This window comes from Pseudocolwellia sp. AS88 (genome assembly GCF_030551755.1).
In the GTDB taxonomy this organism is placed as follows: Bacteria; Pseudomonadota; Gammaproteobacteria; order Enterobacterales; family Alteromonadaceae; genus Pseudocolwellia.
Window position 1 is genome coordinate 1 of the sequence record NZ_JAUPEC010000002.1, and the last position, 57,671, is coordinate 57,671.

At 35.9% G+C, this 57,671-nt stretch carries 58 protein-coding genes; 36 read left to right on the plus strand and 22 right to left on the minus strand.

The genetic code is table 11. From position 1 onward, the window contains the following. Positions 1-387: 387 nt before the first annotated feature. Positions 388-561 carry a hypothetical protein gene (locus Q5N69_RS01540; protein WP_304366979.1) on the plus strand — a complete coding sequence of 58 codons (174 nt, stop codon included), beginning with the start codon at positions 388-390 and terminating at the stop codon, positions 559-561. Between the two features lie 51 nt (positions 562-612). On the opposite strand, the gene Q5N69_RS01545 is transcribed toward Q5N69_RS01540, so the two are convergent. Next, positions 613-837 carry a hypothetical protein gene (locus Q5N69_RS01545; RefSeq protein WP_304366981.1) on the minus strand — a complete coding sequence of 75 codons (225 nt, stop codon included), beginning with the start codon at positions 835-837 and terminating at the stop codon, positions 613-615. A gap of 291 nt (positions 838-1,128) precedes the next feature. Between Q5N69_RS01545 and Q5N69_RS01550 the strand changes: the two genes are divergently transcribed. From Q5N69_RS01550 to Q5N69_RS01575, 6 genes are all read left to right on the plus strand, one after another. Next, positions 1,129-1,995, plus strand: coding sequence for a virulence factor BrkB family protein (locus Q5N69_RS01550; RefSeq protein WP_304366983.1), 867 nt, complete (start codon positions 1,129-1,131; stop codon positions 1,993-1,995). Between the two features lie 12 nt (positions 1,996-2,007). Then, complete coding sequence (pip, locus tag Q5N69_RS01555) at positions 2,008-2,973, plus strand: prolyl aminopeptidase (RefSeq protein ID WP_304366984.1); 966 nt, start codon at positions 2,008-2,010, stop codon at positions 2,971-2,973. 9 nt (positions 2,974-2,982) lie between these two features. Continuing rightward, on the plus strand, positions 2,983-3,420 hold the full coding sequence (gene dtd, locus Q5N69_RS01560; RefSeq protein ID WP_304366986.1) for a D-aminoacyl-tRNA deacylase: 438 nt from the start codon (positions 2,983-2,985) through the stop codon (positions 3,418-3,420). Between the two features lie 84 nt (positions 3,421-3,504). Then, the gene (locus Q5N69_RS01565) at positions 3,505-4,341 is read left to right on the plus strand and encodes an SDR family oxidoreductase (protein ID WP_304366988.1); all 837 of its coding nucleotides are present in this window, start codon (positions 3,505-3,507) and stop codon (positions 4,339-4,341) included. Positions 4,342-4,844: 503 nt separating this feature from the next. Then, positions 4,845-5,831 (plus strand): SPFH domain-containing protein, encoded by a 987-nt coding sequence (locus Q5N69_RS01570; RefSeq protein ID WP_304366990.1) that lies wholly within the window; start codon positions 4,845-4,847, stop codon positions 5,829-5,831. A 21-nt stretch (positions 5,832-5,852) separates the two neighbouring features. Then, the gene (locus Q5N69_RS01575) at positions 5,853-6,320 is read left to right on the plus strand and encodes an NfeD family protein (RefSeq protein WP_304366992.1); all 468 of its coding nucleotides are present in this window, start codon (positions 5,853-5,855) and stop codon (positions 6,318-6,320) included. Between the two features lie 101 nt (positions 6,321-6,421). On the opposite strand, the gene hutH is transcribed toward Q5N69_RS01575, so the two are convergent. From hutH to hutC, 3 genes are read right to left on the minus strand one after another with little or no spacing between them, the layout of a single operon-like run. Beyond that, the gene (hutH, locus tag Q5N69_RS01580; RefSeq protein ID WP_304366994.1) at positions 6,422-7,966 is read right to left on the minus strand and encodes a histidine ammonia-lyase; all 1,545 of its coding nucleotides are present in this window, start codon (positions 7,964-7,966) and stop codon (positions 6,422-6,424) included. Positions 7,967-7,975: 9 nt separating this feature from the next. Next, on the minus strand, positions 7,976-9,694 hold the full coding sequence (gene hutU, locus Q5N69_RS01585) for a urocanate hydratase (protein ID WP_304366995.1): 1,719 nt from the start codon (positions 9,692-9,694) through the stop codon (positions 7,976-7,978). 35 nt (positions 9,695-9,729) lie between these two features. Next, positions 9,730-10,470, minus strand: a complete 741-nt coding sequence (gene hutC, locus Q5N69_RS01590; RefSeq protein ID WP_304366997.1) for a histidine utilization repressor — start codon at positions 10,468-10,470, stop codon at positions 9,730-9,732. A 151-nt stretch (positions 10,471-10,621) separates the two neighbouring features. On the opposite strand from hutC, the gene hutI reads away from it, so the two are divergent. Both hutI and Q5N69_RS01600 read left to right on the plus strand, forming a co-directional pair. After that, the gene (gene hutI / locus Q5N69_RS01595; RefSeq protein WP_304366999.1) at positions 10,622-11,890 is read left to right on the plus strand and encodes an imidazolonepropionase; all 1,269 of its coding nucleotides are present in this window, start codon (positions 10,622-10,624) and stop codon (positions 11,888-11,890) included. A gap of 54 nt (positions 11,891-11,944) precedes the next feature. Beyond that, on the plus strand, positions 11,945-14,074 hold the full coding sequence (locus Q5N69_RS01600; protein WP_304367001.1) for an EAL domain-containing protein: 2,130 nt from the start codon (positions 11,945-11,947) through the stop codon (positions 14,072-14,074). 60 nt (positions 14,075-14,134) lie between these two features. Here the strand turns inward: Q5N69_RS01600 and rraA are convergent, their stop codons facing one another. From rraA to priA, 6 genes are all read right to left on the minus strand, one after another. After that, on the minus strand, positions 14,135-14,626 hold the full coding sequence (gene rraA / locus Q5N69_RS01605; RefSeq protein ID WP_304367003.1) for a ribonuclease E activity regulator RraA: 492 nt from the start codon (positions 14,624-14,626) through the stop codon (positions 14,135-14,137). A 97-nt stretch (positions 14,627-14,723) separates the two neighbouring features. Then, positions 14,724-15,125 (minus strand): gamma-butyrobetaine hydroxylase-like domain-containing protein, encoded by a 402-nt coding sequence (locus Q5N69_RS01610; protein ID WP_304367005.1) that lies wholly within the window; start codon positions 15,123-15,125, stop codon positions 14,724-14,726. An 87-nt stretch (positions 15,126-15,212) separates the two neighbouring features. Then, positions 15,213-16,541 (minus strand): ATP-dependent protease ATPase subunit HslU, encoded by a 1,329-nt coding sequence (hslU, locus tag Q5N69_RS01615; protein WP_304367007.1) that lies wholly within the window; start codon positions 16,539-16,541, stop codon positions 15,213-15,215. A 22-nt stretch (positions 16,542-16,563) separates the two neighbouring features. Beyond that, positions 16,564-17,082 (minus strand): ATP-dependent protease subunit HslV, encoded by a 519-nt coding sequence (gene hslV / locus Q5N69_RS01620; protein WP_304367009.1) that lies wholly within the window; start codon positions 17,080-17,082, stop codon positions 16,564-16,566. A gap of 115 nt (positions 17,083-17,197) precedes the next feature. Then, positions 17,198-17,776, minus strand: coding sequence for an SPOR domain-containing protein (locus Q5N69_RS01625; RefSeq protein ID WP_304367011.1), 579 nt, complete (start codon positions 17,774-17,776; stop codon positions 17,198-17,200). Between the two features lie 127 nt (positions 17,777-17,903). Then, a complete protein-coding gene (gene priA / locus Q5N69_RS01630) occupies positions 17,904-20,120 on the minus strand; it encodes a primosomal protein N' (RefSeq protein WP_304367013.1) in 2,217 nt (738 codons plus the stop codon). A gap of 347 nt (positions 20,121-20,467) precedes the next feature. On the opposite strand from priA, the gene rpmE reads away from it, so the two are divergent. The 3 genes from rpmE to alr all read left to right on the plus strand — a co-directional run bounded on the left by rpmE (position 20,468) and on the right by alr (position 23,431). Next, entirely contained in the window at positions 20,468-20,680 is a 213-nt protein-coding gene (gene rpmE, locus Q5N69_RS01635) for a 50S ribosomal protein L31 (RefSeq protein ID WP_304367015.1), read from the plus strand. A 216-nt stretch (positions 20,681-20,896) separates the two neighbouring features. After that, a complete protein-coding gene (gene dnaB / locus Q5N69_RS01640; RefSeq protein WP_304367017.1) occupies positions 20,897-22,315 on the plus strand; it encodes a replicative DNA helicase in 1,419 nt (472 codons plus the stop codon). A gap of 30 nt (positions 22,316-22,345) precedes the next feature. Continuing rightward, the gene (gene alr, locus Q5N69_RS01645) at positions 22,346-23,431 is read left to right on the plus strand and encodes an alanine racemase (RefSeq protein ID WP_304367329.1); all 1,086 of its coding nucleotides are present in this window, start codon (positions 22,346-22,348) and stop codon (positions 23,429-23,431) included. Between the two features lie 244 nt (positions 23,432-23,675). Here the strand turns inward: alr and Q5N69_RS01650 are convergent, their stop codons facing one another. The 5 genes from Q5N69_RS01650 to zur all read right to left on the minus strand — a co-directional run bounded on the left by Q5N69_RS01650 (position 23,676) and on the right by zur (position 28,216). Beyond that, entirely contained in the window at positions 23,676-24,095 is a 420-nt protein-coding gene (locus tag Q5N69_RS01650; protein ID WP_304367019.1) for a secondary thiamine-phosphate synthase enzyme YjbQ, read from the minus strand. Between the two features lie 136 nt (positions 24,096-24,231). After that, positions 24,232-24,696 (minus strand): chemotaxis protein CheX, encoded by a 465-nt coding sequence (locus tag Q5N69_RS01655; protein ID WP_304367021.1) that lies wholly within the window; start codon positions 24,694-24,696, stop codon positions 24,232-24,234. 84 nt (positions 24,697-24,780) lie between these two features. Then, entirely contained in the window at positions 24,781-25,272 is a 492-nt protein-coding gene (locus Q5N69_RS01660) for a DUF6702 family protein (RefSeq protein ID WP_304367023.1), read from the minus strand. Continuing rightward, a complete protein-coding gene (locus Q5N69_RS01665; protein WP_304367025.1) occupies positions 25,272-27,635 on the minus strand; it encodes a M1 family metallopeptidase in 2,364 nt (787 codons plus the stop codon). Before Q5N69_RS01665 ends, Q5N69_RS01660 begins: the two co-directional genes overlap by 1 nt. A 146-nt stretch (positions 27,636-27,781) precedes the next feature. After that, positions 27,782-28,216 (minus strand): zinc uptake transcriptional repressor Zur, encoded by a 435-nt coding sequence (zur, locus tag Q5N69_RS01670; protein WP_304367330.1) that lies wholly within the window; start codon positions 28,214-28,216, stop codon positions 27,782-27,784. A gap of 499 nt (positions 28,217-28,715) precedes the next feature. Here zur and Q5N69_RS01675 point away from each other — a divergent pair, with 499 nt between their 5' ends. After that, a complete protein-coding gene (locus Q5N69_RS01675) occupies positions 28,716-29,423 on the plus strand; it encodes a PEP-CTERM sorting domain-containing protein (RefSeq protein WP_304367027.1) in 708 nt (235 codons plus the stop codon). Positions 29,424-29,601: 178 nt separating this feature from the next. On the opposite strand, the gene Q5N69_RS01680 is transcribed toward Q5N69_RS01675, so the two are convergent. Further along, on the minus strand, positions 29,602-30,471 hold the full coding sequence (locus Q5N69_RS01680; RefSeq protein ID WP_304367029.1) for a LysR family transcriptional regulator: 870 nt from the start codon (positions 30,469-30,471) through the stop codon (positions 29,602-29,604). Between the two features lie 229 nt (positions 30,472-30,700). Between Q5N69_RS01680 and Q5N69_RS01685 the strand changes: the two genes are divergently transcribed. The 3 genes from Q5N69_RS01685 to Q5N69_RS01695 all read left to right on the plus strand — a co-directional run bounded on the left by Q5N69_RS01685 (position 30,701) and on the right by Q5N69_RS01695 (position 33,483). Then, positions 30,701-31,120: a rhodanese-like domain-containing protein gene (locus Q5N69_RS01685; RefSeq protein WP_304367031.1), complete on the plus strand. Its 420-nt coding sequence runs from the start codon at positions 30,701-30,703 to the stop codon at positions 31,118-31,120. Positions 31,121-31,126: 6 nt separating this feature from the next. Continuing rightward, a complete protein-coding gene (locus Q5N69_RS01690) occupies positions 31,127-31,585 on the plus strand; it encodes a GNAT family N-acetyltransferase (protein ID WP_304367033.1) in 459 nt (152 codons plus the stop codon). A 431-nt stretch (positions 31,586-32,016) separates the two neighbouring features. Further along, positions 32,017-33,483, plus strand: coding sequence for a methyl-accepting chemotaxis protein (locus tag Q5N69_RS01695; protein ID WP_304367036.1), 1,467 nt, complete (start codon positions 32,017-32,019; stop codon positions 33,481-33,483). A gap of 110 nt (positions 33,484-33,593) precedes the next feature. Here the strand turns inward: Q5N69_RS01695 and Q5N69_RS01700 are convergent, their stop codons facing one another. After that, positions 33,594-34,358, minus strand: a complete 765-nt coding sequence (locus Q5N69_RS01700) for a DUF1223 domain-containing protein (RefSeq protein WP_304367038.1) — start codon at positions 34,356-34,358, stop codon at positions 33,594-33,596. Positions 34,359-35,010: 652 nt separating this feature from the next. On the opposite strand from Q5N69_RS01700, the gene Q5N69_RS01705 reads away from it, so the two are divergent. Both Q5N69_RS01705 and Q5N69_RS01710 read left to right on the plus strand, forming a co-directional pair. Next, positions 35,011-35,583, plus strand: a complete 573-nt coding sequence (locus tag Q5N69_RS01705) for a Panacea domain-containing protein (RefSeq protein WP_304367040.1) — start codon at positions 35,011-35,013, stop codon at positions 35,581-35,583. 9 nt (positions 35,584-35,592) lie between these two features. Further along, entirely contained in the window at positions 35,593-36,015 is a 423-nt protein-coding gene (locus tag Q5N69_RS01710) for a hypothetical protein (RefSeq protein ID WP_304367042.1), read from the plus strand. Between the two features lie 97 nt (positions 36,016-36,112). On the opposite strand, the gene Q5N69_RS01715 is transcribed toward Q5N69_RS01710, so the two are convergent. Together Q5N69_RS01715 and Q5N69_RS01720 are read right to left on the minus strand one after the other, a co-directional pair. Next, positions 36,113-37,258, minus strand: a complete 1,146-nt coding sequence (locus Q5N69_RS01715) for a hypothetical protein (RefSeq protein WP_304367043.1) — start codon at positions 37,256-37,258, stop codon at positions 36,113-36,115. 6 nt (positions 37,259-37,264) lie between these two features. Then, positions 37,265-37,516 (minus strand): S24 family peptidase, encoded by a 252-nt coding sequence (locus Q5N69_RS01720; protein ID WP_304367331.1) that lies wholly within the window; start codon positions 37,514-37,516, stop codon positions 37,265-37,267. Between the two features lie 375 nt (positions 37,517-37,891). Here Q5N69_RS01720 and dusA point away from each other — a divergent pair, with 375 nt between their 5' ends. The 4 genes from dusA to Q5N69_RS01740 all read left to right on the plus strand — a co-directional run bounded on the left by dusA (position 37,892) and on the right by Q5N69_RS01740 (position 40,608). Beyond that, positions 37,892-38,860 (plus strand): tRNA dihydrouridine(20/20a) synthase DusA, encoded by a 969-nt coding sequence (gene dusA, locus Q5N69_RS01725; protein ID WP_304367046.1) that lies wholly within the window; start codon positions 37,892-37,894, stop codon positions 38,858-38,860. 362 nt (positions 38,861-39,222) lie between these two features. Further along, positions 39,223-39,885 (plus strand): phage shock protein PspA, encoded by a 663-nt coding sequence (pspA, locus tag Q5N69_RS01730; RefSeq protein ID WP_304367047.1) that lies wholly within the window; start codon positions 39,223-39,225, stop codon positions 39,883-39,885. A gap of 82 nt (positions 39,886-39,967) precedes the next feature. Next, positions 39,968-40,177, plus strand: a complete 210-nt coding sequence (locus Q5N69_RS01735) for a PspC domain-containing protein (RefSeq protein WP_304367049.1) — start codon at positions 39,968-39,970, stop codon at positions 40,175-40,177. A gap of 77 nt (positions 40,178-40,254) precedes the next feature. Further along, the gene (locus Q5N69_RS01740) at positions 40,255-40,608 is read left to right on the plus strand and encodes a hypothetical protein (RefSeq protein WP_304367051.1); all 354 of its coding nucleotides are present in this window, start codon (positions 40,255-40,257) and stop codon (positions 40,606-40,608) included. A 393-nt stretch (positions 40,609-41,001) separates the two neighbouring features. Here Q5N69_RS01740 and Q5N69_RS01745 read toward each other — a convergent pair whose 3' ends face one another. Continuing rightward, positions 41,002-41,730 (minus strand): enoyl-CoA hydratase-related protein, encoded by a 729-nt coding sequence (locus Q5N69_RS01745; RefSeq protein ID WP_304367052.1) that lies wholly within the window; start codon positions 41,728-41,730, stop codon positions 41,002-41,004. A 157-nt stretch (positions 41,731-41,887) separates the two neighbouring features. On the opposite strand from Q5N69_RS01745, the gene Q5N69_RS01750 reads away from it, so the two are divergent. After that, positions 41,888-42,880, plus strand: coding sequence for a DUF2333 family protein (locus Q5N69_RS01750; protein ID WP_304367053.1), 993 nt, complete (start codon positions 41,888-41,890; stop codon positions 42,878-42,880). Positions 42,881-42,894: 14 nt separating this feature from the next. After that, entirely contained in the window at positions 42,895-43,647 is a 753-nt protein-coding gene (locus Q5N69_RS01755) for a TIGR04219 family outer membrane beta-barrel protein (protein ID WP_304367055.1), read from the plus strand. Between the two features lie 158 nt (positions 43,648-43,805). On the opposite strand, the gene hslO is transcribed toward Q5N69_RS01755, so the two are convergent. Continuing rightward, on the minus strand, positions 43,806-44,675 hold the full coding sequence (gene hslO / locus Q5N69_RS01760; protein ID WP_304367057.1) for an Hsp33 family molecular chaperone HslO: 870 nt from the start codon (positions 44,673-44,675) through the stop codon (positions 43,806-43,808). A 3-nt stretch (positions 44,676-44,678) separates the two neighbouring features. Further along, complete coding sequence (gene hslR / locus Q5N69_RS01765) at positions 44,679-45,086, minus strand: ribosome-associated heat shock protein Hsp15 (protein WP_304367059.1); 408 nt, start codon at positions 45,084-45,086, stop codon at positions 44,679-44,681. A gap of 501 nt (positions 45,087-45,587) precedes the next feature. On the opposite strand from hslR, the gene gspC reads away from it, so the two are divergent. Genes gspC through Q5N69_RS01825 form a run of 12 tightly spaced genes read left to right on the plus strand, consistent with a single transcriptional unit; the run spans position 45,588 to position 57,237 of the window. Then, positions 45,588-46,538, plus strand: a complete 951-nt coding sequence (gspC, locus tag Q5N69_RS01770; protein ID WP_304367061.1) for a type II secretion system protein GspC — start codon at positions 45,588-45,590, stop codon at positions 46,536-46,538. A gap of 30 nt (positions 46,539-46,568) precedes the next feature. Further along, on the plus strand, positions 46,569-48,704 hold the full coding sequence (gspD, locus tag Q5N69_RS01775) for a type II secretion system secretin GspD (RefSeq protein ID WP_304367063.1): 2,136 nt from the start codon (positions 46,569-46,571) through the stop codon (positions 48,702-48,704). 2 nt (positions 48,705-48,706) lie between these two features. Beyond that, positions 48,707-50,242, plus strand: a complete 1,536-nt coding sequence (gene gspE / locus Q5N69_RS01780) for a type II secretion system ATPase GspE (RefSeq protein ID WP_304367064.1) — start codon at positions 48,707-48,709, stop codon at positions 50,240-50,242. A 14-nt stretch (positions 50,243-50,256) separates the two neighbouring features. Then, entirely contained in the window at positions 50,257-51,480 is a 1,224-nt protein-coding gene (gene gspF / locus Q5N69_RS01785; RefSeq protein WP_304367066.1) for a type II secretion system inner membrane protein GspF, read from the plus strand. Positions 51,481-51,537: 57 nt separating this feature from the next. Then, positions 51,538-52,005: a type II secretion system major pseudopilin GspG gene (gspG, locus tag Q5N69_RS01790; RefSeq protein ID WP_304367068.1), complete on the plus strand. Its 468-nt coding sequence runs from the start codon at positions 51,538-51,540 to the stop codon at positions 52,003-52,005. 20 nt (positions 52,006-52,025) lie between these two features. Next, positions 52,026-52,649 carry a type II secretion system minor pseudopilin GspH gene (gspH, locus tag Q5N69_RS01795; RefSeq protein ID WP_304367070.1) on the plus strand — a complete coding sequence of 208 codons (624 nt, stop codon included), beginning with the start codon at positions 52,026-52,028 and terminating at the stop codon, positions 52,647-52,649. Beyond that, positions 52,642-53,022: a type II secretion system minor pseudopilin GspI gene (gene gspI / locus Q5N69_RS01800; protein ID WP_304367071.1), complete on the plus strand. Its 381-nt coding sequence runs from the start codon at positions 52,642-52,644 to the stop codon at positions 53,020-53,022. The genes gspH and gspI overlap by 8 nt, the downstream gene beginning before the upstream one ends. Beyond that, positions 53,022-53,651, plus strand: a complete 630-nt coding sequence (gspJ, locus tag Q5N69_RS01805) for a type II secretion system minor pseudopilin GspJ (RefSeq protein ID WP_304367073.1) — start codon at positions 53,022-53,024, stop codon at positions 53,649-53,651. Before gspI ends, gspJ begins: the two co-directional genes overlap by 1 nt. Before the next feature lie 7 nt (positions 53,652-53,658). Next, a complete protein-coding gene (gspK, locus tag Q5N69_RS01810; protein WP_304367075.1) occupies positions 53,659-54,741 on the plus strand; it encodes a type II secretion system minor pseudopilin GspK in 1,083 nt (360 codons plus the stop codon). Continuing rightward, a complete protein-coding gene (gene gspL / locus Q5N69_RS01815) occupies positions 54,741-56,021 on the plus strand; it encodes a type II secretion system protein GspL (RefSeq protein ID WP_304367077.1) in 1,281 nt (426 codons plus the stop codon). Before gspK ends, gspL begins: the two co-directional genes overlap by 1 nt. Next, complete coding sequence (locus Q5N69_RS01820) at positions 56,021-56,491, plus strand: type II secretion system protein M (protein WP_304367079.1); 471 nt, start codon at positions 56,021-56,023, stop codon at positions 56,489-56,491. Before gspL ends, Q5N69_RS01820 begins: the two co-directional genes overlap by 1 nt. Beyond that, positions 56,491-57,237 carry a type II secretion system protein N gene (locus Q5N69_RS01825; protein WP_304367081.1) on the plus strand — a complete coding sequence of 249 codons (747 nt, stop codon included), beginning with the start codon at positions 56,491-56,493 and terminating at the stop codon, positions 57,235-57,237. Before Q5N69_RS01820 ends, Q5N69_RS01825 begins: the two co-directional genes overlap by 1 nt. Positions 57,238-57,671 lie beyond the last annotated feature (434 nt).

Genomic DNA, 57,671 nt, shown 5'->3' on the forward strand with positions numbered 1-57,671 from the left:
AGTACGCTTAGTTGTTGATTTCATAACACTCTCCAATTTACTTAAAGAAAAGTGTCAACCTTATTTAGGACGGGTCATAATATTCTTAAAAGCCATTACTTAAAGTAGTGGCTTTTTTTTGCCTAAAATATCACTTTCTTTCATTTCTTATCTCGTCAAAAAAATACTTGTATCTATGCAGGTAAAAATTTTAATCGATCAAATGTAAATATGGGATTTAATTGATTGTCTCTAGTTCAAGTTGGTTATCGAAGATATTTTTATTCATATTTACTGGCTGAACTCGATAAGCCAACTACACTTTAATTAGTACTTAAATTTATAAACTCTAAATTTGGTTTGTAAATTTCAAAGGTGTCTGTTTTTCAGTTACATAAGGAGATATAAGTGAAAGATGCAGAAATGAGACAATTAAGTTTATTGTTCGAGAAGATGGTAGCGAATAAAGCCAGTGTTGATGAACAGCAAAAGTTGGAATTGCTTTATCAGGTGTTTATTGATGAAGGTAGGGAAGGTGTGAGTAATGTAAAGCCATTTAACTCAAGAAAAGAAACACTATAAATTATCACTCAAATTATATTTCAAATTTAAGTGATAATTCTGAGAAGTTCGCTAGCTTGACGATTTAAATCTTGCCGCATCAATGATTGCCCACAAATGCATAACCGGTCCTAGCACCCAACCTATTAGTATAATTGCTGTTGCCCAAGCTGCTGTAGTAAATACAAAAAATAGAATGGCTGCTAATATTCTTCCTTGTACTAATTGCCCTAAGCCAGGGATGAAAATATTACAAATAGCAGCTAATACATTACCGCCTGAACCTTGATCTGACATAATTAAACCTCGTTAAAATATATAATATTGATTCACTAAAATTATCACCATTTATACAGAAAAAACAGGCTAATACCAAGTTGATTAATGAATTACTCAAGTCGATATCAGTAACGTTTTATAAGTATCAACCAATTTATGGTCGTTAAATAAAGGGTATTAGCTTTATTGGTATTTACTGTTTTCTACGCATTAAAATTTGTAGGCTGGGTATAATTTCGTTTCGTGTCACTAAGAATAAGTCTATCATACTATTATTGATGCACTTTTTAACAATCGAATTGTGAAAATATGAATTTTTACGAAAAAATAAGAAATTACGCACATTGGAAAATAATCGCAAAGTTTGCTCTGTATCTATTTAAAAGAGTGAAGTATGAACAAATACATGTTGTGGCGGGATATTTATCTTACGTAACTTTAATGTCACTTGTACCTCTTATGGTGGTGATGTTATCTATAATGACAGCGTTTCCAATATTTTCAGATATTAAAGAAGTTGTAGAAGGTGTTATTTATAATAATTTCGTTCCTACATCGGGTGATGTTGTTCAACATCATCTCACTGGTTTTGTTGATAATGCTTCTAAAATGTCAGCTATTGCTGTTTCATTTCTCTTCTTATTTGCTTTACTTCTTATTTCAGCAATAGATAAAACCTTTAATAAAATATGGAGTGTGAATAAACCAAGAAGAATTGTCACTTCCTTCTCAATGTACTGGATGGTTTTAACTTTAGGACCTATTCTTGCTGGTGGTAGTATTGTTGTTACTTCGTATATTGCCTCGTTAGTTTCTTTAGGTGATTATGATGTGTATGGTGTTGCTAATATATTTTTAAGGCTATTACCTTTACTGGCTTCAGCGGGCGGGTTCTTAGTTTTATATATGATTGTGCCTAACAAAATGGTAGTTTTTAAATATGCATTAGTAGGTGCTGTTACTGCAGCAATATTATTTGAAGTTGCCAAAAAGGGATTCGCTTTTTATGTGACTCAATTACCATCGTATCAAGCCATATATGGAGCATTAGGTACAATTCCTATTCTCTTTTTATGGGTTTATTTATCATGGTTAGTGACTTTAATTGGAGCTGTACTGACGGTAGCTTTACAAGACTTTAGTGATGAACAAGTTGCTGAAAATAATAATGAATAATTGAGGTGGTTTATGTCTAGAACACTTTTCCCTAAAATATCGGCTTATCATCAAGAATGGTTAGATGTTGGTGACGGACACCAGTTGTATTTAGAGCAATCAGGTAATCCTAAAGGAATTCCAGTACTTTATTTACATGGTGGGCCAGGCGGCGGATCTAGTGAAAATCATAGACGTTATTTTGATCCTAATCTTTATCACATTATTTTGTTTGATCAGCGCGGTTGTGGGCAATCTAATCCAGCACCAAGTGTTGAGAACAACACCACAGAAGCATTAGTAGCAGATATAGAAAAAATAAGAGAGCACTTAAACATAGAACAATGGTTGATTGCTGGTGGGTCTTGGGGCACAACATTAGCAATGGTTTATGGTATTGCTTATCCTGAGAAAGTTCTTGGCTTTATACTTAGAGGACTGTTTTTAGGTACCCAAGCTGAATATGATTGGCTTTACAGACCAGCAGGAGCTCAACGCTTTTTCCCTGAGTATTATCAAGAGTTTTGTAAAAATATGTCTGGTGATGAACAGTGTGATCCATTGTCTTACTACCATAAAAAACTTCATTCAGAAAACGAGATTGCGGCTATCTCCGCCAGTAAAAAATGGTACCTATGGGAGCTTAGGCTTGCAAGTCTTGAGCATCCGAGTATTGGTAGTTTACAGGTAGATGATGCCCATCAGGCATTGTGTATGGCTAAATTGTCTAGTCATTACTTTATTAATAATGCTTTTCTTTCTGAAAACTATATCCTGAAAAACTTAAATAAAATTAAAGATATACCTGCTGTTTTAATCCATGGGCGATATGATATGGTTTGCCAATTATATATTGCTCAGCAGATCACAGAGTTGTGGGACAACGCTCACCTTCACACATTACCTTGTGCTGGGCATAGTGGCTTTGAGCGACAAACGGTAGACGCTTTTTGTAAAGCGTCAGATACCATGGCTGAATTTTTAAATGAGAAGGCTTAATAAGTTTATATGATCGCATTATTACAGAGAGTAACTGAAGCAAGTGTTACCGTAGATGATGAAATAACAGGCGAAATAGAAAAAGGTTTATTGGTTTTTGTGGCAATTGAACCAACAGATGATGCCGCTAAAGCTAAGCGGTTAGCTCAAAGAATTGCTGGTTATCGTATATTTGAAGATGATAATGGCAAAATGAACCTTAATGTTGAACAAGCAGGTGGTGAGATTTTAGTTGTTTCTCAGTTTACCTTAGCCGCTGATACCTCAAAAGGATTACGACCAAGTTTTACCAATGCTGCGCCTCCTGAGATCAGTAAAGGTTTATATGAAGATTTTTGCAAAAACCTTAGAGAACTTGGTTTTAAAGTACCTACGGGAGTTTTTGGTGCTGATATGAAAGTGCGATTACTTAATGATGGTCCGGTTACTTTTAGACTAACTTGCTAACATTATAATAAATATCGCTAAATACATCGTAAAGATTACTCGATTTAAGATTTAAAAAACTAATTTGATCAAATAGGCTAAATTGTGAGTACAAGTGTAGGCATTGTAGGATGTGGGTGGCTAGGTAAGGCACTCACTAAAAAATTAATAAGTCAGCAATATTCAGTCATTGTTTCTACTCAGCATCAAGATAAAGTTGAAGAATTATCTAAACTTGGCGCTCAAGTTGAATGTTTTAGTTTATCGGATTCTTCTCCTTCAGCTAATGACTTTAAACTTTCTCTATTCAAACAGTCATGCGTTATTATCGCTATACCTCCTGGTATACGGCAAGGTCGTAAAGACTACGCAGACAAAATAAAACATTTGGTTGAACTTGCACAAGCGGGCGATGTTAAACAATTAATAATGATCAGTTCAACAGCTGTTTATAATGGATTAGATGGATATATTGAAGAAGATATTACATTAGATTTATCTTCAGAAAAAACAGCTATTATCCATCAAGCGGAACAAGAGGCGCTTAAGTTTTCAGGTGAAACTATCATTTTAAGATTTTCTGGTTTAGTCGGACCAGACAGACATCCAGGTAAATTCTTAAAAAGTGGCAGATCACTATCTGATCCTGACGCCACAACAAATCTTATTCACCAACAAGATGCCGTGGGCTTATTATTCGGACTTATTAATAAACCTGCACATAGCTCTATTTATAATGGCTCAAGCCAAACTCATATCGCTAAACGTGAATATTACGAGCAAGCAGCAAGGGTACTTGGGCTTGATAAACCTGAGTTTACAGAGTCTATAAATAATGATTCGCTTGTAGCTAATAAAATTATTAACTCTAATAAAATAAGAAAGTTTTTATCTTATACATTTGCCTATGATGACTTATTGTCTTGGTTATCAGATTCATAATCTTGTAAATGAAATTTAATTAAAAGTATTCAACCCTTTATGGCATGTTTTAAAAGTAAAAGCTTTACTCTCTTTATTGTATTACTACTGCATATCACTTTGCTTGATCTTGTTATGATCACTTACAAAGGAGCTGTAATTTTAGTAGACAAGAATATAGAGTTTAAAACTATCCTTACTCATCTTCTTATCGTGTGTGCAAGTGTCGGATTCTATTGCTTACTTAATTATCTAGTAAGACGATTTACAAACTCTACAAGTAAAGTCAGTGATTATATGTGGGTTGTTCTGCCTGTACTTTTTATTTTATTTATTGGCTTTCTCTACATTTGAACTAAATTCCATTAAAGATATTTTATTGCATAACATCATTTAATCGATGTATTAGATAGGTGATAAAGTAGCCTTAAGTAAATAGCGTATCTTGCTATTAATAGTATGTTGTCGATAATTAATCTATATTAGTTAATTGATAATAATAAATTTAAATAGGAATGTAGCGCATGGAATTATTAATCCCTCTTATATCAAGTCCCATTTTATGGATCACTCTTGTGGTTTTATATACCCTCAAGAAAGGTATTTATTTTGTACCGCAAAACAGAGGTTATGTAATTTATACCTTAGGGAAATACGATAAAACCTTGTCTGCAGGACTTAACTTTATTGTTCCATTTATCCAATCTGTTGTAGCTGACAGAAATTTAAAGGAACAATCATTAGATATTTCATCTCAATCTGCCATCACAAAAGATAATATTTCATTAGAGCTTGATGGCATTCTGTTTATGAAAGTAACAGATGCTGGCGCAGCCACTAATAATATTACAGATTATAAATTGTCAGTAACCCAACTGGCGATGACAACGATGCGTAATGCTATAGGTTCTATGGAACTTGATGAGTGTTTTCAATCTAGAGATACCATTAATGCAACTATCTTAGCGGCTATGACTGAGGCAACAGCTCCTTGGGGGGTAATGGTTACTCGATATGAAATTCGCGATATTAATCCACCTCAAAGTATTCGTGAAGACATGGAAAAACAAATGACGGCAGAGCGAGAAAAGCGTTCTGTGATCTTAACTGCGCAAGGTGTTAAAACAGCTTCAATAACTGAAGCTGAAGGTTTAAAAGCGGCTCGAGTATTAGATGCTGAAGCATCAAAGGCTGAACAAGTGTTAAATGCTCAAGCAGACAAAGAGAAACAAATTTTAGAGGCTACAGGTAAAGCTGAAGCTATCAGATTAGTAGCAGAAGCTGAAGCCGCAGCTCTTGCTACTATTGGTGATGCTGCGAATACTGATAGCGGTAAAGCGGCTATCACTCTTACTTTGGCTCAAGATGCTATTGCAGCACATAAAGCTATTGCTGCAGAAAGCACAGTTGTTTTAACTGACGGAAAAACAGCTGACAATATTGCTAATACAGTAGCGCAAGCTATCGCTGTTTCTGGCTCACTAAAGTTACCTCAAGCAGATGTGTCTTAATATAAGTGTTAAGGATTAGATATGGATCTTATTAATTACTTTTCTGAGCATCATGCTCAGCTATTATTTCTAATAGCAGGTATTAGTTTTATTGTGGAACTGACTGTTCTTGGGATGAGTGGACCACTACTGTTTATCGCTATTGCCAGTGTTATTACAGGTATTCTCGTGCAGCTCAATATATTGTCGGGTTGGGAAAGTGAGCTTTTATCTGTTGGTGCGTTAACAGCATTGATTGCATTGTTGTTATGGAAGCCTCTTAAGTCTTTTCAAAACTCAAGCACGGGCTCAGATACAAGTAGCGATATGATTGGTAAGCAAGTACCTAGTTCTACAGAAATTACTCATGTAGCAGGAAAAATTCGCTTTTCAGGTATCGACTGGAGCGCAAGACTAACAACTGACTGTGAAGTTGATGTAATTCTTGCTGATAAACCCTGTGTAATTGCAGGTGTTGATGGAAATGTGATGTTGGTAAAGCCTCTGTAAGTTATTAGGGTAGCTCTCATTATAAAAATCACTATCAAAAAAGCCAAATTTCAATGATTTGGCTTTTTTTTTATACTGTTAATTATACCAATTAACTAGCCTTACAAACTTGGTAATAAACCTTGAGGTGAGAACTGGTTAAATTCCGCATTAGAAATAATACCTGATGCTTTTTCAATATCAGGTGAAAAGTGTCTGTCTTTATCATAAAAACTGACTTGATCACGTAAAATCTGTTTAGCTTGTTCGATGATCAGTGAGCCTTTTAATGGGCTTCTGTAATCTAAACCTTGAGCAGATGCTAAATATTCAATAGCTAATACGCCATTAGTGTTTTCGCTCATTTCAGCCAAGCGTCTGCCAGCAAATGTTGCCATAGAAACATGATCTTCCTGATTCGCCGAAGTCGGTAAACTGTCTACCGAAGCAGGGTGAGCTAATGATTTATTTTCAGAAGCTAATGCCGCTGAGGTTACTTGAGCAATCATGAAACCAGAATTTAATCCGCCATTATCAACTAAAAATGGAGGTAAATTACTTAAATGGGAATCTATTAGTAACGCCATTCTTCTTTCAGAAAGAGAGCCTATTTCAGCAATTGCTAAAGCTAAGTTATCTGCGGCCATAGCCACAGGTTCAGCATGAAAATTACCAGCAGAAATAAAATCACCTTCGTTAGCAAATACTAAAGGATTGTCAGTAACGCCATTAGCTTCGATATGTAAAACTTCAGCTGCTTGTCTTATTTGTGTTAAACAGGCGCCCATTACTTGAGGCTGGCAACGAAGTGAGTAAGGATCTTGTACTTTTTCACATTTTTCATGTGATGAGCCAATCTCAGAGTTTTTACCTAATACATGTCGGTAAGCTTTTGCGACATCAATTTGCCCTATTTGTCCGCGTACAATATGAACTCTTTCATCAAAAGGTGCTCTGCTACCTAAAGCTGCTTCAACAGACATCGAACCAATAACAACTGCTGCTGAGAATAAGTCTTCTGATAAAAATAAACCTTCAAGAGCAAATGCTGTAGAAGCTTGTGTGCCGTTGAGTAATGCCAAACCTTCTTTCGCCGCTAAAGTTATAGGCTCTAATCCTGCTATAGCTAAGGCTTCTTTGGCTGGAAGCACTTGGTTTTGATAAGTCATCTCACCTTCACCTAGTAAAGGTAAAACCATATGAGATAAGGGGGCTAAATCACCAGATGCGCCAACAGAACCTTTTTTCGGTACACAAGGGTAAACTTTATTATTTAATAGTGTAATTAAGGTTTGAATGACTTCTAAACGAATACCTGAAAACCCGCGAGATAATGAATTAATTTTTAATACCATCATTAATCTCACCGACGACTCGTCCATGTTTTTCCCAAAGCCAGCAGAGTGAGACAAGACAATAGAGCGTTGTAGTAATTCTAATTCATCATTTTTAATACGAGTGCTGGCGAGTAAACCAAAACCTGTGTTTATTCCGTATACCACTCTATTTTCTTTAATAACTTGTTGAACAGCTTCTGCACTTTTATTGATGTTCTCAAAAGCGTTTTCATTGAGTGTGAAATGATCATAGCCATTACGTTGTACTTTACGTAATTGCTGTAGAGTCAGTTTCCCTGGAGATATGTTTAATGTGCTTACTTGTGTCATGGTTATCTCCTAAGCTTGTTTGGTGTTATTTGTATTGTTAGTGATCATAGGTAAGTTTAAACCTTGTTCTTTAGCGCAGCTTTGCGCTATTTCATATCCAGCATCAGCATGTCGCATAACACCTGTTGCAGGGTCATTCCAAAGTACGCGGCTTAAACGTTTCTTAGCTGCCTCGGTTCCATCAGCAACAATAACCACACCTGAATGTTGACTAAAGCCCATACCTACACCACCACCATGATGCAAACTTACCCAAGTTGCACCGCCTGAAGTTGAAAGTAATGCGTTCAGTAACGGCCAATCAGATACCGCATCTGAACCATCTTTCATACTTTCTGTTTCACGATTAGGTGAAGCAACAGAGCCTGAATCTAAATGGTCTCTACCAATAACAACCGGAGCAGACAATTCGCCCGAAGCAACCATGTCGTTAAAAGCTACGGCTAAACGAGATCGATCTTTTAAGCCAACCCAACAAATACGCGCTGGTAATCCTTGAAATTCAATGCGCTCGCGTGCCATATCTAACCAGTTATGTAGATGTGGGTTATCAGGAATAAGTTCTTTAACTTTAGCGTCTGTTTTATAAATGTCTTCCGGGTCGCCAGACAATGCGACCCAACGGAAAGGCCCGATACCTTCACAAAATAATGGACGCACATAAGCTGGAACAAAACCTGGAAAATCAAAGGCATTGGTAACACCTTCTTCTAAAGCCATTTGGCGAATGTTGTTACCATAATCGGTTGTTGCCGCACCTGCCTTTTGTAAATCAAGCATGGCTTGAACTTGTATTGCCATGGATTGTTTTGCCGCTTTTACTACATTAGCTTCGTTTTCTTTTCTACCCTCAACAGCTTGCTCCATCGTCCAGCCTTGAGGTAAATAACCATTAAGAGGATCATGAGCGGAAGTTTGATCGGTTACTACATCTGGCGTAATGCCACGTTTCACTAATTCAGGAAATACATCAGCGGCGTTACCAAGTAAGCCTACAGAAACAGCTTCGCCTTTTGATGTGGCTGCATTAATCATTGCTAAAACTTCATCTAAAGATGTAGCTTTCTTATCAAGGTAGCGTGTTTTTAATCTGAAATCGATGCGTGATTCGTCACACTCGACAACCAATGCTGAAAACCCAGCCATAGTTGCTGCTAAAGGTTGAGCTCCACCCATACCGCCTAAGCCGCCTGTAAGTACCCACTTACCTTTAGCACTACCGCCAAAATGTTGTTTTGCCATAGCGACAAAGGTTTCATATGTTCCTTGAACAATGCCTTGCGAGCCGATGTAGATCCAAGAGCCAGCCGTCATTTGGCCGTACATCATCAAGCCTTTCTTATCTAACTCATTGAAGTGCTCCCACGTTGCCCAATGAGGCACGAGGTTAGAGTTAGCAATAAGTACGCGCGGTGCATCTTCATGTGTTGTAAAAACACCTACAGGCTTGCCTGATTGAATAAGCAAGGTTTCATAATTTTCAAGTTTTTCAAGGGTTTCAACTATTTTGTCAAAACACTCCCAATCTCTTGCTGCTCGACCAATACCACCATAAACCACGAGTGACTGAGGATGTTCAGCAACTTCAGCATCAAGGTTGTTCATTAACATGCGCTTAGCCGCTTCAGTTAACCAACTTTTAGTGGTGATTGTGGTGCCGGTGTCAGCCTTTATAATTCGGCTTGTATCAATGCGTTTATCAGCAATGTCTTTTTCATTCGTGGTCATTCTTCAATCCTCATCTTTCAAAATTATGGCTAGTTTTAAAAAACTAAGCGGCTACCTAAGCGATACTTATCACCTGGTGAAGTTAATATGGCTAAACTAACAACGCCGTTACTTGACCACGTTCTGCGTTTCACTTGTAAACAAGGCTTGGTGTTATCAATTTTGAGTTTTTCAGCTACTGATTGTGAGGCAAGTATGGCTTCAATTTCGTGAGTGGCTTCTGTAAGCGGTGCTTCTAACGTTAAGTATTCGTGTGGCGTTATCAGGTTAAAATCTTGTTTAATATAATCAGGTACCAAAGTGCTATTAACGTATCTTTGTTCTAGCTGAATAGGTTCATCGTTCTCGAAATGTAGCAGTTCGGAATAATAAACACTGTCTGAAGGTGAAACATTCAATAAAATGGCGAGTTCGTTACTAACGTCTACTTTTTCTAAAGTGATGGTTTCAGAACGGTGTTGGTGACCACGTTCAAAAATTTCATCGGCTATACTTCTAATTTCTAAGATAGATGATTGTGATTTGAATGTTGCAACAAAAGTTCCAGCACCTTGAGATCTAACCAAAACACCTTGCTCGGTCAGTTCTTGTAAGGCTCTTCTTGCGGTCATTCGGCTAACAGAAAATTGTTCTGCAAGCTCGTTTTCAGAAGGCACTTTTTTATTTTGTTGCCAAAGTCCTGATTCTATTTTCTGGCAAATAAACTGTTTGATAACAGTAAACTTAGCTGCTGACTTCTTTTTAGTGGGGGCTTTTGCTGGCGTCTTTGCTTTCATCTTGATCCCAAACTGTGTTTTTAAATGTCTATCTTATTTATACAATCTCATTTTATTTACTAAAAATCAACACTTGTATATACAAGTGTTGATCCTTTTATTGCTATCAAGTAAAGTAAGGTTATCGAGTCGCTACGTAGTGAGTAATAAAATGACAAACATTCAAATAGATAAACCTTGTTGGGACATACTTTGGATCAATGTAAATATTGTCACTATGGCTTCCGGGGAAACTAAAACAGAAAGGGAAGACTCTTTAGATTACGGCATTGTTAAGAATGCTGCGGTTGCAGTATTAAACGGGAAAATAGCATGGCTAGGCAGTTTAAAAGACTTAGCCGGTGTTCAGTATTCTGTAAAACAGTTGATTGAGGGTAAAAACCAATGGTTAACACCAGGGTTGATTGATTGCCATACTCATATCGTTTACGGAGGGAATCGTGCTAACGAATTTGAGATGCGCTTACAAGGTAAAAGCTATGAAGAAATAGCTAATGCAGGCGGAGGTATTATTTCAACAGTTGCAGCTACTCGCAATGCAACTGAGCAGGAGTTATTTGAAAGTGCCAAGAAACGTTTAACCGCTTTACATAATGAAGGCGTAACAAGCGTTGAGATTAAGTCTGGCTATGGATTAGATTTGGTGTCTGAAACTAAAATGTTAAGGGTTGCGAAGCAGCTAGCTGATGTACTTCCTGTTACCGTTAAAAAGACTTTTCTAGGCGCGCATGCCATTCCTACTCAATATCAAAATAACTCACAAGGTTATATAGATGACATCTGCAATAATATGCTCCCAGATATTGCTGCAAAAGGCTTAGTCGATGCGGTAGATGTTTTTTGTGAAAATATTGGTTTTACTTTAAAGGAAACTGAACACGTTTTTGAAGCAGCTGCAAAGTTAAATTTACCTGTAAAAATACATGCTGAACAGCTTTCTAATATGAAAGGAGCTAAGCTCGCTGCAAAATACAAAGCGCTATCGGCAGATCATTTAGAATACATATGCGAAGATGGAGTAAAAGCTATGTCTGAAGCTAATATGACAGCCGTTTTATTGCCTGGAGCTTATTATTTCTTACGAGAAAGCAAATTACCACCAATGGGATTGTTAAGAAAATATAAAGTACCTATGGCGATAGCTACTGATTCTAACCCTGGTTCATCTCCTATTACGTCAATACAACTTATGTTGAACATGGCATGCACCTTATTTAAATTTACGCCTCTTGAGGCATTAGCTGGCGTAACCATTAATGCTGCTAAAGCTTTAGGCCTTGATGATTCAAAAGGGAAATTAGCTGTAGGTTATGACGCCGATATTGCTTGTTGGGATATAGAACAACCGGCAGAGCTTGCTTATCAATTTGGTGTTAACCCTTTAACATCATTGATGAAAGAAGGGCGTATCGTTATTTAAGCCTGTACAAATGAGCTTGTAAGATCTACTCTGAGTAAAGTTGTAAGCATTATTTTGTCAGCACTTTATTGGTATTCGAGTATTAATATGGACTTTTGTATTCTCTCTTGGTTTAAAGCTAACTTAAAAACTTCTGTATATAGCTTATTAAGTTTGTTTTGTATTCTCTCATTCCCGGCTTATTCATCTACATCTCTTTCTACGTATGGAGTCATTAATTTAGCTTTTATTCTTGGCTTGAGTATCCCTGTTATTGTTATTTCTTTGTTGTATAACTTTAAAGGTATATTTCAATTACGCTACTTTGTTCTGCTGACATTAAGCTTAATCGGTCTTATATATTTTGTTGCTTTTGGTGAACAAACTCAGATCATTTTGCCCCTTATGTTCTCGATACTCTATCTCGTCTTTATATACTTCAGTTGGGCTGTAGATGAAACCGACTCTATACCAACAGTCACTAAAATTAGTCATAGTGTTGTACTAGTATCTTCTGCTTTATACATTGCAGCTCTGTATATCTATCCAAATGAAAATAATTATATTATGTGGGTATTTAGTAGTGGCACTGTTGTCGCTTTAATTGCAGTAAGGATTAAATGTACAACCAGTGATGTTTTAACCTGTATTACTCATATGAGCCTATTTTGGTTACCTGTTTTGTATTTCTCATTTATTGTGTTTTTGTGGATAAATCAAGATATTGAAAAACAGTGGTTTATGATTAATGCTGTAGCTTGTTATATTCTCTTTTTCCTCGCCAGTTGTTGGAAAATTGCTCTCGCTCGTAATGCAAGAAGTTCAGATCAAACAGAAATTTTTTTCCCAGAGCAAATTGAATTAGCAAGAAGTTCAAGTGATTCTGCTACGAATTTACCTTCTCAAAAGCAAGCTTTCCGACATATTAATAAAGCTTTAAAAAGTCATTCAAAAGATAAGTTCACTATTATTGTTTTTAAGCCGATTAACTTTCAGCAAGTGAATAAAATATTAGGTTATAAAAATTCTGATATTTTGTTATTACAGCTCGCATACTGTTTACAAAAAAGTGTAGAGAATAACCCTAATCTTGTTAACTTTAATAATAGCCAAGTGCCAATTCGAATCGCTAGATTGCGTGGTTTACACTTTTTGGTTGTTTTACAGTTAGAAGAAAAGGAAAAAAATAGAGATATACTTGTTGAAAAGCTTTGTCAGGAACTGACTTTAGCAGTACCTGACGCCATGAGTTTTAAAAGCTTTTCATTAAATTTTGAACTAACTTTTGGTGTTTCTTTTATTAATGAATACGTTAATAGTTTATCTCAAACAGTAGCCCATGCCGAAGATGCTTTATTGAAAGCAGAAAGTAACCAAGTACTAATGAGTTACTTTAATAAAGATGAAATTATTTATACAGAATCACATTTGTTGCAAATGGAGCGTTTGAAGCAAGATATTACTCAGGACAATTTGTATTGGTATGTACAACCACAAACTCGCGTTGAAGACAGAAAGTTAGTTGGATTTGAATTATTAGTGCAATGGCATAATGAGAACAATATCCCTATTGAATTTCAAGGTTTTATAGATACAGCAGAGCATAGTGGTGAAATATATTTACTCACTAAACAAATGATCACTCGTGCTTTTAAATTGATTTTAAGGTTACAACGCGTATCAAATTATGAAAGAGTTTCAATTAAATTATTGAGTCAATATCTACTTGAACCTGACTTAGTCAGCTTTATTGAAAAACAAATTGCTACCTATAATGTACCTGCTAAATACTTAATTATAGAGTTGCCAGAAAAAGTTGTTCTCTCGGCAAGTGAAAGAGCAAAAAATATTATTGATGAACTTAAATCATTAAATGTGAATATCGCTATTTCAGATTTTTCTGGCAGTTATGAATCATTACGCTATATAAGAAAAATGGCTGTTCATCAGGTTAAAATTGATTGTGAACGTATTAGTGAAGCTGTAGATGATCCAGAAAATGCAATTATAACTTCTTTAATTGATCTCACAAAGAAAATGAATTTGCCATTAATAGGTACTTCAATCAATAATAAATCAACAGAGAAAGCTTTTACTCAAATGGGCGGTGAGTTAGCACAAGGAGAAGTGGTAGATAGAGGGGTGACTAGCGATAATATAGGCTCTTGGGTAACCACGTGGAATAATTTATATAACCCAGTTTAACCATAAATTTAAAGCATTATTGCCCTATTACACAAATAATAGGGCCAAAACTTTATTACTTTAGATTTCACTCACATCTAATGGGTCGGGCGATAATATAATGCCGGTATTATCAGCATATAAATAATCATCAGGTAAGAAAGTAACACCACCAAAGTTTATGGCTAAATCGCTTTCACCTGCTTCGCTTGGTGATGCCCCCACAGGTATAGAGACTAAACTTTGAATACCAATATCAATCTCTTCTAACGCATCAACATTACATACGCTGCCATAGCAGACTATGCCTTCCCAGCCATTTTCCGCTGCTGTTTCAACAATATCACTATTAAGTAAAGCTCTGCGGGTTGAGCCACCGCCATCAATTACCATTACTTTACCAATACCATCAGTTGAGGCAAGTTGAAGTATTAATCCATTATTCTCGAAACACTTGATTGTTACTACTTTTCCGCCAAAAGAGTGTCGTCCGCCATAATTACTAAAGATGGGTTCTACTACATCAACTAAATCAGTATAAATAGAGCATAACTCGGTAGTATTGTATTCCATGGGTGTTTCCTAGCTTGGTTGTGGCTGTTCCTAAGAGGTTTTAGTATAACTGGCTTGAGATTTGGTTCAACTGTCTATTTTTAGTTATGAAGATCTACTAAGTTACTGCTTTGAAATTAATAGACTCTTCTCTACTGTTAGTGCTTGATAAACCATTAATATATAACGACCAATTAGCATCAAATGTTTCTGACAATGTGATCAGATGATCTGTTGAATAAATGTCATTAAAGCCATCATTGAAAATAAATCTGTGACCATGTTTGCCTAAAGGTTCAATTTGAGAAAGTTGAACATTTTTCTTATGAAATACTTGAGGGATCTTGTTCGGTGTTGCTTGTTTACCTGAATGAGCTTTTTGGCATTCGCTGGGCGCGAAAATTCGTAAGTACTCACAACTAAATGAAAGAGGTTTATTTTGCTCTGATGAGGGATTTTTAAGGTTTATTTCTAAAAAATCGTGATTAGCGTTAAGGGTAAACTTTGAGATATTTGTCATTTGAGCGCCTCATGAATTTTCTAGGAGAAAAACGAGAGAAACTATATTCAGCTTCCCTCGTTTATACATCATTTAGAAGTAAACTGATTACAAAATAAAGCGACTTAAGTCTTCATTTTTAACTAACTCAGTTAATGTCTTGTCTACGTAAGCACTATCAATTTTAATAACTTCGCCAGAACGTTCATCGGCGTTAAAAGATACTTCTTCAACTAAGCGTTCCATCATTGTATGTAAACGACGTGCACCAATATTTTCTGTGCTTTCATTTACTTGCCAAGCTGCATTAGCTAACGCCTTAATACCATCTTCAGTAAACTCAATAGTTAAACCTTCAGTGTTCATTAAGGCAATATATTGTTCGGTAAGAGAAGCATTTGGCTCTGTTAATATACGAACAAAGTCTTCAGTTGTTAGAGGTTGTAGCTCAACACGAATAGGAAGGCGACCTTGTAACTCAGGGATCAAATCTGAAGGTTTAGCCATTTGGAAAGCACCAGATGCAATAAATAAGATGTGATCGGTTTTGATCATACCGTGTTTAGTGCTTACTGTTGAACCTTCAACTAATGGTAATAAATCACGTTGAACACCTTCACGAGAAACATCAGGTCCTGAAGAGTCACCACGTTTACAAATTTTATCTATTTCATCAATAAATACGATACCGTTTTGTTCAACAGATTCAATCGCTTTTTGCTTGATGTCATCTTGATTAACTATTTTAGCTGCTTCTTCTTCTTGAAGTGCTTTTAACGCTTTTTTGATGGTTAACTTACGCTTAGTTGTTTTGTCGTTAGACATGCCTTGGAACATGTTTTGTAACTGTGAAGTCATTTCTTCCATGCCAGGAGGAGCCATGATTTCAACACCAACTTGAGGAGCCGCTAAGTCTAATTCAATTTCTTTGTCGTCTAACTGACCTTCACGTAACTTTTTACGGAATACTTGACGAGTGCTTGAATTGTCTGCTTCTTCAGTATTTCCAAATGAATCACGAGGGTTAGGAATAAGAATATCTAATACACGCTCTTCCGCAGCTTCTTCAGCTAAATGTTTAACGCGAGCCATTTCTTGCTCTTTCGTTAATTTAATTGCCATATCAGCAAGGTCACGAATAATGGTTTCAACTTCTTTACCTACATAGCCTACTTCAGTAAATTTTGTTGCTTCAACTTTAATGAAAGGGGCGTTCGCTAATTTTGCCAGGCGACGTGCTATTTCGGTTTTACCTACGCCTGTAGGGCCTATCATTAAAATATTTTTTGGGGTTACTTCGTTACGCAACTCTTCATTAAGTTGCATGCGACGCCAGCGGTTACGAAGGGCAATAGCAACGGCTCTTTTAGCATCACTTTGACCAACAATATGGCTATCTAATTCGGAAACAATTTCACGAGGTGTCATATTCGACATGTTAATTCCTTAAAGCTTAAACTTATAGCTCATCAATGGTGTGTTGATGATTGGTAAATACACAAATATCGCCTGCAATTTTTAAAGATTTTTCTACAATCTCTCTGGCTGATAGTTCAGTATTTTCAAATAGTGCGGTGGCTGCAGATTGGGCGAAGTTGCCACCACTACCAATCGCAATTAAATCATGTTCTGGCTGAACAACGTCGCCGTTACCTGTAATGATTAATGAGGCAGTTTCGTCAGCTACAACTAATAATGCTTCAAGTTTCCTTAAAGCACGATCACTACGCCAATCTTTAGCAAGTTCAACGGCGGCCTTGGTTAAATGACCTTGATGTTGTTCTAGTTTACTTTCAAAACGTTCAAATAAGGTAAATGCGTCAGCTGTGCCGCCAGCAAAACCCGCTAAAACTTTGTCGTTATATAAACGACGAACTTTACGTGCGTTGCCTTTCATAACGGTATTTCCAAGAGATACTTGGCCGTCACCACCAATAGCTACTTTGCCATTGCGTCGTACTGAAACGATAGTAGTCATATTAAATCCAATCTATAAATCAGCATACGGTTTTAACTAGTATGCTGATATTTAATGTTTATGTATGTTCAAGAGGTAGGGGTGTGATGCGATGTTTTCAAGTATAGATGAGGAATTAATTCCATAACCAAATTTGGCAGTAATTAATTTTGTTTCTTTTTAGTTTGTGTTTGTCTTTTTCTGCATCACGCTTTTTCTCGTATGGACCTAAGTAAACTCGGTAATAAGTTGAGTTAGGGCCGACGGGTGCACCTATTTGTGCCGAAAGCCCAGCAAAGGCAATATTTGCTTTTAATACCTCTGCTTGTTTGAGACTTTTAAATGAACCACATTGCATTTTGTATGGTCCGCCTTGCTTGACATCATACTCGCCAACTTCAATTTTTTTATCTTCAAGTTCTTTACGGTATGCCCACTTCTCTTTTGGTGGAGTAGGTAGGGTTGCTTTGTCTTTTACTGTGTCTGCAACTTTTGGCGCTTCTGTTGTTTGAGTTTGTTGAACTGCAGGGGCTGTGGTTTCGTCACCTTTGATACTCCATAAGAAATAAACAAACAAGCAAACAGCAATAAGTGTAATTAAACCAATAAGTTTAACCTTTGGTGGTACGCCTTGCGGTTGTTGTTTAGCCGCAGGCTTTTTGTAAGGACTTTTTTTAGGGTTTCTAGGACGAGAAACGTAATCTTGGTGCGCCATGAAAGAATAATTTTACAGGAAAAAATAATAGGTAATTTTAACCAACTTATTAATAAATGATACTACTTTTATCGATATGAATTGTAACAACCGCCTATACGACGATTTTTAAAGCAAATAGTTCTTACTACCAACTTAAATCAATAGGATCTATATCAACTGACCAACGAACTTTTGATTGCCATTCATTGTGGGGTATTAATTGTAACATTTGGTGAATAGCTATATGTAAGTGCTTACGGTTTTTTGATTGCACAATAAGATGGAAGCGATATTTACCACCACGTTTCTCCATTGCTGCCGGTAAAGGGCCTGCAAGTTCACATCCTTCATAACGAACTGCACATATTTCACGAAGGAATTTGTCTGGATATGAAGGGTAATTAGCTTCTGCTCTAAATAAGGCTTGAAAACCAAAAGGTGGTAAGTAAGCTTGTTTACGCTCAGTAAGTGCATATTCTGCAAAGTGTTTGTAGCCGTTATTCACTAAGTCTTGTAAAAGGGGATGTTCAGGGTAACCTGTTTGTACAAGTACCTTACCAGGTTTACTTTCTCGTCCTGCTCGACCTGCAACTTGAACAAGCAATTGTGCCATGTGCTCAGCTGCTCTGAAATCAAAACTAAATAATGCGCCATCAATATCTAACATGGCGACGAGTGTTACATCAGGAAAATGATGACCTTTAGCCAACATTTGAGTGCCTAATAATATTTGATGTTTCTTTTCAGTGACTTCTTGTAAAAGTTTAGCTAATTCGCCTTTCTTACGTGTGCTGTCTCTATCTATTCTTACACTGCTAGCATCGGGGAATAGTTCTCCAATACGCTGCTCTAGCTGCTCTGTTCCTTGGCCTAGTGGTTTTATACGTATACTACCGCAACTATCACATTGAGCAGGTACACGTCGTTGACTGCCACAATGGTGACACATTAATAACTGTTTACTTTGATGCAAGGTATAAGGTTTATTACAACGTTTACAGTCGGCAATCCAATGACACTCTTGGCAGTTAATGGCTGGCGCGAAGCCTCGTCTATTTAAAAATATAAGGACTTGCTCGCCTCTTGCGATCGTTTTTTTAATTTCGCTTTTTAATGTATCTGATAAGCCATGCTCCATTTGGTGCTGAGCAATATTAATCAACTGAATTTGAGAGGTACTACTATTACCTGCACGGTTAAGTAATTGGTGATAATGGTATTTACCTGAAAGGGCATTATGTAACGACTCTAAACTTGGTGTAGCACTGCCTAAAATTATAGGAATGTCTAACTGACGGGCTCTTAGAATTGCCATGTCGCGAGCGTTATATCTAAAGCTGTCTTGCTGTTTAAAAGAACCGTCGTGCTCTTCATCAATAATAATCATACCTAATTGATGTAAAGGCGTAAAAATAGCGGAACGTGTACCTATAATAATTGCAGCACTACCGCGCTGTGCTTCAAGCCAAGTTTGTAGTCTTTCGTTATTATTTAATCCTGAATGATGCAAATAAATAGGTACATTAAAGCGCTGTTCAAATCGGTTAAGAGTTTGCGGTGTTAAGCCTATTTCTGGTACCAGTACTAGCACCTGTTTATTAGTTGCTAGCACTTTTTCCATTGCTTGTAGGTAAACTTCTGTTTTACCACTACCTGTAATACCATCAATAAGATGACAAGAAAATTGCGTATTGGTTTGTTCAATTGCGGATAAAACAATTGCTTGCTCTGTCGATAAGGTAAGTTTGTTCTCAGTATTTAATGCTGATTCCGACCATTCAAAAATAGTCGGCTGGCGTTCGTGCTGCTCGATCAATCCTTTTTTTTCAAGAGAGGTTAATTGTGATTTTATATAACCTAAAGTACGTAATTCAGCCCATGTAATAGAAAGATGTTTATCGATCAATTGAAACAAAGCATATTGTTTAGCCGCTTTAGTTTTGAGTTTTTCTAGAACTTCTTTGTCAGCTTGTTCAGAAGCAGCCCAAACTAAAGGAAGCGATACATCAGGTTGTTTTATCTGTCTTAATAGTACAGGTAGCGCTTGTTGTAATACATCACCAATAGGATGATGGTAATAATCAGAGCAACGTTGTAAAAACTGTAATAATGGAGCATCAAAATGAAAATTATCAACAACACGACTTGTAATGTTTTTAAGTTTCTCGATGGGTTGTTCAGTGTGTTCGCTTACCGATAAAACCACACCTATAACTTGCCTTGGGCCAAAAGGAACAGCAACTCGCTCGCCAATATTGATAGGTTTTTCTATTAAACTAGGCGGTACAATATAAGTAAATAGCTGTCGCAACGGAACGGGTATAGCAATTTGTACAAAACATGGTGTTCCTGATTGTGTCACGGTTTACTACTTATAATTGAATGATGGTTTATTTTGACCTTTAAAATCACTATTGCCAAGTTTGAAATGCATAAAAACTTTAATAAAAATGAATTAGGTATTTTGCAGAGGGTAATTATTAATTTTTGGCTTTAAATCCCTTTAATTTAATATATAACATAAGAGATTATCCTAAGTTCAGACAGATAAGCAAAAACTCGTTACTTTTGTTTGTTTTTACGGCAATATATATTTGCTTAATGGTAATAATTAAATTACTATGCGCGTCCAAATTATTTAACTCGTATGGTGCTTGGCAGCAATTTGACTGATCAAGTGGCGATACGGCCTTAACAGAGGTAACTCCCATGAAAGACGGTATTCATCCAAATTATGCAGAGTTCAAGGCAACTTGTTCTTGTGGTAATGTTATAACAACTCGTTCTACTATAGGTAAAGATCTTTACTTAGACGTATGTTCAGAGTGTCACCCATTCTACACTGGTAAGCAAAAAGCTGCTGAGACTGGTGGTCGTGTTGATAAATTCAACAAACGTTTTGGTGCTCTTTCTAAGAAGTAAGCTTTCTTATAAAGGTAACATTATTCGAAAAAAGCGCCCTAGGCGCTTTTTTTATGTCTGTTGTTTATGAAATTCATTTATTTAGACTAACATCCATTTAATTTAGCTCTGAAATATCGCCTAATTTCTTATAACTTATATTCTTCTTTTTATGTATTTCTGATACATTAGTCACCATTCAATTTTCCCCGTTCCCTCATTCATCAAGGTAAGTAAATGGCAGACCGTAAGCCCGATAAATCTTTTAAAGATAGAAAATTTAAAACAGACAGCCAAATGGATGAACTTAAAGTTCCACCGCATTCATTAGAAGCTGAACAATCTGTTTTAGGTGGCTTGTTACTAGACAATGAAACATGGGATCGTGTGAGTGAAAAAGTTGTTGCTGAAGATTTTTACAGTCGATCACATCGCATTGTTTTTGAATGTATTGGCGCCTTAATTGAATTAGGTGAACCGGTAGATTTGATCACGCTTTCTGAGAGTTTAGAAAATGATCAAAAGCTAGACTCTGCTGGTGGTTTTGTTTATCTCGCTGAGATGATGAAAAATACGCCAAGTGCAGCCAATATTGTAGCTTATGCTGAAATTGTAAGAGAAAGAGCCGTTACCCGTGAAATGATCAGTGTTGCAAATGAAATCGCTGAAGCAGGTTACGATACTCAAGGTCGCTCAAGTGCCGATTTACTTGATTTTGCTGAAACTAAAGTTTTCGCAATAGCAGAAAAAAGAACAAATAAATCTGAAGGTCCGGCTTCGCTTAATTCAGTATTAGAGAAAACAGTCGATCGTATTGAAAAGCTATGTTCATCTCCAACCAATGGTGTAACAGGTGTTTCAACAGGCTTTGCTGATTTAGATAAAATGACTGCAGGTTTACAAAAATCCGATTTGATCATTATTGCTGCACGTCCATCTATGGGTAAAACTACCTTCGCGATGAACTTGGCAGAAACAGCGGCGATGACATCAGATAAGCCAGCTTTAATCTTCAGCTTAGAGATGCCTTCAGATCAAATCATGATGAGAATGCTAGCCTCGTTAGGTCGTATTGATCAAACTAAAATTCGTACGGGACAATTACAAGATGAAGATTGGGCAAGACTTTCTTCAACCATGGGACTGCTCATGGAAAAAGGTAAAATGTATATTGATGATGCCGCAGGTTTAACACCAACGGAAGTTCGCTCAAGGGCGAGACGTATTCATCGTGATCATGGCGGTATTAGTATGATCATGATTGATTACCTTCAGTTGATGCGTGCTCCTCAATTCTCAGATAACCGTACATTAGAGATTGCCGAGATATCACGCTCCCTTAAAGCTTTAGCTAAAGAATTAGAAGTACCCGTTATTGCACTATCTCAACTAAACCGTAGTTTGGAGCAGCGTTCAGATAAACGTCCAATTAACTCAGATTTACGTGAATCAGGTTCGATAGAGCAGGATGCCGATTTAATCATGTTTATTTATCGTGATGAGGTTTATCACGATGACTCTGAATTTAAAGGTATGGCGGAAATTATTATTGGTAAACAACGTAACGGTCCAATTGGACGTGTTCCATTAACTTTCCAAGGTCAGTTTTCTCGCTTCGATAACTATGCGGGTTCTCATGTGCTTGACGAAGATTAATTTTTACATGTTGAATGTTAAACAATGAGTATCCGAACAGCCACCGCAATTATTGATTTTCAAGCGTTAGCTCATAATTATAAAGTCATTAAATCTTATGCTCCTAACAGTAAAGTATTAGCTGTACTCAAAGCGAACGCTTATGGTCATGGTTTAGAGCGTATTGCTAAAGCTTTACCGCAAGCTGATGGCTTTGGTGTTGCTCGTTTAGATGAAGCTATTGCCTTACGTAAGGCTGGCATTATTCAGCCTATTATTTTGTTAGAAGGTTTTTTCTCGCCTGATGAACTCACCTTATTATCAGAATATAATTTAGAAACCATTATTCATAGCAAAGAACAGCTTGAAGCAATTAATAATGCCCATTTAGATTCAGCTATTAAAGTATGGTTAAAAATTGATACAGGAATGCATCGTTTAGGTATTTCACCTAAAGACTTTAGTACTTTCCTTCAGGCTTTGGAACAAAGTAAAAATGTTCAAAAATATATTACTTTAATAAGCCACCTTGGTTGTGCGGATGATTTAAATGATAAAACAACATCAGTTCAACTTAGTATATTTAAACAACTAGCTAGTTCAACATATGAATGTTCTTTAGCTAATTCAGCCGGCATTTGTGCTTGGCCTGAAGCTCACTTTGATTGGGTAAGGCCAGGTTTGATGCTATATGGTGTTTCACCTATGTTGGTGCAAAGTGCTCAACAAAAAGCGCTACAACCTGTAATGACCCTGAAATCGAGCCTTATCTCAATTAGACGAATCAGCAAAGGGGATTCAGTTGGCTATGGTAGCTCTTGGACTAGCGCTAAAGATACCTACATTGGCGTGATTGCTATAGGTTATGGTGATGGCTACCCTCGTCATGCTGAAAATGGTACACCTATCTATATTAATGGCAGGATAGTGCCTTTAATTGGCCGAGTATCGATGGATATGATTACGGTCGATTTAGGTGAGGGCACAGCTGGAAAAATTAAAGATAACGTTGGAGATGAAGCAACCTTATGGGGTGCTGAACTACCGATTGAACAAATTGCTAAATGCGCAACGACTATTCCCTATGAGCTTTTATGTAATATTAGCCGAAGAGTCCACATTACCATTAAAAAATAGCGTGATTATCGTTAATACTGATACTGGCTCTATTGCATTCGGATATTACCCAGCTTAGCTATTCGCGATTGATTGTCGCAACAAGTGTTCTCGAACTGGTGTGGTCCTTATGTTTACCCAAATATATTCTTTGCCAAATATCTCAGTTTAGCTATTCACCATTGATTATCGCAACGAGTGTTCTCGAGCTGGCGTTTTCCCTATGTTCACCCAAATATATTCTTTGCCAAATATCTCAGCTTAGCTATTCACCATTGATTGTCGCAACGAGTGTTCTCGAACTGGCGTGATCCCTATGTTCACCTAAGTATATTCCCTGCCAGATTCCTAAATTTAATTCACCGTCGGTAATTGGAACAGTAATGTTGTTTCCAAGTAGGCTTGTTTTTATATGTGCAGGCATATCATCACTACCTTCATATGTGTGATCATAATATGGAGCATTTTCGGGCACCATTACATTAAAGTGTTTTTCCATATCGGTACGTACGGTTGGGTCAGCATTTTCATTAATCGTTAATGACGCAGAAGAATGTTTAATAAACAAATGCAGTATGCCAGTCTTTACCTGAGCTATTTCAGGCAATTGCCCAATAATGTCATGGGTGATTAAATGGAAGCCTCGTTTTTTAGCGCGTAATGAAAACTCTATTTGTTGCCACATAAAAGATCTTCTTATTTTGTTAATGTACTGTATGAATAGCTTAGCCAATATTTAGCTTTTTATTTAAAAAGCAGATATTAAAAAACCCCAGAGAAATCAATGAGGTTTTTTGGTTTTTAATAAAGATGCTAAGAAGTTATTTGTTAAAGCTAAACTCAATATAAGCTTTACCAAGATCACATGACAATGGAATAATAACGATAGGTCCATCAGCTTTATGGCTGATTGTATGGTCTTTACCTGACACTACAACTGGAGTTGCCATATCAAATTCGAAACCTTTTTCACTTAACATACGTTTAGCGCCACCGGTTACCATGTTAGTGATTTCACCAACTAAATCAGTAATTTCTTCATTAACTACATCAGGACCTTCACCTACCATTTTTTTCATGGTGGCAATAGCTAAACGTCCTTCAAAAGTAATAGAAAGAGAGCCTTTAGTTTGTTCACTTACCATGCCTATTAGTCCCGAAACATCACCCATAGCTACTTCGCTTTTTTTAAGTCTCGGTTTTTCTGGGGTTAATTCCATTTGTGCCATCGTTGACATAACGTTAAGCATTGACGATAGAAATGGGTTGATAAACTCTACATTCATTAATGTTTCCACGACCTTTATTAATTTTTAGTACTGATTTTGCACGCAAATTTTGTAAATGTAAATCAGTACTTACTATTTTATTTATTCGACAACAGCGGTTGTTTCTGTGGCATTAAAGGTGATACTTCCTTTAATTTTTATACCTTGAAAATTCAATATATTAACTTGTTTAGGGTAAGTATTGACGAGTAAATCATTTTTTACCAATAAACCTGTTAAAAAACTTTCAAAAGGTGCTTCTTGATAGATATAAATATTACCACTTTTAACTTCTAACCCGACCCAATTTATTACTATTTGTTTGTCTAAATAGTGTAATAAAAAATGTTCTTCAACATAAGACTGAATTAAAGCTTCATAATCTTTGTGTTCAGGAGAAAAATTAATCTGTTGTTGCTCGGCAATTGCATTTTCCACATCATGAGTAGTAAATTGATGAATAATTTCAATTGTTTTAGCAGAACCGTTTAAGGTTAGATCAGTCATTCCAAAAAAATATGTATGAGCAGAAGCGATTGATGCTGCTGCCCATAATATAGCTACTGATACTAATTTCAGTAAGTGTTTTATCATTACTTGCTAGATTCTTTTTCTGCTTTGGTTATGTCATCACTCGACTTTAATTCTTTATTATAGTCGCGCATCATGTCAGTTTTCTTACGCTTGTATAAATCAAAACGAGATTTAATTGGGCGAGCAGGCCAGTAATTGTTATTTACATTTACATCTGCCGTTTCCCAATTAGGATCTATTGCTATACCAGTGACTTCTTTCTCAGTAATAATTAGCTTAGATACTTTGTTATTATTTTTACGCCAAATTTCAGCAGGAATTCTGATGTTTTCTTTCGTATTATCTGCATAAGTTATTTCAAGTAATATTGGCATTACTAAGCCACCAATATTTTCAAAGTCAAAGATATAGAAGTTACTTTCATTAGTCAGTAGCTCTTTTTCCCAATCTTCTAGTTTATTATGCATAGCATTGTATTTATTGCGAGCTGCATTTGTAGCAGTAAATTTATCGTGCTCGTTATAAAAATCTAGTAGTTCAGGTTTATCGTCAGTGCGTAACCATTGGCCTTTATTGCGAAGATCTGAGATAAACGTTGGCTTTTCGTTTTCTAAAGCACGTTCCCATGCTTCTTCAGTATCAGGGTTTTGGCTATTTGGACGGTATAAATGAATGTCGCCTAAAGCAATATCAACATGATCTGTTGTGTAAAACCAACCACGCCAGAACCAATCAAGATCTACTGCTGATGCATCTTCCATAGTTCTGAAGAAATCTGCAGGCATAGGGCGTTTGAACTTCCAACGTTGTGCGTATTCTTTAAAAGCGAAATCGAATAACTCACGACCCATAATCGTTTCACGTAATATGTTTAGTGCAACTGCAGGCTTACCGTAAGCATTGTTACCAAACTGTAAAATAGATTCTGAGTTTGTCATGATTGGCACTTGGTTGCTGCTTTTCATGTAAGACGTCATATTCGCAGCATGGCCACGACGAGAAGGATAGTTTTCTTCCCACGATTGCTCTGCTAAGAATTGTAGAAATGTATTTAAACCTTCATCCATCCAAGTCCATTGACGTTCGTCTGAGTTAACAATCATAGGGAAGTAGTTATGTCCTACTTCATGAATGATAACGCCAATTAATCCGTATTTGGTTGCACGAGAATAGGTTTTCTCACCTGTTTCTTTATTAAGTGTTGGGCGAGGACCATTAAAGGTGATCATCGGGTATTCCATTCCGCCAACAGGGCCATTTACAGAAATAGATACAGGATATGGATAAGCAAAAGTGTATTTATTGTACTGTTCCATAGTGTGAATAATGGCTTCAGTTGAATATTTCTCCCATAAAGGATTACCTTCATTTGGATAGTAAGACATTGCCATAGTATCTGTACCACCAGCTTTATAGCCTTGAGCATCCCAGATAAATTTACGGCTTGAAGCAAAAGCAAAATCTCTTACGTTTTCTGCTTTGAAGTGCCATGTTTTTTCTTTGCTAGAACGAGATTTTTCGTTTTCTAAAGCTTCATCAGGCGTGATAATTAAAACAGGTTTCTTAGCTGTTTTTGCTTTATCTAAACGACTTCTTTGTGTACTCGTTAATACTTTTTTAGGATTTTGTAATACACCTGTAGACGCAACAACATGATCTGCAGGAACAGTAATTTTTACATCGTAATCACCAAATTCTAAGGCGAATTCACCATTACCTAAGAATTGTTTATTTTGCCAACCTACAGCATCGTAATACGCTACAGCTCTTGGAAACCAACTTGCTACTTCGTATAAGTAGTTGTCGTCTTCTTTAAAGTATTCATAACCTGAACGGCCGCCTAATACTTTTTGTTCTTGTAAAGCGTAAGTCCAATCAATATTAAACTCTACTTCCGCACCTGATTTTAATGGCTTAGGTAAGTCGATACGCATCATAGTACCGTTAATGGTGTACGGTAATGCTTTATTGCTTTTGTCTGTAACCTTTAATATGCGATTACCACCATCGAACTTTTCTGTTTCAATAGCGTTTCTTAAACCATTATAAGTAACTTTTTTAGCTGGAGCTGTACTGGTTAGTTTATAATCTGAAGCTTTACCCATTCTATTCTGATCAAGCTGTATCCAAAGATAGCGAAGAGTATCAGGCGAATTGTTTTTATAATTTAACGTCTCACTACCTGTTAATTTTTGAGTTTTATCGTTTAATTTAATTTTAATTTCATAATCGACTTCTTGTTGCCAATATTCATGACCCGGTGCACCAGAAGCCGTTCTATAAGTATTTGCTGTTGGGAGAATTTCTTCTAATTGACGGAATTTTTGATCATCTATAGTGCTTTTAGCGATAACGTTGTGTGAAGTCGCAACAGTCAAACACAATAAGATAGATCGGAGTGATAAATAGGGTGTGAGTTTCATATTATTCCTATGAAGTGTTTACAAGTTTAAACGCAATATTTTTGACCTTATTTTACTCCCTTAATGCATGATATTAAGGGAGAAATAATAAGGTGATAATGAATAATAGCTTAACGTAGGTGATAAGCTAATGAATTATTCGGGTTTTATTGGCAACTTTTACAAGTACCGTGTGCTTCTACAATTTGGTGGCTGATTGAAAAGCCATGAGTATCAGCCATTGTTCTAAGAGAAGAATCTAGATCATTCGATTGTATTTCTTCTACATAATCACAAACGTCGCAAATAAGTAGCTGAACAGGGTGACTGCACTCGCTGAAGTGATGACACATAACAAAGGCATTAATCGATTCTATTTTATGAACAAAGCCTTGTTTACCTAAAAAGTCTAATGCTCTGTAAATAGTTGCAGGCTTAGCAGAGGAGTCAACTTTTTTTAGTTGATCTAACAAGTCGTAAGCACCAATAGCGCCGTCATGCTCAGCAAGTATTTTAAATACTTCTTCACGTGCTGTGGTGAATCTTGCTCCACGGGTTTGGCAAACATGTTTGGCTTGTTCTAGTAAATCGTCAGTAAGCATATTTTTCATTGTTATGAGTAAATTACTCGTTGAGTTTACCATAGTGATGGGATGCGTCTAGATGAATTACAAAGCAATAACCATTTCAAGTGTAAAGAAATGACTACCTCAGCAAAAATACTTCTTTTTTTTACTTTAAAAAACTACAAACAAAAAATCGTTTATTTTATTTTGTATTCAATATTTCATTTATTTTGTTGGGAGAAGTGTTTATTGTATAAAATATACAAGTAGTTGATTTTAAAGGGGTTTTGTGTCAATAAATTTTACATTTTTAATTAACAGTATATTAACATTTAAATTAATTTCCCTTTAATCAGTTACTTATATTTCTGGTGTGTTTTTTGCTTATACGTATTTGTTAGAGATATGTTAGTACATGAATATTTCTCAGTATTCTCGTAACTATTAATAACTATCTGAACAATTGCAATTAAGCAAAATTATTTAAGTTCATTAGTTCATATAAGAACTACTGAATCATACTAAAGGACGAAAAATGAAAAACTTTAAGAAAAAATTATTATCAGCTGTTGCTGTAGTTGCTTTATCTCCATTAGCACAAGCAGGTGTAATTTCTTATTCTGATGAGCACGCAGCTTCAACTACAGACTGGTTTGATACATTAACAGTGTCACAGTTTGACAGCAGCATGGGTACGCTTAACACTGTAGATATTTCTTTTTCTGCTGAAATGTTATCAGATATGACTTTGGATAATGACAATGCAACAGGTACTACAGCACGTGGTACAGTATCTGTTGATACTATTGGTTCATTTTTAGGTTTAGGCGGCCTTAACATCTCTTTATCAGCAAATACTGGTTTCCAAAGCTTAGGTGCTGATGATTCTGGCGATACAGATACTGCTGGCAATGGCGGTGGCGATGAGTATGTAGGTTTAGGTTTATCTGGTTCTGATTTACTTAGCCTTACTATTGATGCATCAAATGCTGACTTCTTAAGCTTTATCGGTACAGGTACTCTTTCTACTACTAATTTAGGTACTTTTGGTGGTTTTGCTGTAGCTGGTGGTGGCGGTAATGTTGATGTTAACCTTAATACTATCGCTTCAGCTGCTTTGAGTGTTACATATAACTTCACAGACAGAGCTTCAACTACTGTTCCAGAAACTGGTTCTTTAGCTATCTTTGGTTTAGGTCTTGCAGGTTTTGCATTAAGCCGTAGAGCTAAAAAATCAGCATAGTTAGCAATTAACTAGCGATAAATTTAAAGTGTTATTTTAAACACTGAATAGTCACTTTAAGTTAAGCATCATATTTATATGGTGCTTTTTTTTGAGTAAAATTTAATATGACTTCAGTTAGGTATTTCACAGTAAGTTATATCTGCTTAAAAAATATATAACGTGTAATTAAACAGAGCTAATATTTTAACGACCACAATATTTTGATCTCTTGTAACATTGCTTTAATCACTGGCTCTTCTTTTTTATGATAGTTAATTACAAAATACAGTGGTATTTCAAAGTCTAATTGAGGCAGTATTTTTACCTGTTTCAATTGCTCTGCGTCTTGCGCTTCTTCTAATTCTAAAAAGCTCAGTCCTTGGCTTGCTTTAACTAATTGTAATCTTGTATCGTCACTACTTGTTTGTAAGTTCGCTATATTGAATTGTTTTAAGCTTGATTTAAGCCGTTCATCAAAAGGGCAATATTTCCCCATGGTTATCCAAGCGTCTTGAGCTAATTCGGTAATCAAACTGTCTTTATTTAAAGTCGTGTCTATTGGTGCAATTGTCGTGATTTTTTGATGTTTAATGAATATTGAAAATAACTCATCAGGCGCATCATCGTAAATGTAAGCACCATCAATCGTATTGTTTATTAAAGCTTGAATCGCTGCGCCAGTTGAAAATGATTCTATATTGAGGTGAATACCTTGGCAGTTTTCATTTATATTATTTAATAACGTCGGAAGTTGTAATTGATTCGTCGATTGATTCATTGAAAGATTAAACTCACCAATTATCTCACTTTGGTTTTCAACGGCTAAATTCACCATGTCGATGGCTGAATCTAATGTTTTCTCAGCTTTAGGTAATAACAACTTACCTTTATCAGTAAGCGACATACCCTTACTTGAACGATTGAATAAGGGGGTTTTCAATTCTTCTTCAAGGCTTTTTATATGAGCACTTATTGCTGGCGGTGTTGTGCAAAGTTGTTTAGCAGCAGCCGTTAGATTTCCAGTTTTAGCGATAACCACAAACGAACGCAGATGATAAAATTCCATTATTCACTCTTCATTTATACAAAGTTTAGGGTAATTGTTTACTTTCATACTATAGCGAATAACGTCTTCTAATAGCATTCATAATTAATGAATACAGGCTTCATATTTTATGAATGGCTAAGTTTTCCTGATCCATTTATCTTATAACCAACTTAATATAGCCAAGCTAATTCGCTAAAGCTCAATCAAGTTCAGCTTTAATAGTAAACCACAATAAAAGGAAACACTTATGTCATTATCAAATGTTCTAGAATTCTCACCTGCTCAGAGTGATGTAGCAAATACTTTTTTCTCAAACAAGTTAAGCTTTGAAACTGATTGCTCAGATGTTTATGGTGATATTAAATCAGGTAACAACAATTACATATTATTCGATGTTCGCTCTGCAGAAGCTTATGAGAAAAGCCATGCTATTACTGCGTTAAGTATGCCTCACGCGAATATAACGCAAGAGTCGTTTGCTCAATTTGATAAACAAACAGTTTTTGTTGTGTATTGCTGGGGTCCAGGATGTAACGGTGCAACTAAAGCAGCTAAAAAAATATCAGCATTAGGTTTTGCAGTGAAAGAAATGATTGGTGGTATACATTACTGGGAAGATTTTGAGCGTTACCCGGTTAATAGATATCAAGCTAATGCTCAAGTGTAGAGAGTGGTGAATACACCAATAATTATTCGAGAGGCTAAAAAGTATGATGCACCTCAACTTTTAAGTCTCTTTGAAAAACATGCTGAATATGAAGGGAATTCATTGTTATCAACAAAGCAAGCTACGTCAGATAAGTTGAACATATTAAAAAACTTATCTGACACTCCACTTATCATTCTGGTTGTTGTTCAAGGCACTGAAATTAAAGGCTACATGAGCTTACTAAAGCAATTTTCCACTTGGGATATGAATTATTACTTGTACATGGACTGCTTGTATTTATTACCAGAGCTACGTGGTGAAGGTATGGGGAAGTTACTGATGGAGCATTGTAAAAGCTATTCTCATCAGCATAAATTGTTAGAAATACAGTGGCAAACGCCTGTTGAGAACTCCAAGGCTATCAACTTCTATAAACACATAGGCGCTAGGTCTAAAGCTAAACTCAGATTTTTTTGGGAGTAGCTGCAGTTTTATAAAATAGGGTTTAGTTGTAAGTGTTATTCTAAAGTTAATATAACCACTAAATTAAAATAATTAATTTTATAACTAAAAAATCAATTATTTACTTTTGTATTATTTAACAAAGAACAAGCGTACGATAGTTGTCGTGTATTCATTTCTCCTTTGAAAAAAATTATATTTCAATTCTATACATAAACTTATTCCAGTGCTTGGAATAGCCTCTCTTAAAAGAACCTAATAATTACCTTTTACTTATCAAATAGTTTTTGTATTCATCTGCTTAAAAAGCAGAATATAAATCCAATAACTAAATATCTAAAAAGTGTGAACATGTACAATATTTTCAATTTCATTTCTACATTGTTTACTTAATTAGACTATATTATTTAAATGAGTATTTTCTAGACAGAAAAAAAATTAGAAGGAAAATCATGAATAGAATAAATAAAGTTTTCTCAAGTATTCTCGTATTATTATTTGTTGAGTCTGTTGCACTCGCATTTGTTAATGGCACATATATGGAAGCCTTCATTATAGGACTTCCAGCGATGCTCGTTCCCCTATTAATGATCAAGAGTGCCCCCGATTCTGCATTAACCAGACATGCATGTGCTATTGCTGTAATGGTTTACGCAGGTCTTCATATTCATCAAATGAACGGCTTAATAGAAGTTCATTTTGAAATCTTTATTTTATTAGCTGTATTGATTATTTATAGTGACTGGAAGGTGTATTTTTCTGCCGTGGCTACAATAGCCATTCATCACTTTTCATTTTATTTTATGCAGTCAAACGGTATGAATGTTTTTGTATTTGATCAAGACAGATTGTTATTCTCAACTGTAATTATCCATGCCGTATATGCCATTGTAGAAGCAGTTATAGCTGGATTCATCGCAAAAACTTTATATGACGATAGCCAAGTGGGTAAAGAATTAGCGCAAGTAACCGAAACATTAACTGCAAATGAAAATTCACTTGATCTAAGACTGAGAGCTGACGCTAATGGTAATAAAGTTTTAGAGGGGTTTAATCAACTCTTATTAGTACTTGATAATGTAGTGACAGGCGTAAAAAGTCAGGTTGAAGACTTCAAGGTTAACGCTAACCATTTAAATACCGCTAAAAATGAACTTGAAATTTCCGCTTGTAATAGACAACAAGAAACAGAAGTTATTGCTTCATCCCTTGAAGAAATGGCGGTAACAGTCGCCTCAATTGCTGAAGATACTTCTAAGTTAAATGATCAAATGTTAGAAGCAAGCCAATCAACGGAAGCAACTAATCAATACTTCAATGAAATAAACATAAAAAACGAAGAGCTTACTAACGCCTTAAATAGAACCAGTGATGAAATTTCAGCGCTAGCAAGCTCGAGTGATGTTATTACTAACGTATTGTCTGAAATAACCAGTATTGCCGATCAAACCAATCTACTTGCACTAAATGCCGCAATTGAAGCGGCTAGGGCTGGCGAACATGGACGAGGTTTCGCAGTTGTTGCCGATGAAGTGAGAACATTAGCTAATAGAACTAAAACCAGTACAGACCAAATTGGAGACACATTAACCAAACTGGCTGGGTATTCCAAGTCTTCAACTCACTTAATGAGTGAATGTTTAAGTGCTATCGATGTTGTAATTTCTGTCGCAGAAAAGGCTAATAAAGAAGTGATGAATGCATCGCAACTTGTGGCATTATCAAGTGACATTGCCCACTCAGTGGCAGCAGCAGTGGAAGAGCAATCAACCACCACCAATGAAATAGCACAAAGTACCGAAAGACTGAGTTCACTCGGTAAAGATGATGCAGTAAAAGTTGAAATATTAGCAAGAGAAGCTGACGAAATATCTGAAGCCGTTGTTTCATTAGAGGCGAGTACAGCTCGTTTTAAGTAAAGCATGAGCTGAATAACTAGTTTATTTATAACTAAAAAAGCTAGAGTTTTGTGTAAAGTAAAACTCTAGCTGACTATTCATCGCTTGTTCTATAAAGTTTATTATCCTATTTATTCATACCAATCAGCGGCTACCTGAATTGGCGTAGGATCCTCTTTTGTTGACACCCAGACAACCATCGCTGTTCTTGCCGTATCAACATCCACAACAGGAGGGAAAGGCAAATCAATAATGTTAGATGATTTATTATTTACAATCATTTCCTTTTGCTGATAACCAATTACTACAAAGTCGTGATTTAACAAACGTCTATTGTTTTCACCTGCTTTTACTTTCGTCTGAATACCAAAACCTAATAAGGCAACATGTGCGATTAACTCGTTGTCAGAAGTGGAATCAAAGTTTACTTTAACCTGTGTCTCATCAATAGTGGCAGTTAACGTGTTTGGCGATTTAATATTCGCTGCTGGGAAACCTTTACCTCTAAACCAACCTTGCCAGCCTTTACCATCTACTATAAATCCTGGCGTCGCAACAGTTCGGCTATTACCAAGTTTGGCATAGGTTCGTTGTCGTCGAGAAAACTCAGGGGAGGCAAATGGGTCTTTCCACCCTAAATAATCCCAGTAATCAACGTGGAAGTTAAGTGGAATAATGCTCTTCCATAGTTTTTCATGATTTGTAAATTGCGATATCCATTCTTCTGCTGGCGGGCAGCTGCTACAACCTTGTGATGTATATAATTCTAAAAAATAGGTCTGTTCATTTGTGCTTGTAATCGTCACAGGCTCTGCTGCAGCGCTTTTTACGCCTACTAATATGCTTAACACCATAAATATTAGGTGTATTGAACGAGTGGTTCTTTTCAATAACATGTTGTCTTCCCGTGAGCTAAATATTAAATAACATCTTAAATGAAATGAGTTGATATGAAATCACGAAAAATTCACAAAACCATCACGTTTTGTCGATATCTAATACTTCATTCAGAGGCTGGAATTAAAGAGGGCAACGACGATTAACCTTGTTTTGTAGAACACATCCTCGATGATGAATATCTAATCTTATCGACTTACTGATGAATGATACCCTTTAGGTGTTATCCCAATCATACTTTTTAGTCTTTAAGGAAATGCACTTGCTTGTAATAACCAAGTTGTATTGCAAATGCCGCTCATTCATTTACTTATTCTTCAAGGTGATTTCTTTTGTTTAGTCTGTCTGAGTTCCGTATAATCCATTATTATTTTAGACGTTGTTGAAACGATTAAACTCAGATTTTATTCAAAGTTTTTTCGTTAATCATATGATTTATAATGAGTTTTTGTTTCGCCTATGCTGGATTGGACTGATTCTATTATGTATCTTTGCTTGTAGAGAGGTTAGGCGTACTCCTGGTGTACTCGGATATAATCTAAGTATTGTTCATACTGTTCACTATAGTGGATTTATGTCCACTATGTATTGTATAATAAACCAACTTTTTGAGGTGATCAGGGTGGATCACAAGTAACCAAGGAGAAAACTATGGTTTCAAGTTCAAAATTTGCTCAAGCTTTATTAGATCGCGCAGTCGAAAAATCTATTATGATGAGCCCTTTAAAATTACAAAAATTAGCTTATTATTGTCAAGGCTATTTCCTTGCTACGCATTCAAAACGATTATTTGAAGATGATATAAATGCATGGAAACATGGTCCTGTTGTTGATGTTTTGTACCATGAATTTAAGCAACATGGCAGCACTAACATTCCACACAAACAAGGTGATACTTTTTTGGGTTTAAATGAAGAAAACCAAAAAATGATTGATTATGTTTTAGATAATTTAGGTCAACTTGGTGGATGGAATTTAAGAAATAAAACCCATAATGAAAGTCCTTGGGTAGACACTTATCTTAAAGGTGAAGGTGAAGGTAGAGTTATTACAGATAAATTAATGACAGATTACTTTTCACAAGAATTATCATTATTACAAGATGAGCAACTTGCTAATATCTTGGATTGTAATGATCGTTTTAAAGATAAAAAAGTTGTTATTGAGCTTCCTGACAATGTTGAGTCAGAAGACGATTTTGTAACATGGGTAAACAGTCTTTAGAGATTACGGATGATTCACAAGGTAAGTTTTAGTCAAGACTCAATTGAGCAGTTAAAAGTCTTGGACGATGATGCAAAAAAGAAACTGTTTAGTAACTTTATTACACCGATTAGAAATGGTTATAACCCCGATGAGCTTGAAGGCAAATACAAGCCAAGTTGGGAAATGCAATTTGTCGACTCTGCTATGAAAGTAGCATTCATGGAAAAGGCTAGAGAAGATTGTCTATATCATTATCATTTTGGATATAAGTATTATCAGGATGGCAGAGACCCAAATTATTTCGGAAAAGTATCAGATGGAATTGTACATATACAACAAGATTTTAATGTTGAAATAATAGATCATGTTATTTTTGACATTTGCTTAAAACATCCTAGCCCTTTCAAAGTACCATTTATGAAAGATAAGCGAAAAGTTGTAGGGTTGTAAGTTAAAACAAAGGAGCTATTTAGTTCCTTTTTTTATGCCTTAAATTTGACTTAAAGTTTTTTATCCATTGATTATTGATTTCAACTTTTTGTATATATTATTTATCCTTATCCTTATCCTTATCCTTATCCGTATCCGCTTTTGAATCTTTCTGAGGCTTAAAATCCATTTTATCAAATAACTTCAAAAAGAGTTCTTGAGTATTTATTGGGTAATAATCTGTATTTTGTATTGCTTGGATTTTAGGAGTAAACATCTTTTTAGCTATATCTGATTTTATTAAGTTTTGTTCATTTTCAGGTAATGATGCTATATAAGGGCCAATTGCTTTTAAGTTTAATGATGTTTCAAGATGCGAGTATTGTTGTTGTCTATGTTTAGCTGATTCTCTAGCTAAGTAAGCAGCCGGAACTGATAGAAGAACTGAAAATATTAATCTAAATAATGATGTTTCCCACTTAAAGGCATCAGTAGTAGTCTCATATAACGAGTACCCAACAACACATGCAATTAATACCATGCAGCCTAATGAAGCAATCCGTAACCAATCAGCTGATTTCTTCTCATTCTCTGCACTTTTATCAAAATTACCAGCGATGACACTTTCTGAAACCTTTCCTAATAAGTTATCTATATTATCCTTGTCACCTTGTAGCTTTAATGTACTGTCTTGAAAAAACTTATCTACAGAGTCTATTCTTTCTGATGCATAGCTTTTTAACTTATCTATTTCTGTTCTAAATTCATTTATCTCATTTGAAAATTCATCGTTATCTCTAGATTGTTTTTCTATTAGGGATTCATATTTTTTGATTAGGGTGTCCTGGTTCTTAAAGTCAAAATTAATATTATTAGGATTATTGTTAATCATTTTTTCTATGAGGGATGCCTTAGACTTTATTTTTTCTATATTATCAGTAATCCTAATTCTCGCAGATGAATCACCGTCGCTAAGGTTATATCTATAAACTGTATCAATAAATTCAAATACTTTTCTCAGCAAGTCATTTATATTACTCGACAGTATCCCTATATTTAGATTTATTATTTCTGCAGGGCTACTTGAAAACTTCATATATCTTTTATATTCAATCTCAATATCCTCAAAACAACGTAGAGTCACTTTACTTTTGTGAAGTATTTCCGATTCTCCATTAAAAAAGTCACTCAACGAACTAACTAATTCAGTTATATCTTTGTTTATTTTTTTTAGGTCAAATATATTTTTATTATTGTCATTCATTATTTTCTACATCCTTTGTCCTGACCACACTACTCGGCCAATTAATTCTATATCCGTACTATTTAGTTTATCTTTGTTTATTTCCCAAGGTTCATACAACGTATTGTCAGATTTAACTTTGATAATCCCATCAGGTAATAACTGCAAAAGTTTCACTAATAAATTATTTTCATGTCTCATGACATAAATACCATCATTTAAATTATTAAAATGACGATTTACCATAATCATTGAACCGTTCTTTAGTGTTGGGTACATGCTTATATATTCAACTAAACAGCTAGCAGTAGACACTTGTATTTTATAGTAACAATTAATATAGACGGTAACGATTAATCATCTTTTATAGAATACATCATCAGGGATAAATATCTAATCTTATCGACTTACTGATGAATGATATTATTCAGGTGTTTTCCCCAACTTACTTTTGAAGTCTTTAAGAAAATACACTTGCTCGTAATAGCTAAATTGTATTGCAAGTGCCGCTCATTCATTTACTTATTATTCAAGGTGATTTCTTTTGTTTAGTCTGCCTGACTTCCGTATAATCCACTTATAGTATAGTGATTATTTTAGTCGTTGTTGAAACGATTAAATTCAGATTTTATTCAAAGGTTTCTCGTTAATTTTATGATTTCTCACAAACTCTCTGTTGCCCCAATGCTCGACTGGACCGATCGTCATTGCCGTTATTTTTATCGTGTTATGTCTAAACACACGGTTTTGTATACCGAGATGGTGACAACTGGCGCCATTATTTTTGGTAAAGGTGATTATCTTTCATATAACGATGCTGAACATCCTGTTGTTTTGCAACTTGGTGGTAGCGATCCTAAAGCTATGGTTGAGTGTGCTATACGCGCTGAACAATTGGGTTATGACGAAATTAATATTAACGTAGGTTGTCCGTCAGATCGCGTTCAAAATGGTCGTTTTGGTGCTTGTTTAATGGGTGAACCAGCGCTAGTCGCTGAATGTGTTTCAAGTATGCAAGCGCAAGTTAAAATACCTGTTACGGTTAAATCACGTATTGGTATTGATGATCAAGACAGTTACGAATTCCTACATCAGTTTATTGATACTGTTTCTCAAGCAGGTTGTGAGCATTTTATAATTCATGCACGCAAAGCTTGGTTAAGTGGGTTAAGCCCAAAGCAAAATAGAGATGTTCCGCCGCTGGATTACGATCGCGTATATCAAATAAAATCTGACTTCTCTGACGTGGCTATTTCAATTAATGGTGGCATTAAAACCTTAGAGGAAACTCAAGCTCATTTACAACATGTGGACGGTGTGATGATAGGTAGAGAAATTTATCAATCGCCATATTTTTTAAGTAATGTAGACCAAACAATTTGGCAATCTGAAGCGCCTATATTGAGTCGACTTGAAGTACTCGAACATATGGCAGAGTATATTGATCGTTACGTTGCAGAAGGTGGTAGAGCTTGGCATGTTATTCGACATATGTTGGGTTTATGTAATGGTTTACCTGGTGCGAGACAGTTTAGACGCCATTTAAGTGATTGCTCTGGTAAGCAGGGCGCTGATAGTAAGTCTTTATTTGAAGCTTACTCGAATGTTTCTATCGACGTGTAACTTCTCTTTTTATTAATATCACTTCTTAATATATAAATAGGCTGCTGTATTGCGGCCTTTTTTATGTCTATTTTATTTTCAAACCTCTTATTTATTACTATATCTTTGTAAATCGTCGTAGTTGGTCAATTTAACTAAATAGATGGTCTTATTTACTAATAAATGATTTAAGACATAATATGTCTTGAAGCGATTTTTTATTGGTTTTGATAATAAAGTTATATATAACAATTGTTTATTTTATTTGTATGGTTTGGCACAACCCTTGTAATAAGAATATTTACATAATGTGAGTTGTTGTCGTTTTACTTAACTTCACTCAGCTTCATAAGTTTAATAAATATTTTTTGAGGAGAAATAGAATGGGTTTATTTACAAGGTTCACCGATATTATTAATGCGAATATAAATAGCATGTTAGACAAGGCTGAAGATCCAGAAAAAATGATCAAGCTGATCATTCAAGAAATGGAAGAAACTTTAGTTGATGTTAGATCTACTGCAGCGAAATACATTGCAGAGAAAAAAACATTACAGCGTCAAGTTGATAACACTGAAAAAACAATTGCTAGTTGGAATACCAAAGCAGAAGTTGCAGTCCAAAAAGGTAGAGATGATTTAGCTAAGCTGGCACTAAAAGAAAAATACAAATTTACTGAAGAATTAACACAATTAGCTGAAGAAATGGCAAGGTTAGATGAATATTTACTTGCGGTTCAAGAAGATGGAAGCCGTTTGCAAGAAAAACTGATTGAAGCTAAACGTAAGCAAGCTTCTTTTGTATTACGTCAGCAATCAGCTGAAGTTAGATTAAAAGTTAGAGCTCAAGCAACGGTACATAATATTGATGAAGCCATCTCTCGTTTTGAACGTTACGAACAGAAAATTGATCGTGTTGAAGCACAAGTAGAAGCTTATGATCTTGCTCAGCCAACAAATTTAGAAAGCGAATTCAGAGCATTAGAAGCTGAAGCAAACTTAGAAGATGAATTAGCGCAGCTTAAAAAGCAGGTTGCTAACGCTTAAGCCCATCTTTTTGATTCATTAAGACTAAGAGCTACAAAGATAAATGAGTAGCTCTTTTAAAAATAACAAGTAGGAGACAGTAATGAGATACCAACACGAATATGTAATTAACAAGAAACTTGAGAAAGACATGGTTCATAAAAAACTAGCCGGAGTTTGTGGCGGATTAGCTAACTATTATGGGCTGCCTCGATTTGGCGTAAGATTAGCGGTTGTTGTTTCAATGTTTGTATTTCCTGTAGTGGTAGGTGTTGCTTACGTTGTTGCAACTTTAGTTATGCCTAAAAATTAAAATACTAAGTTTAACCCGTAAATATTTGCACTACTGTTAATTAGATAATCAATTAAAGAAACAACTAGAGAGGATTTATGTCTTTTTTCAAATCGCTGTTACTGGCTATTATCGCCACCATTTTATTAACTTATTTTTTAGGCGCTAGCTTTTTAGAGTTTTTTGGGATTGATGGTATTACAGATGCAAATATTAAAGACGGAGTTTTAGCGCCTATTCAAGCTATAAGTGTTTCTGCCTTAATTACCCTGGTGTTAATGATTGTAGGTGTAGCTGTAGTGTTAAGTGTATTTGGCTCGATTTTCTTAGTGATGATGTTAGTTTTTGGTGTTGTTGTTATGGCAATGATAGGTGCATTCTGGCCAATTCTATTGGTGGGTTTTGTTATTTGGTTGATGGTTAGAGATAACAATAATGAAGTATATTCTTAACTAACCTCAACTCGGGATAATGAATGTCATAACATTTAATAAAAAGAATTCTTTATCAATAGATTAAAGAACCATCAGAGTACTTTACATGTCATATGATGACTCAATATTGATAGTTTTATGCCTAGCAAGGCGGATTTGTGTACCCAATAGCTAGCTATTGGTAACGAATACACAGTTTTTTTTATTCCCGATAAAAACTAAGTACCTACATCCATGTAGGCAACGATGTTAGGCTTAAAAATAGCTTATTGAGTTAACTTTGCTTATTCCGAGTTGAGGTTAACTAAGTATTCGTTTTGTCGTTATCTGTTTTTACGCTGACTTAAAGCCAGAAAAAGAAAAGCCATATTTGAATAATATGGCTTAAAGAAGTTTTGTTAGGTTAATCGTTTATTTGAAAAATTGTGAAAGTATGTTTTTACAATCGTCACTTACCATTAAACGTTTAAATTCATCAGCTTCTTCTTTTATGGCGCTTGTTAAAGATGTTGGTTCACTTTTCATCAGTCTTTTACTTGTTAAAACCGCATCAAGTGGTAAAGCTGCAATTGCTTTAGCTGCACCACTTGCTAACGCTAATAAAGCATCAGGTTCACAAACTTCATTGATTAAGCCATAGCTATGAGCTTGCTCAGCACTAAAGGTTTTACCTAGTACTAATAATTCAAAAGCACGAGTATGACCTATTTGAGTAGGCAATAATCTACTTGATCCTGCTTCTGGACATAAACCGAGCTGGGTGAAAGGTAATTTAAATTTACTATTATTTGCCGCATATACCATGTCGCAATGGAGTAGTAATGTTGTACCTATCCCTACAGCATGTCCGGCAACGGCTGCGATAAGTGGTTTTTTAAATGATACTAAAGCATCAATAAACTCAAGGGCAGCAAGTTCTTCTGAATGTTCTAAGAAGTCTTTTAAATCATTACCTGCGCAAAAACAGTTTTCGTCGCCTTGAATTACTACACAACGAACATCATCTGATGTATCGGCATCGTTAAGCGCTTTAGCAAGGCTACGGTACATACTTGAGGTTAATGCGTTTTTCTTATCGAAACGATTTAACGTGATGGTTAAAATATGATTATTTTTTTGCGTTACAATTAAGTTATCCATTTGGTTCAAGCTTAGTTACAATAGAGTGTAATAACCATAATATTTAAAGTTAAAGATGTATACCACAATTGTCATGGTTGTCTTTAATAATGTTTAAGTAACATAAGCATACTATTGTGTATGCCGTTATGATTCATACCAGCATTGGGAGCTGTTCATGATAATGAAGTTTTCTACTAAGACACTCATCGCCTTATTTTTGGGGGTTGTGTTTATTTTCTATCTTATCGGTGTATTTTGGAGTTTTGAGCCAGATACTTTTGACATAAAAGCAGAAGTAAGAAAAGCTGCAGAAGCTGAAGGTGTATCTCCTGTTGTTGGTTACACAACAACAACGGCGTTAATTAAAGTTACTGAAACTTTACTAACAAAGCCTGGTGGATACTTAACAAATGATGCACTTCCGCCATCAGTATTTTTAGACAACATTCCTTCTTGGGAGTTTGGTGCGCTAGAAATGATACGCGATATGGCATTAGTTATGCGTCAAGAATTTAGCCGTTCGCAATCACAATCTATTGAAAATGAATATTTAAAAGTAGCTCAACCACAATTCAATATCGACAGCAAAAGCTGGGCAATGCCAAGTGCTGAAAGTGAGTATGGTAAAGCTATTGTTGAACTTTATAAGTACCGTAGTGCATTAACGGATGTAAACAGTCAATCAGCCCAGTTTTATGCAAGAGCTGATAACTTACGAGATTGGATAAGTGAAGTAACTAAGCGACTAGGTAGTTATTCACAACGTTTAAGTTCAAGTGTTGGTCGTGATCAAGTTAACGTTGATTTGGCTGGAGATAATGTTGCACAACAGTCGACTTACTCTGCATCTAACATTGAATTAAAAACTAGCTGGTGGACAATCGATAATGAGTTTTACGAAGCTCGTGGTGCTTGTTGGGCGTTATTACATTTTTTGAAAGCTGTTGAGGTTGATTTTAATGATGTGCTTGAAAAGAAAAATGCTCAAGTCAGCTTGAGACAGATTATAAGAGAATTAGAAGCCAGTCAGGAACCGGTATGGAGTCCTATGGTTTTAAATGGCAGTGGTTTTGGAATATTAGCTAATCATTCTTTAGTAATGGCTAACTATATTTCTCGTGCGAATGCAGCATTAATAGATTTAAATGATTTATTGAGTCAAGGATAAAAAAGGGATAAAACATGAAAAAAATACTTTTAGCGACAGCTTTATCGGCAGCACTATCAACTTCTGTACAAGCTGATACGTTATTAGGCTTGTACGTTGGTGGGCAAATCTGGGCAACGGAAGCGTCTGGTACTTTTGGTGATAATGCTAACAACCAGGCTGATTTTAATTTAGATGATCAGTCGCAAGGCAGCTTTTACGTAGCTTTTGAGCATCCGTTACCACTTATACCAAATGTTAAGGTTGCGCGTACATCACTTGATACTGATGGTATTACAACGCTTTCGGGCAGTGTTGATTTTAGAGGTGAAACTTATGATACTACTTCAGAAGTAGCAACTAAGTTTGACTTAACCTATACCGATTACACGTTATATTATGAAATTTTTGATAACGATCTTGTATCCGTTGATTTTGGTATTACAGGTCGTGATTTCGATACAGAAATTACGTTAACTCAAGAAGGTAAGAACTCAGGTACATTAAGTGCTACGGGTATTGTACCTATGCTTTATGCTTACACTAATATCGGCTTACCTTTTACAGGTTTTAACGTGTTTGGTGAAGGTAACTTTTTATCAGTAGGTGATCACTCACTTTATGATTTCCAAGTAGGTGTAAGTTACGAGTTAATTGATAACCTAGCGGTAGATGTTAACTTAACGTTAGGTTACCGAGCTGTTCAACTTGAGGTTGATGATTTAGATAACTTATATTCTAACTTAGATTTTAAAGGCGTATTTGCTGGCGCTGTTGTTCACTTTTAAGTGATATGAAGCTTAAGGTTATTTGCTGTAAGTTACTTCAGAACAAACAACCGATATACACAAAAAAGGGGCTGAATATTCAGCCCCTTTTTATGTTCAAAAGTTATGTTTTAATTAACAAATAATTAGACGTTAACTCCCAAACAGTACATTAGTTGTTAATGGCTTTGATCATCATCTGCTAAGAATAAAGCTAATTTCTTTTCGTCAAAATCATAAGTTGTTCTACAATAATCACAAGTCATCGATACTTTTCCTTGCTCTTCAATAATACCTTTAAGCTCAGAAGGTTCTATTTGAGAAATAGCATTTAAACACTTCTGTTCGCTACAACTACATTGATAAGTAACCGCTTGTGGTTCGAATAATCTAACTTCTTCTTGATGATATAAACGATAAAGTAAATCTTCAGCGTCTAATGTAAATATTTCTTCAGCTTTAATCGTGTTAGTTAATTGACATAAATGCTCGTAATCAGCTAACTGGTTTTCTTTTGTGTCAGCATCTGGTAATAACTGAATTAAGCTGCCTGCCACTTGCTGATTAGCTTCATCGGTAAATAACCAGATCTTTGTAGGGATCTGCTCAGACACTTCAAAGTAATGAGCTAAACATTCAGCTAAGGTGTCTTTTTCTAAAGCTACAACACCTTGGTAAGGTTCGCCTTGGGTAGGGCGAATGGTAATAACCATAGTGCCTTTACCCACAATTTCTTTTAAACCACTGCCTGTTACATCGTCAAATGAACGCGCGATAGCTCGCATTTCTTGGTTATGGTTTCCGTTTACTGCTAGGTAACCTATAGGTCCGTCGCCTTGTAACTGAACCGCAATTTCACCATCGAACTTGAGGGTAGCTGTTAGTAAACAAGTCGCTGCCACTAATTCACCTAATAATTCACTTACACCTTTTGGGTAATCGTGCAACGCAATAATGTCTTTATAGGTTTTGTGTAGTTGTACAAGTTCACCACGAACATGCATGTTGTCAAACAAGTAACGATTAAGAACGTCTGCTTTGATGGTCATCGGTTAAATCCTCTCTTTAAATTCTCTTAGCTTACGACGCTGTTTTTTATCGGGTTTAGTATCACTTGCAGGGCTAAGTAAAATACCTTGTTGGCGCGCTAAGCTGTTTTTTTCTCTTACTTCTATACTGGCGTCAGTTTCTTTGTATAGAGTTTGAGCAAAAGTAGCGTCTCTTCGTCTTTCTGCAATAGCTATCACAAGTACTTCTTTGTCTTCATGGCCTTGTCTAATTCTGATGAGGTCGCCAATGTTAACGGCTTTGCTGGATTTACTTCTTTGGCCGTTGTAAAAAACCTTACCGCCATCAATCATTTGCTTAGCTATTGCACGTGTTTTGTAAAATCGAGCAGCCCAAAGCCATTTATCTAGTCTGGCAGATAAATTTTCTTGTGTTTTATTATTTTGATCCATAATAATCTCAATTCTTTTAAATTTTATGAGTGAAACCATAACTAAAAAATTGGTTATATAATTTACTTCATTTAAGCTAAGAACAGCTTATTTGAAATCGCGCGCAAGGTAGCATAACCCTTATTTATTCTCTAGTTTTTACAACATAAAGGTCGCGTGAAATATACTATTTTACTTAATTATACGATTTAAGTATCCCATGTTATTGAGGGGATTTTTGTTATATCAAGTCATTCTATTCATTTTCAGTAAAATACTTCGCAATTCATTAAAGATAAGTAAAGTAATTCAGTGTGTTATTCACTAACGTATATTTTATGCTATATTCGATAAATCAATGGCTTATTACATTAAGTTAGTACTTATCTTAAGTATTTTTAAGTATTTGTCTTAATTTAGTAATAAATAATCGTTACAATCTGTGAAGATGGCTTGTTGCAAATACTTTGCTCACGTATCATCATGAACATGCAATTTCAGTTATCCTAGTGTAAGAATATAATGCAGTTATCTCATAGTCTTTCGCCTATCGCGGAAACCTTATTAAAATTACCTCATGCTAAAGTCGCTAAGCTTCTTGGTTTACTAATATTAATTTATATTGCTTATTTATTATCAAAAATCACTTGGTTATTTTTAGATGATTTACCTCAGCACAAGCCCAACACTTCAAACGTTGTTATTTCAAAAAGTGAAAATACGTCTTTAAATTATAATTTGTCTGATGTTAAATCGTTGAATTTATTTGGTGAATATAATCAGTCAGCTGTTGTCGAAGAAGATGAAGATATTGAAGATGCACCCGAAACAAATTTAAAGCTCACATTAACAGGTGTTACTGCTAGTGATGTAGAAGCGAGATCAGCAGCCATTATCCAGAATAATGGTGTACAAGAAATTTACTCAATTGATGAAACAATTAAAGGAACGCGAGCGGTTCTTAAGAAAGTTTATAACGACAGAGTTCACATCAGACATTCAGGCCGATTAGAAACCTTGATGCTTGATGGTTTTGATTATAATGAGTCTAAAAGTAAAAATAATAGAAATTCTGGGAAACCAATTGCCAGAAATAAAGGTCCAATACAAACAGACATTGAAAATACGCGTGTCGATAACAGAAGAAATGCTGAGCTGACAAAGCAAGCACAAGAGCTTAGAAATGACATTAATGAAGATCCAGGTAAAATAACCGACTATTTGAAAATTTCACCTAAACGTGAAGATGGGCAAATTATCGGATACAGTTTAATGCCAGGTAAAAATCCAGAATTTTTCAAAACATCCGGTTTAAAAAGTGGTGATGTTGCTATTCAAATGAATGGTTTCGACTTAAGCCAGCCTAGTGAAGCCGCACAAGCATTAAAAGCATTAAAGCAAGAACAAGAACTTTCTCTTTTAGTTAAAAGAAATGATGATATTACGGAAATACTTTTTAGTATTAACGAATAATTAAAATAATTAAATTGAACAGCAAAATTGATGGATAAAATAGAAATGACAAATGATGTATTTTTCATGCGTAAAAATTCAACTACGCCTTGGTTTAAAAAAGCTTTCACATTCTTTAGCGTAGCTGTTTTATTCAATCTCTTTTTATTCTGCGCGCAAGTGCAGGCTGCAACCTATTCACCTAATTTTAAGAATACTGAAATAGTTGAATTTATTAATATTGTAGGGAAAAATCTTAATAAAAGTATGGTTGTTGACCCCAATGTTAGAGGGAAAGTAAACCTACGTAGTTACGATGCTCTAACTGAAGAGCAGTATTATCAAGTTTTCTTAAACGTATTAGAAGTTTATGGTTTTGCTGCGGTTGAGATGGAAAACAACCTTATTAAAGTTATTCGTAATAAAGATGCTAAAACATCTTCTATTCCTGTTGTTGGCGATGAAAATCCAGGCGTAGGTGACCAAATGGTTACTCGCGTAGTTGAAGTGAAGAATGTAACGGTGCGCGAATTAGTGCCTTTATTACGCCAATTATCAGACCAATCTGGTGGTGGCAATGTCGTTAACTATGATCCTGCAAATGTAATTTTATTAACAGGTACAGCAGCAACGGTTAATCGTTTAGTTACTGTTATTGAACGTGTTGATAGAGCGGGCGACCAAGATGTACAAATCATAAAACTTCAATATGCCTCAGCAGGCGAAATGGTTCGAATTATTGAAGCAATGAACAAAAACTCTGACGGTAAAGCAGGCACACCAACTTTCTTAATCCCTAAAATTGTTGCTGATGATAGAACAAATAGCGTGATTGTAAGTGGCGAATCACAAGCACGTAAGCGTATTGCTGCTTTGATTGCACGTTTAGATAGCGAGCTTGAAACAAACGGCAATACTCGTGTTTATTACTTAAAATATGCTAAAGCTGAAGACCTAGTTAAAGTTTTGGAAGGTGTGAGTAAGTCAATTGAATCTGAAGGTAAAACTACAAGTAAAACCTCTTCACGTAATACATCATCGCGTGATGTAAGTATTGATTCTCATGATGATACAAACACCCTTGTTATTACCGCTGAGCCAGATATGCTTCGCTCACTTGAAGCGGTTATTCGTCAATTAGATATTCGTAGAGCCCAAGTGCATGTTGAAGCGATCATTGTAGAAGTATTTGAATCAGACGGCGTAAGCTTAGGTATTCAGTGGTTTTCACCTTCACTTGGTTTTACTCAATTTACAAATAATTCAGCTTCATTAAGTTCAGTTGCTGCAGGTGCTTATGCTGCTAGAACGACTGATGGTGATGTTGTGCCTGCAGTGTATTCATCAGAAACAGGTAATCTTATAAGTGACCAATATAATGAAAACGATGTTGATGGTGACTATACTCTTTTAAGTGAAGTGCTTGGTTCAGCAAGTGGTTTAGTTACCGGTGTTTTACGAGGTGACATTGGCGCAATTCTTCAAGCCGCTAGTACAGACACAAACTCTAATATTTTAGCAACACCAAGTATTACCACACTCGATAACGAAGAAGCTTATTTCTTAGTAGGGCAAGAAGTTCCTATTATTACAGGCTCAGCTACAGGTACTAATAACAGTAACCCTTTCCAAACCGTTGACCGTCAAGAAGTGGGTATTAAATTAAAACTAACACCACAAGTTAATGAAGGTAGTGCAGTACAACTGACTATTGAGCAAGAAGTTTCATCTGTAAGTGGTGCTACAGGCGTAGATATTTCTATCAACAAACGTGAAATCAAAACCACCATTATGGCTGATAGTGGCAGCACGATTGTTCTCGGTGGTTTGATTGATGAAGATGTGCAAGAAAGTGTGCAGAAAGTTCCATTACTTGGCGACATTCCATTCATCGGCGCGTTATTCAGATCAACAAGTAATACAAAGCGTAAACGTAATTTAATGGTGTTTTTAAAGCCTACAATTATTCGTGATGGCGAAAGCATGGATAAAATCAGTAAAGATAAATATAACTTTATTCGTGCTGATGAAATGCGTAAACGTGAAGACGGTTTAGACTTAATGGATAGCGAAAAATTACCATTACTTCCTAAATGGAACGACTCGCTTGAATTACCACCTTCGTTTGATGAATACATCAATAAAACAGGTGACGCAGACTCACTAGAAATTTTAAAAGAACAATAGTAATGAATGAACTTGAAGAACAAGCAGGTTTAGCTGCATCTACTGTTGAATCTGAGGCTGAGTTTAAACTCGAGCCTCACCAACTACCTTTTGGTTTTGCTAAACGTCATAGTGTGCTTATTACTCAAAATGATGACGGTTACGTACTGCATTGTTTAGAGAATGTAAAAGCAGATATTTTGTTAGAAGTACGTCGAGTACTTGAGGCGCCTTTTACTGTGAAAATAGAGAGCGCTCCAGAGTTTGAACTTGCATTAACGATTGCTTATCAAAGAGACTCGTCTGAAGCTAAACAAATGATGGAAGATATAGGTAACGAAGTAAACTTATATTCTATCGCTGATGAAATAACGGAAAGTGAAGATTTACTAGAAAACGAAGATGACGCGCCAATCATCAAACTCATTAACGCAATGTTAAGTGAAGCGATCAAAGAAAGAGCGTCTGATATTCATATCGAAACTTTTGAAAATGCCTTACAAATACGCTTCCGTGTTGATGGTGTTTTACGTGAAGTATTAAAACCTAATAAGCAATTAGCATCATTATTAGTTTCGCGTATCAAGGTTATGGCTAAGCTTGATATCGCTGAAAAACGTATTCCACAAGATGGCCGTATCTCTTTAAAAATTGGTGGTCGCGCTGTTGATGTTCGTGTATCAACCATGCCAACGGGTCATGGTGAACGTGTTGTATTGCGTTTATTAGATAAAAACGCAGCGCGCTTAAATCTTATTGATTTAGGTATGGCTGAAGATACACGCGAACGCTTTTCTACCCTTATTGAAAAACCTCACGGAATTATTCTGGTAACAGGGCCTACAGGTTCTGGTAAAAGTACCACCCTTTATGCTGGTTTATCGCAAATCGATAGCAAAGAACGCAATATTCTAACGGTAGAAGATCCGATTGAATTCGCTATTGAAGGCATCGGCCAAACGCAAGTAAATACTAAAGTAGATATGACTTTTGCCCGAGGTTTACGTGCTATTTTACGACAAGATCCTGATGTTGTTATGGTAGGTGAAATTCGTGATTTAGAAACCGCACAAATTTCAGTACAAGCAAGTTTAACGGGTCACTTAGTTTTATCTACACTTCATACAAACTCAGCCGCTGGCGCTATTACACGTATGGAAGATATGGGCGTTGAGCCGTTTCTTCTTTCATCAAGTTTATTAGGTGTATTAGCACAACGTCTTGTTAGAACATTATGTCCTCATTGTCGTGAAAGCCATTTACCGAATGAAGAAGAACAAAAGTTACTTGATTTACCTGAAGGCAACACCAAACCTATTTATAGAGCTGTAGGTTGTGTTGAATGTAATATGAAAGGTTATAAAGGTCGCACAGGTATTCATGAATTATTGTACGTAGACGATACTGTACGAGAGCTTATTCACAATGGTCAAGGTGAACAAGCAATTGAGAAATTTATCCGTAAGAGCACCCGTAGTATTCGACGTGATGGCTTTAATAAAGTGATGTTAGGTTTAACAACGCTCGAAGAAGTTTTACGTGTTACGAGAGAAGGATAAGGTAAAAATACTCTATGGCAGCATTTGATTATCAAGCCGTTGACAGCCGAGGTAAAACCAAAAAAGGTGTTATTGAAGGTGATACTCCCAGACAAGTTCGAAGCTTGCTGCGTGATAAAGGTTTAATGCCAACAGAAGTTACACCCAGCTTAAAAAGAAAAAATAGCTCTTCTGGCAAAGGTGGCTTTGGTGCAGCTAAAAAAATATCTGCGTCAGAACTTGCATTAATTACGCGTCAACTTGCGACACTTTCAGAGTCAGGCTTACCTCTTGAAGAAGCTTTAATGGCTGTAGCCGAACAATGTGATAAGAATGCATTAAAAAGCATGATGATGGCGGTTCGAACTAAAGTTACTGAAGGTTATGGTTTAGCTGAAAGTATGTCTGAATTTCCTAATGTATTTAATCACTTATTTCGCGCTATGGTTGCCGCAGGTGAAAAATCAGGACATTTAGACAAAGTACTTAATCGTTTAGCTGATTACACAGAACAACGTCAGCATTTACGCTCTCAAATGATTCAGGCTTTAGTTTATCCCGTGATCATGACAGTTGTAGCTGTTGGTGTTATTTCAATTCTATTAACCGCTGTTGTACCTAAAATTGTCGGGCAGTTCGAGCATTTAGGTGCAAACTTACCCGCAACCACACGATTTTTAATTAATAGCAGTGAATTTTTGCAATCTTATGGCTTATTCATTGTCATATTAATTGTTGGCTCTATTATCGGTTTCTCACGATTAATGCAAAAACCTGCATTTAGGTTTAAAGCGCATGAACGAATTATTGGTCTTCCGGGAATTGGTAAAGTTTCAAAAGGACTCAATACCGCCCGTTTTGCCCGTACATTAAGTATTTTAACTGCGAGTGCTGTACCTCTATTAGAGAGTATGACTATTGCAGGCGAGGTACTTGATAATTTGTATATTAAGCGGAGAGTTAAAGAAGCTTCAGATAAAGTAAGAGAAGGTACAAGTCTTCGAGTTTCTTTAGAACAAACGAAATTATTTCCACCTATGATGCTTCATATGATAGCTAGTGGTGAAAAAAGTGGGCAACTTGAACACATGTTAGGAAGAGCTGCTGATAACCAAGATAGAGAGTTTGAATCTTTAGTGAATATTTCACTTAAAGCATTTGAACCCGCATTAATGGTATCAATGGCAGGGGTCGTGTTATTTATTGTAATGGCGATATTACAACCCATATTACAGTTAAATACACTGATCGGTAGTTAGAAATTACCGTAACATTTTTCAAATCAAATTATTACAGACATAAATCAGGAAATAAAAATGAAAGTATTTCAACATTCATCTAAATCTTCAGTTACATCAGTAAACAAAGCCAGCGGTTTTACCTTGTTAGAGGTTATGGTTGTTATCGTAATTCTAGGTGTACTAGCTAGTATGGTAGTACCAAACTTATTAGGCAGCCAAGATCGCGCAAATATGCAAAAAGCGGTTTCAGACATCAATGCGTTAGAAACTTCATTAAGCATGTACAAATTAGACAACTACGATTACCCAACAACAGAGCAAGGTTTAGAAGCTTTAACTGTTGAGACAGACATAGAGCCTTTACCGCGTCGTTTCCCAGAAGAAGGTTATGTTAAACGTCTTCCAAATGATCCTTGGGGTAACGAATATCAATTATTATACCCAGGTGAAAATGGTAAGTACGACGTATTTTCAATGGGTCAGGATGGCGAAGCCGGTACTGAAGACGATATTGGTAACTGGAACTTATCTGACTTCCAATAAGTCTTTAAGTTAATTTGCTGATGCACTCTAGAACAATAACCAATAAAGCTAAAACAAAACAGTCATTAACAGGCTTTACCCTAATTGAAGTTATGGTAGTGGTTGTTTTAATTGGTTTAATGGCGTCTGCGGTGCAATTTACTTTTAACGGTAATGATCCCGACAAAGTACTCGATAAAGAAAGCCAACGCTTTAGCGCAATATTTAATACGGCGGCTGAATATTCAATGTTAAATAACATTGAACTGGGCTTAATGGTTGAAGACAATACTTATCAATTTTTAGCTTTTGATGGCGAAGCTTGGGTAAGAACCTCAGACACTCCATTTTTAGCACCTTATACATTACCTGAAACCGTAGCCATTGTTTTAACCTTAGATGACTTACCATTAGATGAACCCCCTCTGATCAACGTTTTGCATGAAGAAAATGAAGCAAGCGAGTTAGAGTTTTCTGGTTCAGAGCTTGATGAAGAAGAAAAGTTGATCCCGCAAGTTTATATCTTATCAGGCGGTGACTTAACACCATTCACCTTACGTTTTCAATTAACAGACAGGTTTGATGCCGATTCTTACATCAGCTATGTGGTTAGTGGCTTGTACGAAACACCATTAACCATTGAAGGCCCGCTCTTTGATGAATAAGCGAATAAAAGCAAAAGGTTTTACTCTTATAGAAGTTATGCTCGCTATGGCCATTTTTGCTATTGCAGGTGTTGCTTTGGTTTCAAGCACTAGCACACATTTCAGGAATTTAAGTTTATTAGAAACAAAAATGATCGCCAATTGGGTGGCTTCAAATCAGCTTGTAGAAATATCGTTAGAAAAGTCTTGGCCACTTAAAAACAATAAAAAAGGCAAAGAAGAACTCGCTGGTCAAGAATGGTTTTGGATACAAAAAGTTGTTAAAACCAACGACGAAAATATGAGCCAAGTAACCATTGAAGTGCGCTTAGATCAAACCGCGAAGTCATCAATTGCAAGCTTATCAACTTATGTTGTTAAGGAAGGTAGCTAGTGAGTAAATTTGCTAAAGCCAAAGGTTTTACTTTACTCGAAGTGCTTGTGGCTATTTCTATTTTTGCCATTATAAGTTTAGCCAGTTTTAGCTTATTTGATACGGTAATTACCAGTGAAGAAAAGTCATCTAAACGTATAGAAAGCATGAATGACATTCAACGAGCTTTTATCATTATTGAGCGCGACTTTTTACAAATAGCTAGACGTAGTTTACGTTTGCAAGGTGATAGCCCGTTGTCTGACTTTATTCATACCGATGGTACTAGCTTTGAGTCTACCTCACAGTCTATCGGTTTTGTTCGAGGTGGCTGGACAAACCCTGGGTTGTTATTACCTCGCAGTGATATGCAATCAGTTGCTTATCAAGTGAATGAAGAAACATTAGAGCGTATTCATTATAATTTTGTTGATGCAAGCTTAAGCGAAGAACCAAAAATAAGAAAATTACTTACCGGTGTTAACGACATAAGTTTTGAGTTTTATTACAGTAAAAAATGGAACCAAACATATGAAGGTAATGACTTACCTAGTGCGATATCTATAGAGCTTGATACTCAAGAATTTGGTTTAATTAAACGTAAGTTCTTACTTACAGGTATTGAATCAGCATCTGCACTAACGAATTGAGGATGACATGAAAAAATTATCGTGTCATCAAGGTGTGGCATTAATTACGGTTATGTTAGTTGTAGCCTTAGCGTCAATATTAGCTGTTCAAATGACAGCTAAATTACAACTTCACCTGCAAAGAAGTATTAATGTTGAATCTAACCAGCAAGCTTATTGGTATGCCATGGGAGCTGAAGCTTTCACTAAACGAATATTGACGTTGTCGTTTGATGGAGAAGAAACAGTTACCCATTTAGGGCAGTTGTGGGCTCAAGGTGAAAACTCGTATCCAGTTGATTACGGAGACATAACCGGTGAGATTAGCGATTTACAATCTTGCTTTAACTTAAATGCTTTACGCACGGAAGGTGGAAGTGCTTTGGTTTCTTCGGCAGCGTCAACAACAACGCCATCGTTATCAACAGACACAACAAGCCCAACTGAATCAACAGAGTCAAAAACCACTACATCAGGAAGCAGTAATGGTAATATTGCCGCTGCAGCATTTGAGCGATTAATTTTAGCTATTGGTATTGAAAACGTTAGTAGTTTTGAAGCCAAAGACATGGTTGACGCGTTAACCGATTGGCTAGACGATAACGATATTATTACTAATAACGGTGGCGCTGAAGACAATGATTATTCATCATTAGAATATCCATATTTAGCGGCAAATAATTACTTAGGTAGCATTAATGAATTGCGCACTGTGGCGCATTATACTCGAGATATAATCGAGGAGTTAAAGCCTTATGTTTGTGTTATACCTAACTCAAATTTGCATCAAATTAATGTAAATACGATAGACCCAGACCATTCAGCAATACTTAGTGCTTTACTTGATATAACTGATGATGTTGCAAACGATATTATTTCTGGTCGAGGGGAAGAAGGTTATCAAACCATTGATGACGTTTTTGCTTTACCGCAATTAAGTGCGGTACAGATAGAAGATGAGATGAAAAATCAGCTTGTTGTTGATAGTGAATACTTTAAATTAAAAACTAAAACCACATTCAACGACAGTTATTTCTTTTTAAACAGTATTATGAAAGTTGAACAAAACAATCAAATTAATATTATTAGCCGCACCATAGGACGTGACTAATGTTAGAAACACTTTTTATTCGACTGGGCAGTAAAGCTCATGATCCCATCCAATGGTTGATATGGTCGAACCCAGAAAATGAAGTTATTGCGAGTGGAGACTTAAGTCATGCAAGCGATTTATCACACTTAACTGAAAAAGCCGCTCAGCGTAAAGTTGTGGGTTTTGTTCCAGCAAGTGAAATCGCCTTAAAGCGCTTAAAAGTTCCGGGTAAATCGTCGCGAGCAATAACTGCAGCTGCACCTTACATGCTAGAAGATGAACTTGCGCAAGATGTAGAGTCATTATTTTTTGCTTACGCTAATTTAGCAAAAGACCAAGACGATAATAATTGTTTTGCAGCAGCCGTTGATAGAGAGCAACTAGCTCGTTGGCTGCTTTGGTTAGAAGAGGCTGGTATTAAATGTAAAACCTTAATTCCAGATGTTTTAGCATTACCTTTTAATGAAGGCGAATGGAGTGCTGTAACATTAAATAACCAAATACTCCTTAGACAAGGGCTATGGCAAGCCGCTGCTGTTGAATCGAATGTATGGGCGTTAATCAGTCAACAATGGGCAAGTCAAAATCAAGCTGTTCTTGAATCTGAAAACGATAGTGAAACAGAAAGTGACGAGTTAACATCATCAGCATCTATTTCAATAAATGCTTATGCACAATTGCCTGAATCGCCAGGTATTACCATTAATGCAATGCCTGAAGAATTACCTTTAGCTTTACTTGCGCAGCATGTTGATCTTAAGTTTTTTAATTTACTTCAAGGTGAATTTCAAGTTAAAGATAAGCGCTCAGCTAACTACAGTAATTGGTTATGGGTAGCGAGTATTGCTGGTATTGCTTTAGTGGTGAATGTTGCTCTTAAAGGTGCTGAATTAGTTAAGTTAAATAACCAGAATGCGGCTATCGAAACTGAGATTATTAAAGTATACAAAGACGCCTTTCCCGAAACTAAGAAAGTTCGTATCTCAACGATCAAATCTCAGCTTAACCGAAAATTATCAGAAGTAGGTGGTTCTTCATCTCAAGCTGACTTCTTAACTATGTTAAACAGCGTACAACCTGCTTTTAGTGAAGTTACTGCATTGAAGCCTGAGTCAATGAAATACGATGCTAAAAGAAGTGAGTTAAGAATCCAAGCCATATCAAAAGACTATCAGTCGTTTGAAAAACTAAAAATTGGTTTAGAAAAGCAATCGTTAAACGTTAATCAAGGCGCACAAAATAATTTAGGTGATCAAGTATCAGGTTCATTTGTTATTACGTCTAAAGGGAGCCGATAATGAAAGAACGTTGGTTACAACTTAATATACGCGAACAACGCTTAGTAATAGCGATGGCAAGTGTTGTGTTAGTTTTTATTTTATATAGCACCATTTGGGCACCACTTAATAACAATATTGAAGCGGCATCTAAAAAGATTGAACGTCAGCAAGAATTATTAGCTTGGATTCAAAAAAATACAGCTATTTACAAGAGTGCGGCAGGTGCTGGCGCATCTAAAAACCGTAATACCAGCTTATCTAGTTTAGTTAACCAAACTGCGGGCCGTAACAATATAGAAATTGCACGTATGCAACCACAAGGTGAAAGCATACAGGTATGGATTGATGAAGTGCCTTTCGATAACTTATTAAATTGGTTAGAGTATTTAGCACTTAAAGAAGGCGTAAGAGTTAAAGCTATAGATATCGCTCATGCTGAACAAGCCGGTGTTGTTAAAATAAGACGTCTGCAATTAGGAAGAAGTTAATGAAAAAATGGTTTCTAGGTGCGCTAATATTTATTTTAGCTTATCTATTTTTTATGGTGTCGCAAGTACCAGCACAATGGGTCGTTAATCAAATATCATTACCGAAGAATGTTTCGCTACAAGGTGTTAAAGGTACTATTTGGCAAGCCAATATTAAACGTATTGTTATCGAGGGCTATGCTATTAACGAAGTAACAACTGATGTTAATTTATTAGCTTTATTGATGCTAAATGTAAGTGTTGATACCAAGTTTGGTGGTGCATTATTTGATGGTCCAGAAGGGGAAGCGACTCTCAGTAATTTACTTGGCGATATTGAAGTGAATGACGCTAAAGTACTTATGCCTGCTAACGATATAGCTCAATTGCTGAGAGATGAATTACCTATTCCACTTACAGCACAACAGTTTTTAGATGTTCAATTAGATACTTTTGTGATGGGAAAACCTGTTTGCGAAGCATTGAATGCAACCGTTAAGTGGGAAAAAGCCAGCATAAAAGCCTTAGACGAAAAAATTAATCTAGGAACTTTAAGTGGCAAGCTTGAATGTGAAAAGGGGATTGCTAAATTTAGCTTTGATCCTAAAAACAACTTAGGCTTAACTTTCAGCGCTTATGTTTATTCACCTCAACGTATTTCTGGTAGTGGTTATATCGAACCAGGCAGTAAGTTTCCTACTATATTAAACGAAGCTTTACCTTTCCTTGGTAAGCCACAGGGCGGTCGATATAAACTTAACTTTTAGTTGTTAAGTTTATAGCTCAAAACTAAGTTAATCCGAGTTCAGGTTAACTTATTTAATCGAAATTGGATGTGCTTTTATTTCTTCTAAAAGTACATCGTAGTTTGAAATAGCGGGATATTGTGTGATTACTGTATCTGATTTTTACTGTTAGGATTAGCCACTGCTAGGCTTTGTTGATCTTTCTAGGTTACTTTACAGTAATGTGTTTGATATTTAGACAAGGCAGTGGATTTGAGGTGTAATTGGTTACTCAAGTTATGATAACGCTCTGTCTATTCAAAGTTAACAATTTCAAACACGTAGTCTTCTTTGGGAGTATTTAAAACGAATTTACTCATTTTTTCCTACATGGAGTCGGTACCTGGCTTATGTTGGAAGGTATAGCCGATGTTCACTTTTTAGTCCCGTTAGCAATTAACTTAGCTTACCATTCA

Bases quoted from the DNA above. Each gene is read 5' to 3' on its own strand.
- Q5N69_RS01545 (WP_304366981.1), bottom strand. From the start codon at position 837: ATGTCAGATCAAGGTTCAGGCGGTAATGTATTAGCTGCTATTTGTAAT.
- Q5N69_RS01550 (WP_304366983.1), top strand. From the start codon at position 1,129: ATGAATTTTTACGAAAAAATAAGAAATTACGCACATTGGAAAATAATC.
- pip (WP_304366984.1), top strand. From the start codon at position 2,008: ATGTCTAGAACACTTTTCCCTAAAATATCGGCTTATCATCAAGAATGG.
- dtd (WP_304366986.1), top strand. From the start codon at position 2,983: ATGATCGCATTATTACAGAGAGTAACTGAAGCAAGTGTTACCGTAGAT.
- Q5N69_RS01570 (WP_304366990.1), top strand. From the start codon at position 4,845: ATGGAATTATTAATCCCTCTTATATCAAGTCCCATTTTATGGATCACT.
- Q5N69_RS01575 (WP_304366992.1), top strand. From the start codon at position 5,853: ATGGATCTTATTAATTACTTTTCTGAGCATCATGCTCAGCTATTATTT.
- hutH (WP_304366994.1), bottom strand. From the start codon at position 7,966: ATGACACAAGTAAGCACATTAAACATATCTCCAGGGAAACTGACTCTA.
- hutU (WP_304366995.1), bottom strand. From the start codon at position 9,694: ATGACCACGAATGAAAAAGACATTGCTGATAAACGCATTGATACAAGC.
- hutC (WP_304366997.1), bottom strand. From the start codon at position 10,470: ATGAAAGCAAAGACGCCAGCAAAAGCCCCCACTAAAAAGAAGTCAGCA.
- hutI (WP_304366999.1), top strand. From the start codon at position 10,622: ATGACAAACATTCAAATAGATAAACCTTGTTGGGACATACTTTGGATC.
- rraA (WP_304367003.1), bottom strand. From the start codon at position 14,626: ATGGAATACAATACTACCGAGTTATGCTCTATTTATACTGATTTAGTT.
- Q5N69_RS01610 (WP_304367005.1), bottom strand. From the start codon at position 15,125: ATGACAAATATCTCAAAGTTTACCCTTAACGCTAATCACGATTTTTTA.
- hslU (WP_304367007.1), bottom strand. From the start codon at position 16,541: ATGTCGAATATGACACCTCGTGAAATTGTTTCCGAATTAGATAGCCAT.
- hslV (WP_304367009.1), bottom strand. From the start codon at position 17,082: ATGACTACTATCGTTTCAGTACGACGCAATGGCAAAGTAGCTATTGGT.
- Q5N69_RS01625 (WP_304367011.1), bottom strand. From the start codon at position 17,776: ATGGCGCACCAAGATTACGTTTCTCGTCCTAGAAACCCTAAAAAAAGT.
- rpmE (WP_304367015.1), top strand. From the start codon at position 20,468: ATGAAAGACGGTATTCATCCAAATTATGCAGAGTTCAAGGCAACTTGT.
- dnaB (WP_304367017.1), top strand. From the start codon at position 20,897: ATGGCAGACCGTAAGCCCGATAAATCTTTTAAAGATAGAAAATTTAAA.
- Q5N69_RS01650 (WP_304367019.1), bottom strand. From the start codon at position 24,095: ATGTGGCAACAAATAGAGTTTTCATTACGCGCTAAAAAACGAGGCTTC.
- Q5N69_RS01655 (WP_304367021.1), bottom strand. From the start codon at position 24,696: ATGAATGTAGAGTTTATCAACCCATTTCTATCGTCAATGCTTAACGTT.
- Q5N69_RS01660 (WP_304367023.1), bottom strand. From the start codon at position 25,272: ATGATAAAACACTTACTGAAATTAGTATCAGTAGCTATATTATGGGCA.
- Q5N69_RS01665 (WP_304367025.1), bottom strand. From the start codon at position 27,635: ATGAAACTCACACCCTATTTATCACTCCGATCTATCTTATTGTGTTTG.
- zur (WP_304367330.1), bottom strand. From the start codon at position 28,216: ATGCTTACTGACGATTTACTAGAACAAGCCAAACATGTTTGCCAAACC.
- Q5N69_RS01675 (WP_304367027.1), top strand. From the start codon at position 28,716: ATGAAAAACTTTAAGAAAAAATTATTATCAGCTGTTGCTGTAGTTGCT.
- Q5N69_RS01680 (WP_304367029.1), bottom strand. From the start codon at position 30,471: ATGGAATTTTATCATCTGCGTTCGTTTGTGGTTATCGCTAAAACTGGA.
- Q5N69_RS01685 (WP_304367031.1), top strand. From the start codon at position 30,701: ATGTCATTATCAAATGTTCTAGAATTCTCACCTGCTCAGAGTGATGTA.
- Q5N69_RS01695 (WP_304367036.1), top strand. From the start codon at position 32,017: ATGAATAGAATAAATAAAGTTTTCTCAAGTATTCTCGTATTATTATTT.
- Q5N69_RS01700 (WP_304367038.1), bottom strand. From the start codon at position 34,358: ATGTTATTGAAAAGAACCACTCGTTCAATACACCTAATATTTATGGTG.
- Q5N69_RS01705 (WP_304367040.1), top strand. From the start codon at position 35,011: ATGGTTTCAAGTTCAAAATTTGCTCAAGCTTTATTAGATCGCGCAGTC.
- Q5N69_RS01710 (WP_304367042.1), top strand. From the start codon at position 35,593: ATGATTCACAAGGTAAGTTTTAGTCAAGACTCAATTGAGCAGTTAAAA.
- Q5N69_RS01715 (WP_304367043.1), bottom strand. From the start codon at position 37,258: ATGAATGACAATAATAAAAATATATTTGACCTAAAAAAAATAAACAAA.
- Q5N69_RS01720 (WP_304367331.1), bottom strand. From the start codon at position 37,516: ATGTACCCAACACTAAAGAACGGTTCAATGATTATGGTAAATCGTCAT.
- dusA (WP_304367046.1), top strand. From the start codon at position 37,892: ATGATTTCTCACAAACTCTCTGTTGCCCCAATGCTCGACTGGACCGAT.
- pspA (WP_304367047.1), top strand. From the start codon at position 39,223: ATGGGTTTATTTACAAGGTTCACCGATATTATTAATGCGAATATAAAT.
- Q5N69_RS01735 (WP_304367049.1), top strand. From the start codon at position 39,968: ATGAGATACCAACACGAATATGTAATTAACAAGAAACTTGAGAAAGAC.
- Q5N69_RS01740 (WP_304367051.1), top strand. From the start codon at position 40,255: ATGTCTTTTTTCAAATCGCTGTTACTGGCTATTATCGCCACCATTTTA.
- Q5N69_RS01745 (WP_304367052.1), bottom strand. From the start codon at position 41,730: ATGGATAACTTAATTGTAACGCAAAAAAATAATCATATTTTAACCATC.
- Q5N69_RS01750 (WP_304367053.1), top strand. From the start codon at position 41,888: ATGATAATGAAGTTTTCTACTAAGACACTCATCGCCTTATTTTTGGGG.
- Q5N69_RS01755 (WP_304367055.1), top strand. From the start codon at position 42,895: ATGAAAAAAATACTTTTAGCGACAGCTTTATCGGCAGCACTATCAACT.
- hslO (WP_304367057.1), bottom strand. From the start codon at position 44,675: ATGACCATCAAAGCAGACGTTCTTAATCGTTACTTGTTTGACAACATG.
- hslR (WP_304367059.1), bottom strand. From the start codon at position 45,086: ATGGATCAAAATAATAAAACACAAGAAAATTTATCTGCCAGACTAGAT.
- gspC (WP_304367061.1), top strand. From the start codon at position 45,588: ATGCAGTTATCTCATAGTCTTTCGCCTATCGCGGAAACCTTATTAAAA.
- gspD (WP_304367063.1), top strand. From the start codon at position 46,569: ATGGATAAAATAGAAATGACAAATGATGTATTTTTCATGCGTAAAAAT.
- gspE (WP_304367064.1), top strand. From the start codon at position 48,707: ATGAATGAACTTGAAGAACAAGCAGGTTTAGCTGCATCTACTGTTGAA.
- gspF (WP_304367066.1), top strand. From the start codon at position 50,257: ATGGCAGCATTTGATTATCAAGCCGTTGACAGCCGAGGTAAAACCAAA.
- gspG (WP_304367068.1), top strand. From the start codon at position 51,538: ATGAAAGTATTTCAACATTCATCTAAATCTTCAGTTACATCAGTAAAC.
- gspH (WP_304367070.1), top strand. From the start codon at position 52,026: ATGCACTCTAGAACAATAACCAATAAAGCTAAAACAAAACAGTCATTA.
- gspI (WP_304367071.1), top strand. From the start codon at position 52,642: ATGAATAAGCGAATAAAAGCAAAAGGTTTTACTCTTATAGAAGTTATG.
- gspK (WP_304367075.1), top strand. From the start codon at position 53,659: ATGAAAAAATTATCGTGTCATCAAGGTGTGGCATTAATTACGGTTATG.
- gspL (WP_304367077.1), top strand. From the start codon at position 54,741: ATGTTAGAAACACTTTTTATTCGACTGGGCAGTAAAGCTCATGATCCC.
- Q5N69_RS01820 (WP_304367079.1), top strand. From the start codon at position 56,021: ATGAAAGAACGTTGGTTACAACTTAATATACGCGAACAACGCTTAGTA.
- Q5N69_RS01825 (WP_304367081.1), top strand. From the start codon at position 56,491: ATGAAAAAATGGTTTCTAGGTGCGCTAATATTTATTTTAGCTTATCTA.